The organism is Paenibacillus sp. OSY-SE (assembly GCF_000283315.1).
GTDB lineage: Bacteria > Bacillota > Bacilli > Paenibacillales > Paenibacillaceae > Paenibacillus_B > Paenibacillus_B profundus.
Genome location: NZ_ALKF01000156.1, coordinates 1 through 46,407 on the forward strand (window position 1 = coordinate 1; position 46,407 = coordinate 46,407).

The following is a 46,407-nucleotide window of genomic DNA, read 5'->3' on the forward strand; positions in this document are numbered from 1 at the left end:
CTGGGCAAAAGAGCCAATCTCTCCTCAGATCAGTGGCTTGAAACTGGGCAAAAGAGCCAATCACCCCTCAACTCAGTGGCTTGAAACTAGGCAATAGTGTCAATCCCCCCCTCAGCTCAGTAACTTGTAACGCGGTATTTCAGTATCAGCATCTATTTGAACTAGTAACTATATAGCTCAGTGTTTCAGTACTGGTATCACAGTAATTTTGATATGTCAGTTTCTTAGCATGAATGTCTTAGGAGCTCTGTACCTCGGTATATGGGCTTCTAAGGTCTTGGATCTGGATCTAGCAGTATCGCAGTATGGTGTATCGGTAGCTTAGCGTCACAGCGTAGGGGTGTCTCATTGGAAGTATATTGGGGTTGGCTATACTTTTGGGTGATTATTAGTATAAAAATATATTGAAAAAGAAAAATAAATCTCATATAATGTACTCAAAATATAATTGAAGTATAGAATGGGGTGGGTGGGATGGATGTTGTGAAAATGTGTGGTTTGACGAAGAGATACGGTATGCAGCGCGGTATTGAGGAGGTTGATCTGACGGTAAAGCAAGGGGAAGTATTTGGATTTATTGGACCGAATGGGGCGGGAAAGTCTACAACGCTGCGTACGATGATGCAGTTGATTCGTCCGACGGCGGGCACTGTTGAGCTATTCGGCGAACGGGTGAGCAAGGAGCGGCCGGACCTGCGTAAACGCATCGGTTATTTACCCTCTGAGGTGCACTATCATCCAGATATGACGGGGATGGAGGTTTTAGCGTTCGCCGCGTCCGTACATGGGCTCGCGCTCAAGCATACGCCGGCGCTTGCTTACGCGGAACGTCTGAAGCTGGATGTGCGCAAGCGCGTCAAGTCTTATTCGCTCGGCAACCGCAAGAAGCTTGGCATCGTCCAATGCATGCTCCACCAACCGGAGCTTATCGTTTTGGATGAACCGACGTCCGGTCTGGACCCGCTCATGCAGCATACGTTCTTCGACATGCTGAGCGAGCAAAATGAAAAGGGGACGACGATATTTTTCTCTACGCATGTACTGAGTGAGGTGGAGAAGCTGTGCCAACGGGTTGCGTTTATTAGCGGAGGAAAGCTGCTGTGCGTCTGTGATATCGACTCCATTCCAGGCAAGGACGAACGCATCGTGCATGTCCGCTTCCGACAGCCTGGGGATTGTACGGATAGCTACCAGCTGCGAAGCCTCAATCCAGGTGTCGTATATGACGGCAGAGAACACCGGCTGTTGCTGCGCGGGGAGCTGCATCTTGCCCTGCGTCAACTGTCGTCTCACGAGATAGATGATATTCGCATCGAGCAGCCGTCGTTGGAGCAGTTGTTCATGGCAGAGTATGAAGCGGGCAATACGCCAGAGTGCGTATCTATACACAACCACAGAAAGGCCGTGAAACAGGAAGGGAGTGAGTCCTGATGTGGCAAGTATTTCGTTATGAGTGGCGCACGAACCGGCGGAGCTTCATCATATGGACCGCTATTATTGTGTTATTCCAAATGATGTTCGCCGGAGTTGGCGATATGTATATGAACAACGATCAGCTGCTGAAGGTGTTAGATCAATTTCCGCAGGCGCTGCTGGAAGGCTTCGGGTTCCATACCGAGATGCTAGGCAGCTTCGAAGGCTGGATGGGGGGAGAACCGCTTGTCTTCTTTACCATGCTGATCGGGGCTTTTGCAGCGATATGGGCGGCTTCTACGGTATCCCGCGAACGGGACGGCGGCACGGCTGATTTTATGTTCACGCTGCCGATATCGCGTGGCGGGCTGTTCATGGGCAAAGCGGCTGCCCATCTGTCGGGTCTGCTTCTCATCACTGCGCTAAGCTATGGGGTAACGCTATTGTTCGGGCAGTGGTTCAGCACAATAGAGGATGCCGAGACTTTGCTTGTCTATACGGTAGCTGGGGCATTGGCGGCGCTGGCGTTTGCCGGTGTCGGGTATTTGATTACGGTGTTCGTCGCTTCGGAGCGGGCAGGTCTTGCAATAAGTATCGGCATCGTCATTATTTCGTTTCTTCTCAATATGCTGGCAGGGATGAATGAGTCGTTATCCTGGCTCTCCGACTTCAGTCTGTTCACAATTTTCAGCGGAGAAGAAATGTTCACTTCGGGCAGCTTGCCATGGAACGGCGTATTCATTACGATATTACTATATATAGTCGGAGTGCTGGGAGGCTGGCTGCTGCTTTCCCGCCGGGATTTATAATGGGTTAGGTCAGCCGCCGACAGCATCCGTTCAGAAAGGGGAACGCATGTCACTTGAACAGTAAAGCCATCGCCATCGTGAAAGCGGGTCGGCGCTTATTTTTCGAACAAGGAATTCAAGAGACGAGCATGGAGCAGGTGGCCGAAGCGGTTCCGGTCGCGAAGATGACCATTTATAAATATTTTCAAAGCAAAGAAGGACTGCTGGATGTCATTATCGATCAGATGTTGGAGGAATCCCATCAGCATCTCCGCAAGGTCATTGCGGAAGCGAGCGATACGTACGATTTGTTCAAGCGGATGATGGAGTACCATGAGTTCGACGACGTATCCCAATCCTTTATTAGCGATCTGGTGCAATATTATCCGGCTACCTTTCAGAGGCTGATGTCCTATTCGGAGGAGCATATATTGCCGGAATTCGAGGAGGCCATCTTCCGTGGGCAGCAGGAAGGGTATATTCGCAAGGAGCTGTCCCCGCATCTTATCGTCAGGTTCCTCATCTCGATGAAGCAGTTCTTGGCGCAGCCGGGCAAGCTGGACGGATGCTTCAGCATGCGGACGATCTCGGAGCAGCTGATGACGATGCTGTGTCACGGCATGTTGGTTGATCGCGATCAGCATCACGCATAATTTATCCCCCTTCCTCCATAATAATGTCGTATAAGAGGTTGAAATTATATGGCAGGAGGGAAGCGAGGATGAAAAATCCGTATCCGTTAGTTGACGCGTTAACACAGCTGTATTTGTCCCAAGAGCATACGCGGGGATTGGATGAGGCATCTGCATTGGAATCGATGCTGCAGGACGGCACGGATTCTCCGTCATCTCCGGCCGATCAGTCCGAGGAGTCGACTTCTGCCGCGCTGCTGCACGAAGGCATGTCGGATGGAACGCTTGAAACGCATCAAATGGTGCAGCGTTCCTACGGTTTATATTAGCGGGGTGCAGGCAGGAACATCCTTAAGGTGAAAGTGTTAGTCCTATGCTGTGGTTCATAGTAGAGCAAGGGACGACTAACCATCGGGCTGTATGGGAAGATAAAAGCTGCAGTGCTGCGAGAGCGGTGTTGCGGCTATTTTTTTGCTGAAAAATAGGAAAGCATTGACGTGTTGGGGACTTGACACCTAATGAAAGCTGGAGTAGAATTTACTTAATTCATAGTAAATTAATCGGAATTATAAGATATTGAACAATACATTCATTGTTGGGGAAAAAGTGAGGGGAATGGCGATGGAACGACAAATCGATATTCGTTGGCAGCAGGAACGGCTGGCGGCAACGCTGCATTATCCAGAGGAGCGGGCGCCTTTTGAGTCTGGATCGGAGCAACGCACTCCGGTCACGATTATTTGCCACGGCTTCGTCGGCAGCCGGATCGGCGTCGATCGGTTGTTTGTGAATGCCTCGCGGCGGCTTGCGCAGGAAGGGCATATTGTGATCCGGTTTGATTTTGCCGGCTGCGGTGAGAGTACAGGCGAGTATGGACATTTCGGCCTCGACGATATGATAGAGCAGACGCAAGCGGTGGTGAATTATGCGCTAGGCTGCGGCAATGTCGATCCGCAACGCGTGACGCTCATCGGTCACAGCCTGGGCGGGGCCGTGGCGCTCCTAACGGCGGTACGTGATCCGCGCATTAAGCGGTTGGTGCTGTGGTCTCCCGTCGCTTACCCGTTCAACGATATCGTACGCATCGTCGGACGCGAACGGTATGACGAGTCGATAACCCATGGCGCATCCGATTATTTGGGCTACACGTTCACTCCGGCCTATTTCAATTCACTAGGCAAGCATCAACCGTTCCAAGAGGCGTCGAAGTTCAACGGGGACGTGCTGCTCGTCCACGGTACGAGCGATGACACTATTCCAGCGGACTACACCTTCCTGTACCAGAAGGTGTTCTGGATGCGCAGCGACGGGCAGTGCGACAAGGAGATCGTCTTTCAAGCCGACCATACGTACTCTAGCGGCGAGCATCGGGAGAAGCTGTTCTCCTGCACGATTCAATGGCTGAAGCAGTGGGAGAAGCGGCAGGGGGAATGGGCGAACTGGAGCATCTGAGCGGCGTAAAGGATGATGGCAGACTGAACAGTATGCAACAGATGTCGATAGACAGAGCGATGCAAGACAGCGCAGAATGAGCGCCGCGAGAGAAACGGAGCCAGATGACGAAGTAAGACGAGATGCAAGATAGGTTGCTGCAGAGCGAAGAGGACGGGCGAAGAGCCGGCTTCTTCGTTTTTTTGCTATGAAGGAGAAGTTTAGCTCTGCGCAGCGATAAAATAGATTTTAAACGAAAATAGGTAGCCGTGACTCCGTGTAATCGCCCTTATGTTCATTCTCCCATACAGTCAGGAGGGATGGCATCCGGAATAGGGAGCATGCCGAATGTAAGCATGCCGAATGTAAACATGCCGTATTGTAAAATACCGTACGTTGATTATGACTGAAGCGACCGCTTAGGTTGGGCAGTGAACCAGCATGGTCATTGGAAGTGCCGCCACCTGATGGAAGGGGAGAATGAAGCAAAGGGTCGGATGAAGCGAATCACCATCATTCAGGACTTATAATTGCACGGAAGGAACAATTGTTTAAAATCTGCCTAGAAGGAGACGGAAGGTGCCATAGTGGACAACGGGTGCGAAAAAATGGAGAATAAAAGAAATGTAATTCGGGGGAGGCGTTGCGATTGTTGCGAAAGTTACGCGTGATGGTCATCGGATCGTTATGTATGCTCATGCTGGTGATGGCTGCATGTCAATCCGGTGCAGGGAAGGGAATTGCATCGGAGCCACCGGATGCCGGTAAGGAAGACGGAGTGTAGGCTCTGGATGAAAGCGAGTCTGATCAGCGTCAGCCTGTGCCGTATCGTGCGCCGACATGCTTATTAAGGTGCTTGCGGAAGGCGGCATTACCCGGATAGCGCCATCTACCACAGTCAGCTGGACTATGACGGCGCGCTCGGGCCGGTGCGCAATATTCGGCCATACTTGATCGAGCTGGGTGAGAGCTTCTATGCCGTGCTGGTCCACGACTGGTCCACGCGGGCGGCAGTCCAGATGCGTATTCCATCCTGCAGAAGCAGCAGAAGCCGGACTTGGATGAAATTTCTAATGCCGGCGGAGCATTTTGGCGGGAATCGTTCCGCAAGGCGCCGCACAATCTGTACACGAAGCTGAGCAAGGTCACTGAGACCGCGGCCAAACGGTTCACGATGGAGGACGAAGCGCTGCCAGCCTTCAATTTCGCACCGTTGCTGACTGAGACAGAGACAGAGGTTTCCGCCATCATGCCTTCCACGAGCGATCCAGCCGCTCCAAATGTTGCAGCAACCCGCATAGAAGTCCCTTTATGAACAATGGCGATCGCGTTCAGTATGCATATGATGAAAATAGCGGAAACTAAATCCGTCATATCAACGACGAGCCGCATCTTGACATGGCAACGGACAAGCCGCTCACGGCCGATAATGTGCTCGTAATTGAAGCGCCGCACCGCATCGTAGATAATGTCGGGCGGCTTGAAGTGAAGCTGGATGCTGGCGGCGATGCCCTTTTGTTCATGGGCGGGCGGAGCTATAGCGGCACATGGCAGCGCAACGAGCAAGGCACTTTTGAATTCATGCAGTCCAGACAAGTCCTTCCGCTGAAGCCGGGGAAGACTCATGTGTTGATCGTGCCGCACGAGCCGCCGTTGCTCAAACACATCGATTGGAAATGATTAGAATTGTTACACAAAACCGCGTGGTATCAAGGATTACAGCCTTATTTTTGAAAAAACACGAAAATTGTCGAAAAAGACAGGATAGTCGCCTTAAAAATGACGTAAACTTTCGACAAATGCTCACTTTCGCTTTACGGTTTCTTTACAAACCTACCGGGTCATGTGATAAACTATGTAAGGCTTGAAAAGTTTACATCACATACGCAATTTCTCGTTGCAAAGGAGATCTCGGAATGTTCAAGAAGAAGGACGTGTTTTTCGAAACGCTGCAAAATATGGCGGATACGCTCGTTCAAGCAGCAGAAACGTTCGCACAAGGTGTAGAAGATTTGAGTGATGTGTTGTCTTTTACCAAGGAAATGAAGGAATTAGAGAGCAAATGCGACATGTATACCCACACGATTTTGACAGAGCTCAACAAAACCTTCATTACGCCAATCGAGCGTGAGGATATTATGGCGCTGACGACGGCATTGGATGACGTTCTTGACGGGATGGAGGCCAGTGCTTCGCGTTTCGACATGTACCAGATGCTTGAACGTGATGAAATCGTGGTGTTGTTCGCAGATATTATTAAACGCAGCACCTATGAAATTCAGAAAGCAATTCGTTTGCTATCACAGAAGAAGCTCCTTGCGATTCGCGAGCACAATATTCGCGTTAACGAGCTGGAAAATGCGGCTGACGATATTTACCGCCGCGGTGTTCGGGCTTTGTTCGTCGATGTGAAGGACCCAATTGAATTGATAAAACGCAAAGATGTGTATGAACGATTGGAAGAGACTACGGATAGCTGTGAGGATGTAGCGAACCAGCTGGAATCGATCGTCATGCGGAATTCCTAATAACTGTCGTAGCATAAGCAAGCTGAGTGTACGAAGGAGGTTGGGTATTGCGCGGACGCGAGCGGTTCTCGGTTCAGTGCAATCGCGGTAAATGGAAATAGATATGACTTTAATGGTCGTGGGAGTCGTCATCATTTTGGCGCTGGGCTTTGACTTCATCAATGGCTTCCACGACACGGCGAACGCTATCGCGACGTCGGTATCAACGCGGGCATTGCCGCCGCGAGTAGCGATTCTAATGGCTGCCACGATGAACTTCGTCGGAGCTCTTACGTTTACGGGCGTGGCGAAGACGATTGGGGGCAGCATTGCCGATCCCGCCAAGCTGGAAAATGGGTTGGAGATCGTGGCAGCAGCGCTTATTTCAGCTATTATTTGGAACCTAGTTACATGGTGGTTCGGAATTCCGTCCTCCTCCTCCCATGCGCTGATTGGCGCGTTGGCGGGGGCGGTGTTCGCCGGAGCCGGGATGGATTATTTGAACTTAGGCGGATTCAAGAGCATCGTTATCGGTCTCATCATTTCGCCGATTATTGCATTTGTCGTTGGTTATATCGTCATGACGATACTGAAATGGATCTTCGGCAGACATAGTCCGCATACCGTCAACAAAGGATTTCGGACATGCCAGATTATTACGGCGGCGTTCCAATCTTTCACCCACGGGACGAATGACGCGCAGAAGGCGATGGGTATTATTACGTTCGCTCTCGTAACGGCGCAGGTTCAGACCGATATGGAAGTCCAATTGTGGGTTAAGATTGCAGCTGCCACGGCGATGGCACTCGGTACGTCCATCGGCGGCTGGAAGATTATTAAGACGATGGGAACAAAAATTTTCAAGATTGAACCAATTAACGGCTTTGCCGCTGATTTGTCCGCCGCTTCGGTTATTATGTCGGCGACGCTGACGCACTTGCCAATTAGCACTACGCATGCTATCACCTCCGCGATTTTGGGGGTTGGGTCCGCCAAGCGTTTCTCGGCTGTCAAGTGGGGGGTAGCAGGTCGAATCGTCATTACGTGGTTTATTACGATTCCGATTTGTGCGGTGCTGGCAATGATTATTTTGAAAGTAATCCATTTTGTCTTTTATTAATAAATAGGGGTGTTCCGGGAGTAGAGCTTCTACTTCGCGGGAACACCCCTTATTTGTGCTTGCAGACGAAGCTAATTGGGAGAGGGTGGACATGGGAGAGAGGCTGCCCCCACAGTAGAAGTTTACTATGGAGACAGCCTCTAGGCGCCTGAGTAGGGAGGGGATCCCTGTTGTCCGGTGTCCGTTTGTTGTCCATCCGGCAGGCGCATAACAGTGCTGATGAATCCGGACTGGATTGTGCTGAATGCCGATACTGCTTGGGGGGGAGAAGGCGGTGTTTCAGCGCTTCATCGTTTACGTCGCTGATTCGGGTGCGTCCGGCGCTGCTTCACTGGTCTTCTCGTGCCGGTGCGATTGCTCGGGCTGCGTCTGCGTTGCTGACGTCTTCTCCGTCTGCGCTGGGATTGTCCCTCATCCCACTCGTCCACCTCGTCGTCCGCTTCCTTCTTGCCCTTCTTATTAGGAAGAAGGCTGCCCATGAGCAGCTTCGCTACCGGCGCAATTTGCGAGACGCTTTGCATAACCTTTTGAACCTTGTTCATCGTGGACACGATACCGTCGATACCGCCCATGCGGTCGATGACCTGCTTGATGTCGTTGATGGAGAAGCTGCTTTTCTTCTCCGTATTGAGCGTGGTCACCGGTGTCTCTGCGACCGGGGTGTATGGTACGATGGCCGTATCGGGCGGTGACGGCGGCTGGAATTGAGAAGGAGGGAGGCCGCCTGAGAAGCTGCGGGTCCACTGAGCCGATGCGGATGAGGAGTGCTGCTTCGGTATGTGTAAGCTTGGCACGGACATGAGATCCTGCTGATGCGTCGGGACCTGTCGTCCGTGGTGAGGCGCGTTCATATGATCACGACCTTTTTCAATAAAATATTGATTGGCTCTATCCAATGGGTTAGTATACTGTATGTGGTAGGCGAACAACTCGTTTGGACGATCGCCCGTAGGCGCACGCCCAATCTCAAATGGAAACGCTTTATTTTTACTACTATTCTCTAAAGCACGAACTTGGTAACGCTTGAAAAGGTAGGATAAAGGAAGTACAATGAGGGTACAAGCGATGAAGTAGGGGTGGATAAGGTTGCAATTGAAAAAATTGAACGATAAGACGATCGACCAGCTGTTCGAGGCGATTTTGACCCTTGAATCAGTGGAAGAGTGCTATATTTTCTTTGACGATCTATGCACGGTAAATGAAATTCAATCCTTATCCCAGCGACTAGAGGTTGCTCGGATGTTGGGCAAAGGCTGTACGTACAATCAGATTGAAGCGGAGACCGGAGCGAGTACAGCCACGATTTCGCGCGTGAAGCGTTGTTTGAATTACGGGAATGACGGGTACAAGATGTCATTGGAGCGTCTCGGGCGATAAGTATGAAGCCGGGTCTGTTGGTTATTAGCCACGGTTCACGAGACGGCTCTTGGGTTACACTAGTAGATGAAGCGATTGCCAAGGCTGCGTGGCCGGAAGGCGTACCGATCGCTTCTTCTTTTTTGGAATGCGTGCCGAACCGGACTATTCAGGACGGCATCGACGTATTGGAAGCGCAAGGGGTAGACCACATCGGGGTCATCCCCTTGTTCGTGTCCGCGGGCAGCACGCACGTGGACGAGATCGCGTACGCGCTCGGCGTGACGGCGGCGCCGCTTGCGAAGACGGGGCTGGCGCCGTTCCGCGTGAACGCGCGCGTGCTGTACGGGCGCCCGCTGGACGGCGGGGCCGTGGCGGCTGAGCTTGGCGAGGCCAGCGGCGAGTGGCCCGGGTTGGCTGACGGTAAGGAGGCCAACGGAGGCGCGGGGGGCGATGCCGCGCGTGCGCTCGGCGGAGCCGATGATGCGGAGGAGGATATTCTCCTCCGCATGGTGGAGGCCCGCCTGCGCGGGCTGGGCGTGCGCCCCGGCGCGGATGGCGTGCTGCTGGTAGCGCACGGCAGCCAGCACGAGCCATTCCAGGCGCGCTGGCATGACAGCCTGCGCGGCTTGGCGCGGCTGCTCGTGAAGCGCGGCATGTGCGCGGCTGCGTCGCATGCGCTGCTCTGCTGCGAGGACGTCGCGGCCGCAGCGCAGCGATTAATGAGCTTGCTTGGCGGCGCAGCAGATGGATTTGGTGAGCGTGCGGAGAAGCTAGCCGCGCCGTTCCCGATGTTCGATACTTCTCCATCCCTTGGAGCAGATGAAGGGGTCGGTGCACATGCCGTGACACGGCGTGTGGCGGTGGTGCCGGTATTTCTGAGCCGAGGGTATTTTACGACTCATGTTATTCCTGAGCGCTTGGCTGACGTTCCGGTCATGTATGACGGACAGACGCTGCTGCCGCATCCAGCGCTAGGCCGATGGCTGGAGCGCGAAGCAGAGAGGTTGCTGGCGATGCTGGCAGGCAGGTTGAAGGACTGAAAATAGTTGTTTTTTTCACCAAAACGTTTAACATAGAAGATTGAACGATATATGAGCCGGTTGTTCTGATTGGCATGCAAGTAGAGAGTACGGCGCTGGTGAGATTGTTGCTGCGCACGGATAATGGTTGTGAGACCACATCGATATGAATAGATTGTAAATGGGTGACGCAGTCATGATAAAAAAAGCGAGACTAATCTATAATCCGACCTCCGGACGGGAGGAAGGCAAGAAGCGGCTGGCGGATATTTTGCAGATGCTGGATGCCGCAGGCATCGAGACGACAACACACGCAACGGACGGCGAAGGCGATGCGACGACGAGTGCAGCGGAAGCGATCGACCGCGGCTACGATATGATTATCGCGGCTGGCGGAGACGGCACGTTGAACGAGGTCATTAACGGCATGGCAGGCAAGCCGGAACGGCCGCCGCTTGGCATCATTCCACTCGGGACGACGAATGATTTCGCCCGGGCGCTTGGCATTCCGCGCAATTGGGAAGAGGCGTGCTCGATCATTACGCGGCAGATGACGCGGGTCATTGATCTGGGGCAGGCGAATGATAAATATTTTATCAACATCGCGGGCGGCGGATCGTTGACGGAGCTGACATATGAGGTGCCAAGCAAGCTGAAGACGATGATTGGACAGCTCGCTTATTACATGAAGGGCCTCGAGAAGATGACGCGCTTGCGTCCGACGGAGCTGCGCATCGAGCTGGATGGCCATGGCGTATTCCATGAGGAATTCATGTTATTCCTCATTACGAACACGAACTCCGTTGGCGGCTTCGAGAAGTTGGCGCCGGATGCGCGCATCGACGACGGTCTGTTCGACGTCATCATGCTGAAGAAGTGCAATCTGGCGGAGTTCATTCGCGTGGCAGGCATGGCGCTGCGCGGCGAGCATGTGAACGATCCGCTCATCATGTATGCGCAGACGAAGCGCGTGTCGGTAACCTCGCCGGATACGGTGCAGCTCAATCTGGACGGGGAGTACGGCGGACTGCTGCCGGCGACGTTCCAAGTGCTGCCGTCGCATTTGCGGATTTTTGCGGATGTCCTGGATGAGGGATAAAAGATTGGAAGCGTTGTTCGGATGAGAACGAACGGCTTGGCTTGCTGCTGTTATGGGGCGGGTCAGGCCATTTCTTCTCTTCAGGAATGTTTATATGACGTGGGGCTATAAAGTGAATTAAATCACTTTACACTTCCCGGAGAAGGTATGTCTGTTTTCATCCTTTGTCTCACTCTCCCCCTCATTCAGAATGGCAGCACCTCCTCCCTTTCAAACGAAAATATGTTGACGGTCATTCATGTTGTTATAGTCCTTATGTCCATTCTCCCACATAGTCAGGAGGAGGGAGTCGAGGAGCAAGCACATGGCGTATCATTGATATACCATGATTGGTATGAAGATGGTTTGCATAGAGCAGTCGATCTAATGGCAGAGAATCTGAGTCGTTATAGGTCGTGCTGTCTCCTGATGGAAGAGAAATGAAGGATTGGTACGGTTAAAGGTTTCCTTTTTTACAGTTTCCTGATGGAATGGGAGAATGGAGCAAAGGAGGAGAAGAGGCGAGAGTGAATCATCGTCAGTCTGAGCAGGTCACGGAACGAGCGGAGTAACATCATTTCGTATTTTTGAGAGTCAATCTCTTAGTATTTGACAGAAGGTACGCCTCCAGGCGGTTTTTTAGCGATAAGACATAAAAAATCTACTTTTAAATGTGGTTGCTGATCTTTGAAAGGCCTCGGATAAAGGTTTTTTCATTGAAGGCGGAGTTATGTGGTATGATGGGGAACGATAATGGAGAGCTGTAGTTGTTGTATGATGTACAAGTGTATGGGATTCAAACGTAAGGCTAAGACGGCTAAATGATATAGAGCAACGAAGAAGCAGGAGGGCATAGCGTGAAAGGGAACAATCAAGGCAAGCGGCCAGGGCGCCGGAATGAAGCAAGGTCTGCATCTGCGACGCGTTCACGGACGGCGGCGGGTGGACGCGCGGCACATGCAAACGAGCGGACGGCTCCGGTGCAGAAAAATGAAGAGGTCGTGCTGGACATTATCGGATTGACCCACGATGGCGAAGGTGTCGGCCGGGTGGAGGGCTTTACCCTTTTCGTGCAGGGCGCGCTGCCGGGCGAACGGGTGCGGGCGCTCGTGCTGAAGGTGAAGAAGCAGTACGGCTATGCCAAGGTGCTGGAGCGTCTGGTCAACAGCCCTTATAGAGTTGAGGCAGAATATCCGGCAAATTACTATGGCGGCTGCCAACTGCAACATCTGGCGTATACAGAGCAGCTGCGCTGGAAGCGTCAGCATGTCATTGATGTGCTGGAGCGAATCGGCAAGTTCCGCGTAGAGCCTGTGCTTGAGGAAAACGGGGAACAGGCTCAGAGTGAGGCGGCAGAGGTATCGGGTCTGAACAGTAATGAAAATGGACAAGCAGGTTCTAACGATGCTGCTGTCGAACGGGAAGACGGCGCTTCGGAAATGCAGATGCAGGCGCATCCGGTCAAGGTGCTGCCGACGCTCGGCATGGAACACCCTTGGCGCTATCGCAATAAGAGTCAAATGCCGGTTGGCAAGAATGATCGGACGGGCGAGCTGATCGGCGGATATTTCGCCAAGGCGAGTCATCGCATTATCGATACGGATGTGAGCCTTATTCAGCATGAGGCGAATGATGAAGCGATGCGCACCGTAAAGCGGATAGCTCGCAAATACGGCATTGAGCCGTACAATGAGGAGACGCATAGCGGCCTGCTGCGTCACGTTATAATGCGCGTCGGCTTCCGTACGAACGAGCTGATGATTACGCTCGTCACGAACGGGGAGCGGATTCCACATGAAGCGGATATCGTGTCCGAGCTGGCAGAGGCTCTGCCGCAGCTGAAGAGTGTGTGCCAGAACATTAACACAAAGCGCACCAACGTCATTATGGGCGACAAAACCCGTGTGCTATGGGGTTCCGAATATATTACCGATTATATCGGGGAAATTAAGTTTGAGATTTCCGCACGTTCGTTCTATCAGGTGAATCCGGTGCAAACGGAAGTTCTGTATGAGAAGGCAGTGGAGTATGCCGGCCTGAGCGGGCAGGAGACCGTCATTGACGCGTACTGCGGCATCGGGACGATCTCGCTGTTCCTGGCGCAGCGCGCGAAGCGGGTGCTCGGCGTGGAAATTGTTGAGGAAGCGATTGCCGATGCGCGCCGCAACGCGGAGCTGAATGGAATTACGAACGCGGAGTTTGCCGTTGGCGCAGCCGAAGAGGTCATCCCGCGCTGGAAAGAGTATGGCGAGTCTCCGGATGTGATTGTGGTTGATCCGCCGCGCAAAGGCTGTGATCAAGCCTTACTGGATACGATGCTGGAAATGCGTCCAGAGCGGATCGTGTATGTATCGTGCAATCCGTCTACGTTAGCGCGCGATTTGCGTATTTTGGCGGATGGAGGATACTCGGTGGTTGAGGTGCAGCCAGTGGACATGTTCCCGCATACGCCACATGTGGAGTGCTGTTCACTGTTAGTGCGGAAAGACAAATAAAAAGGAGATGTATTGGCGAACATTGTAAAGAGGGGCATCGCCCCTCTTTGTTATTCAATTATTTTGTCCTTTCTCCTACCTTTGTCTTTTGATTCTGTCCAACTTAATTCGACTACGGTTGCTCTTTTCGTCAATAAATGAACTTAATAATTTACTTAACTCTATTAAGTAAGTCATAAACTGAAGCTTCCACTGCATCGGTTAAAGAATATCTCGTATTAAATCCCAACTTTTTGATTTTGTTGTCATCCCAAATTCTATTTATTGTAAAATTTTTTACCATTATTGTTTGTTCAGATGTCGATAACTGAACAATTTTAGCATTCCTGCCAGTTTGCCGATCAATTTCTTTCTTTAATTGAAACCAAGTTGTATCAAAACCTTTAAGTAAATAAACCCCATTGTCAGCCTTCGGTTTTTCGTAAGTTCCTAACCATTCCATTGCCCTTCCAATATCTCTTGTATCTATTAGAGACACTTTAGTATCGCCATTTCCAACCATCGGAAATTGGTCATTCGTATGAGCGGTAAATAACCTTGCAAAAAATGATTTGGTATCTCTAAAGCCAATGGTACTTGCTGGACGTAAAATCACGGTTTCAATCCCAGTCTTTTTCGCTACTTCTTCAATCACTTTTTCCCTTTCAATAGCTACTCTTTGTGTTAGGTACTCAGGTTGTGAAACGTAGGATTCATCAATAGGGTTATTACTTTTAAAATCATATACAACGATTGTACTTAATTGAATAAATCGGGAAACACCTTGTGAAACGGCTGTTTCAATTAGCGTTTTAGTTAATTTTGTTTCTACTGGAGCATACAAGCTGTTTTGTGTATGTAGATTTGTATCAGCCGTACAATTATAAACAACTTCATTCCCTTCTATTGCTTTTCCAATTGCTTCAGGATTCGAAAAGTCAATCCTAACTACATTGACCCCTAAACTCTCTAAAAATGTTGTATTACTTGTATCACGAATCGCTGCCGTTACTTGATGTCCAGCTAATTGCAATTGTTCCACTACATGACTACCAATAAATCCAGTGCTTCCAAAGACAATTGCCTTCATTCTTTTCATGCCCCCATTATTTACTTAAGGATTCTTTAGCACTATACTATATGAAGTACAAAATAAATGAAAGTACGGTATTTTATTATAGTTACTATACTTAATGATAGTCGGAGGTATAAAAGATGTCTCACGAATCTAATCACCAAAACTGTCCTATCGAAAAGACAATGAATGTAATTGGAGGTAAATGGACGTTTCTAATTCTAAGGGACATCTTTTACGGTCCACAGCGGTTCGGGGAGTTACAGAGGTCTTTAAGAGGGATTAGTCCAAGGACACTCTCTCTGCGATTAAAAGAGTTGGAAGAAGAAGGGATTATTAGTCGTGTTATTTATTCAGAAATTCCTCCGCATGTCGAATATTCCCTTACCAAAAGGGGGCAATCCCTTCATCCGATTTTTGAAGCTATGAAAGAATGGGGAAATTCATGGGATGTATTAGGACAGAAAAAATAAAAATGAGCATTGTGCTTTTTACAGAGCCTGTTAATCTGGCTAGGGGCACATTGGATTGTCAACAGTAAATCAGACAGCTTTTTTAAGGGCTAATCTTCTGTAGTCAACAGGACTCACGTAGCCTAAAGTTCCATGTATACGATGTTTGTTGTACCAATTTACGTAGTCGTACAGCTCCAACTCAAGATGCTGCAGGCTCTGGAAGTTCATCTGATGAATAAATTCAGTCTTCATTACCTTAAATGTAGCTTCAGCAACGGCGTTATCATAAGGACACCCTTTCATGCTTAAAGAACGACCGATCTGGAACGTAGTAAGCGTCTCATCAATCAACTTGTTTTTGAACTCGCTGCCGCGATCCGTATGGAATAACTGAATTTGACGCAGATCTCCTTGGACAGAGGCAAAGGCACGCGCGATCAGGGGGCATCCTTTTTCGTGCCTGCGCTAAAGCCAATGATCTCTCGATTAAAGAGGTCAACCAGTACACAAATGTAGTGCCATCTGTTTTTGACTTTGACATACGTTAGATCGCTTACAACGACGCGTTTCTCTTCAGCTTGCTGGAACTGACGGTTCAGTTCATTTGACTGCTACGACTCGTTACATGCCGCTTTGTGAGGTTTGTATTGAGCCACCGTATACGTAGAAACAAGCCCCTGCTCCTTCATGATGCGTCCAATTCGGCGTCTAGATACAGTAAGTCCGCGTTCATGAAGCTTGGCTTTGATCTTTCTTGTGCCATATGCTTGTATTTGTCACGATTTCCCATGATGACACTTACTTTCGTCCCATGATCAGCGCTGCTTGCTTTAAAATGTCATTCTCCATTTTAAGACGTTGGTTTTCTTTTCGTAAAGCAATAAGCTCATTCTCTTCAGGAGAGCGATTGTTCCTCTCTGAGAAGGAGCCTGACCGTTCTGCTTGCTTGATCCAACGATCCAGTGCAGACGCAGTCAGTTCATATTCGTTTACAATATCTGCTCTTGATTTTCCATTCCCGTATAACTGAACCATCTGTCTTTTGAATTCATCTGTAAATGTACGTCTTTTTCTTGGCATAGTAGATCTGCTCCTTGTTCTGATGTGTTCATTCTACTAGCCCTTATTTTTTCTGTCCAACTAAGTGTAGCCGCTTCAAAAGTATCCCTCGTGGTTAACATAGTGAGATTGTTGGTAATGATGATCTCTGATGTTGAGCGGAGGGGATATCTTCGTATTTTAACTGATTGCATCCTGGCTGAAATGATAAGAGGTTTATTTTAAAATCCATAAAAGTTGATTTTAATAAAATACAGAAAAAATAAGTGTTCACTTAAATTAAAACGCGCTCATTTATATTCGGCTTCTAATTGGAAGAGGTTAAGAGTAGATGAAATATGCAGATAGAAAGTCGAGGTCTCTCTATCCCCACTGTTTATGCTTCCCCAGTCCAAGTTACAGTGGATGGGCATGATGTGGCTTTCATACAGGATTGCCCTCTCTTCATGGAGAGGGCTTTTTTGGAAACCGGAGCAGGATGAGCACATCAGCCATTCGGCACATTTTGCATCAATTAGCTCGCCCACCACTCACATCCCCCACTTTTTGGATTCTAATATTTTTTCATTAAGTATATATTTTTTAGAGAAATTTTAGTATTATTTTTAATTGGAATCCGAATAATAAATGTTGATTTAATATTTTTGTTCGGTTTTACAACGTTTTATACATTGATACAAAACTTACATTTCCTGCAAATTACGTGTTGATGTATGGGGATGGGAATGGAGATAAGATGAAGAAGAACATTTATTTTAACCATGATGGCGGCGTTGATGATTTAATTTCGTTATTTTTGTTACTGCATATGGACAATGTGGAGTTGACGGGCGTGTCGGTCATTCCGGCGGATTGTTACTTGGAACCGGCTATGTTTGCAAGCCGTAAAATCATTGATCGTTTCGGTAATGGCGGTGTGGATGTAGCCGCGTCGAATTCCCGCGGAAAAAATCCGTTTCCGAAGGACTGGCGCATGCATGCGTTCTATGTTGATGCCCTGCCGCTTCTCAACGAATCCGGTAAAGTGGTGACTCCTGTAGCGGACAAGCCGGCACATCTTCATATTATAGACACGCTGCGCGCAACGGAAGGCAAGACGACCTTGCTGTTTACGGGCCCGCTTACTGACCTTGCTCGCGCATTAGATATCGATCCTTCGATTGAAGAAAAGGTAGAACGCCTTGTATGGATGGGCGGTACCTTCCGTGAAGCAGGCAATGTGCATGAGCCTGAGCATGACGGAACGGCAGAATGGAACGTATTCTGGGATCCGGAAGCGGCTGCTCGTGTATGGGCCAGCGGGATCGAGATTGATCTGGTGGCACTGGAAAGTACCAATCAAGTGCCGCTTACGTTGGATGTTCGTGAGCGCTGGGCTGCGGAACGCAAGCATATCGGCGTTGATTTCCTGGGCCAATGCTATGCGATGGTGCCGCCTCTTGTTCATTTCTCGACGAACTCGACATACTATCTGTGGGATGTATTAACGACAGCGTTCGTTGGCAATAGCGATCTTGTGAAGGTGCAAACGATTAACAGTATGGTGATTACGGAAGGCGCAAGCCAAGGCCGAACCGTTGAAACGGCTGACGGACGCCCGGTACATGTCGTTTATGACGTGAATCGCGACGCATTCTTTGATTACATTACCGAATTGGCGAAAAAAGCAACGGAGAGGGATTTGTAATGTCAGAGAAAAAGCGAGTCATTATTGATACCGACACGGCTGGAGACGATACGATCGCCATTTTAACGGCGCTTCACTATTTTCAAGTCGAAGGCATTATGATTACCGGCGGCAATGTCCAGTTCGATCAGCAGGTTGAAAATGCGCTCTACACCGTTCAAGTAGCGGGAAAAGGCGGACAAGTCCCTGTGTACAAAGGACATGAGCGCCCAATCATGGGGCTTGGCCAAAAAGAGCATCGTACGGTCGAGGATGTGCACGGCAAGGATGGGATGGGGGATTCATTTTTCGAAAAAGCGATTCAGTCTCCCGAAAAAGGTCATGCCGTCGACTTCCTTATCGATGCGGTTCACAACAATCCAGGAGAAATCCATCTTATCGCGATTGCGCCGTTAACGAATATTGCGATGGCGATCAAGAAGGACCCGACCATTGTATCGAAAATCCCGCATCTCTATATTATGGGCGGCACGAACAATGCGCTGGGAAATATTACGCCGAGTGCGGAGTACAATTTCTACGTTGATCCGGAAGCGGCAAAAATCGTGCTTCATTCGGGGATTCCCATCACCATGGTCGGTTGGGAAATGTGCACGCAATATTCCATCATGGACGATAGCGACCATGAAGAGATCGAAGCGCTGGGAACGAAGGGCGCGAAATTCTTCAAAGATGTCAACAAGGTCGTCATGAGATTCAATAAAACGGTTCATCGACTGAACGGCACGACGCATCCGGATACGCTGCTCGCAGCCGTAGCGGCGGACGAGAAGATCATGACGAAGTCCAATCTCTATCACGTTGATGTCGAAACCGTCGGTGAGCTGACAAGAGGCTACAGCCTTGTGGATATTAACAATCGTTTGGAACGCACTCGCAATGTTCGCGTCTGTGAAGCGATTGATCGAGATGCTTTTAAAGAAATGCTGTTGGACGTATTGAAGTCCATTAACTAATGACTGCGAATAGCCGCTTTAGCGGCCGTTTGCCCCTTTCGCTTTACATTCTTGGTCATTGACACGATGAAGAAAGGATAGGTATATGCAATACATTTGGGGACTTCTAGGAATCTTAGGGATTTTTATGATCGCAGTTGCGTTTTCGAAAAATCGCAAAGCGATTAATCCGAGAACGGTGATTGGCGCGTTTGCGATTCAATTTATTTTTGCATTGATCGTGTTGAAGTGGGAGTTCGGCAAAAAGATGCTGAACTACTTGGCTACGGCCGTTCAGAGCATCATCGATTCCACGAATGCGGGCATTCAGTTCTTGTTCGGCGGGATACTGGGTGCGGAAAAGGCAGGCTTTACGTTCGCGCTGCAGGTATTGCCTATTATCATCTTTTTCTGTTCCTTGATAGCGGTTCTGTACTATCTCGGCATTATGCAGTGGGCTACGAAAATCATTGGCGGATTTCTGGCGAAGATGCTCAAAACGAGCGAAACGGAATCGATGTCAGCAGCTGCGAATATTTTTCTAGGTCCGACAGAAGCGCCACTTGTTGTTAAGCCTTATATTGAGAAAATGACCAAGTCGGAGCTGTTCGCGATTATGGTCGGCGGACTGGCGTGCGTCTCTGGTTCCGTTCTGGGCGGATACGCGATGCTTGGCGTTCCGATTGAATATTTACTTGCAGCAGCATTCATGGGAGCTCCCGGCGGCTTGTTGCTAGCTAAAATTATCATGCCTGAAACCGATCATCATCTTCGAGTGGAACGGGTTAGCATGGTAAAAGATACGGAGTCCCGAAATGTCATCGATGCCGCTGCTCGCGGAGCTTCGGACGGGCTCAAGATCGCTGCCGGCGTAGGTGCCATGCTGCTGGCATTTATATCACTCATTTTCTTAGTGAACATGATCATTGGCTGGGTTGGCGGCGTGTTCGGAATTGAGGCGCTGACGCTGGAGCAAATTCTCGGCTACCTGTTCGCGCCGATTGCCTTCCTGATCGGTGTTCCATGGAGTGAAGCGCTGCAGGCGGGTTCCTTCATCGGTCAAAAGTTCGTCTTGAACGAATTTGTAGCGTACACTTCGTTTGCGCCTGAGATTGTAAATCTGTCTCCAAAAAGTGTTGTCATCATCAGCTTCGCGCTCTGCGGCTTTGCCAATCTGGCGGCCATTGCACTCCTCATTGGAGGCTTGGGCGGGATTGCTCCTTCAAGAAGACAAGATCTTGCCGAGATGGGCTTCCGTGCGGTCATTGCCGCAACATTGGCTAACCTATTGAGCGCGGCTATTGCCGGGATGCTCGTGTAGATCAAATGATCGACTGAGATGTCATACCCCCGTCATGTAGACAGCTAAAAAGCAGTAAATCAAGCGGCGATCGCTTCCCTCCATTCAACCGGGGAATGGTCGCCTTTTTTTCTGGAACCGCCAGCACCGACATCATAAAAAGCAACAGCTGGGCAAATAAAACAAACGCTTGGACTATGATGAGCCCAAGCGTTTGTTGTTGGCTAATGAAAAGAGGAAGCTGATATCTTATTGTGCTTTTACGAATTCAGCCGATTGTATGCCGGCTTGGCGGCCGAAGATGATGATCTCTGCAACGGAGTTGCCGCCGATACGGTTTTGACCGTGCAAGCCGCCTGTAAGCTCGCCTGCTGCATACAAGCCAGGAATAGGTTGACCGTCTTTATTCAATACTTCTGTGTTCGTATTGATTTTCACGCCACCCATGGTGTAGTGAATCCCAGGGGAGATTTTGATTGCATAGTATGGCGCACCGGACAAGTCGTTGTCCATCGCAGTTGTTCTGCCGAACTCGGCATCCTTTTTATTCTTCACTGCGCTGTTCCATGTATCCAGCGTCGCTGTTAGCTGATCTGCCGGAACACCCATTTCTTTGGCTAAAGCCTCGATCGAATCGCCCTGAATGACAAAGCCCATTTCTTCATACTGCTGAATCGCTTTAGCGCGGGATTTTACGCCGGAATCAAATACAAGATAAGCTGATTTTTCAGGCAGCTTATTGATTGCAGCAGTGACATTGTCACGAGTGTCCAGCTCGTTGGTGAAACGTTTGCCCTCACTAGAAACAAGGATCGCTCCTTCACCGCGAACCGCTTCCCCGATGAGATAGGATTTGTCCTGCTGCACCGTAGGGTGAACCTGGATTTGATCCATATCTACTGTTACACCGCCGAGCTTTTCAATCATCTTAATGCCGTCACCGGTGCTGCCTACTTGGTTTGTTGTCACAAGACCTTTCAGATCGGAGCGAACCTCGCCAATCATATCCATGTTAGCGCCATAACCGCCGGTTGTCACAACGACAGCATCCGCTGCAATAGTTTTCTCATCTTTATTGTCGAAGAGGACCTTAACGCCGTTTACTTTGCCATCCTTCTCCGTAATTTCCGTCACATTAGCATTTACGAAAAGAGGAATTTCTTTCTCTTGAACATTTTTCACCAAGCCGTTGACAAGATATTGCCCTACCGCTGAGCCGTCTTCAGGACGGTGTGTGCGCTTTTCGTTCATACCACCCGTAATCGTGATATTGTTCAAACGAATTCCGATCGAATCAAGCCATTCGATTGCACTTGCGGAATTGTCAACGAAGAAACGAAGCATCTCTTTGTCATTAGTATCATGACCGCCTTTTAAAGTCTCTTCGTAAAATAGATCATTGCTGTCCTCAATGCCTTGCTCTTTTTGGAACTTGGTCTGGGAAGCATTCATACCGGAGGATGATTTCATCGTATTGCCGCCGGCAATCGGCATTTTTTCGAAAATAACCGGGTTCATGCCTTTTTCTTTTGCTTCAAGTGCAGCAGACATTCCGGCACCGCCTGCACCGACAATGATGATATCATAGTTATCTTTTAATTGATCGATGGGTGTATAGTTGGTTTTAGAAGCTCCCGAAACGGCTTCCGTTTCTGTGGACTCCGCCGGTTTTTCATTGCCCTGGCTCTGGTTTTGATTCTGGTTCCCGCTACCGCATCCCGCGATCACGAGCATGAAAGAGAGAACGAGAATAAACGTTGCTGCTACTTTCTTTTTCATGTTAACCACCCCGTTTTTCTATGATGTTATTTAGATGAACATAAAGAGCCCAACGAAAAAGGAGAGAGTAACGGAGAAAATGAGATGCGGTGATCGTATCGTCGCCTTTATTCTCCGAACTTAAAATCGTTCACGGTTACCTCCTCTGGTCTGCTTCGGAAGCTTTTTTAGGTTCACTTTATTTTAATATACTATCGCCCCCATTTATAGTGATTTATTTCACAATATTTTAATTTTGTCTTTGATCATGCATCGGGTTTCTAAAATACATCAAATCAGTTACGATTACCGAGTTAGGAGGCTGCTGTTATAAAGGCGCTACCATTATAAGCGGGGTACTCTTGTCAGAGCTGCTGTAATCGCTCTGCAGATAGTGTGGAGGAGGAGGAGTTCCCTTTATATATGAAGATTGATAAAGTAAGCATAAGGAGTATACTCCCCATAACGACAAGGATTTTAGATTTACTTGTTGAAATCATCATTTTTTAGCCTCCTATCTTAAGTACTCTCTGAAGGGCGTGGAATTCCTCTTTCGTGTTTTTTGACTCGCTACGATCATTACTTCATTTCTTGGATTATGCGCGCAAGCGATGATGCAGCAGTAGCCTCCAGTGACGGAGGTTTTTTCAGATGGTCGTTTGTTAAGAAGAAGGGAGATAGCTATGATTATTCCATTGGGCCAATTTGAAATTACATCCGGTAAAGTGGTTGTATCCGATCCTTGTTACGAACGGAATGAAAATACGATTATTATGGGTGTGCTGGACAATGTAAGCAACGGAACGTGGGCCGCTCAGGTACATAAAACCGAGGTTCGGGATTGGGGCGAAGCTTGCGCCAAGCTAATTGCTTATCACATATCGGTTGCCGACAAGCCAGATGAACTCGAATGGGTGAAGTGTCATTTTATTGTCGGGGTGGACAGCGGGCAAGCGGGGATCTTTGACGTCAGCGAGTATCGAATTCCGGATTCCGAACCTCAAGGGACAGAGTCCGATACGGACAGCGACTGGTATTTATCCTGCTGCGACATTACGGAAAGCGATGAGGAAGCCGGTGTCATGGATGGTGGCGCAGTCTCGCATTCCGGCTTCGGGGATGGAGGCTATGCGGCGTATTATGCCGCCAATGAACAGAATCGAATTATTGGAGTCAAGATTATTTTCATTAAAGATGCAGATCTATAAGAGAAGAAATGGTGACCAAAGTCTTAAACGGGAGTACCGTCCAATGCTTGCTGTGGATGTTTAAGTTAAACGGTCAAAGCCCAAGCATAATGATGTCCTGAAGGTGATGGAACGTTATTATGCTTTTTTGTCATGTCTCAGTAAACTAAATAACTCCTGCTTATGAAAGTTTAGTTTATAAGTCTCCATTTTTGATCATAGAATCAAAGTGTATCCTGAGTCGTACATTATACATGGGAGGAAATGAACATGACGAATGTGCTTAAAGCCCGTCCTAAGCTGTATGTCATGGATAACGGCCACATGAGCATGGACAAAAACTGGTTGATCGGCATGCATAATCCGGCTACGATCCTGAATCCGAATGCGGCGACGGAGTTCGTGGAATTTCCGGTCTATACCGTATTGATCGATCATCCGGAAGGAAAGATTTTGTTCGATACGGCCTGTAATCCGAACGGGATGGGCAAGGAAGGGCGATGGCCCGAAATGATGCAGCTCGCGTTCCCTTGGGCAGCGAGTGAGGAATGTTATCTGCATAACCGGCTGGAGCAGCTGAATGTCTCGCCACGTGACATCAAGTATGTCGTGGCCTCCCATTTGCATCTGGATCATGCCGGATGCTTGGAACTGTTCACGAACGCGACGATTATCGTTCACGAGGATGAGCTGAACGGCGCGCTGCAATCTTATGCACGCAACGAAAAACAAGGATCCTACATATGGGCGGACATCGATGCCTGGATCAAAAATCATTTGCAGTGGAAAACGATTAAGCGCACAGCGGATCAGTTGGAGCTGGTCGAAGGCATTACCCTTCTGAACTTCGGAAGCGGCCATGCTTGGGGCATGCTGGGCCTGCATATCGAAATGCCGGAAACGGGCGGGATCATCCTCGCTTCCGATACCATCTATACGGCGGAGAGCTACGGCCCACCGGTCAGGCCGCCGGGCATTATGTATGATTCGATTGGGTACCGGAATACGGTCGAAAGGATCCGCACTCTTGCCGCCCGAACGAAATCCCAAGTGTGGTTCGGACACGATGTGAATCAATTCAAGGAGCTCCGCAAATCAACCGAAGGATACTATGAATAAGAAGGCAAAGGAAGGCTTTATCATACTGTGAGCAGGTGGGTATGACCAGCTCTGCTAGGTTCTATTAAAAGAAATCATTGCACTGTGCTAGTCAAACACAGAATACGGCGCCATTGACAACTTGGTTCATAGGTCGGATTTCCTTGCAAATGTTGCATATTATATAATCCTTTTGTGCGACATTCGTTCAACATTACAGAGAAAAATCCGAACCCATCGGAGAAGCTGAGGTAGTATCATATGAGCTGTATGAGAAAATTGCTTTTTTGCATGTTAGCTATAACTTTAAGTTTAGGAATCTATCTCCCCAATGTGAGTGCTTCCCCAATCCAAGTAACAGTGGATGGGCATGACGTTGCTTTCCCGGATGAACCCCCGTATGTCGATAAGACATCCAACCGGACGATGGTTCCTGCCAAATTCGTATCCGAAAAGCTTGGCGCAAAAGTAAAGTGGAACGGGGCATTAAACCAAATCGCTTTTACGTATAAAAATGACACCGTCACTTTGGGGATTGGCGACAATTATGCGCAGGTGAACGGAAAGACGGTAACCTTCGGTGGAGGAGCGACGGTCAAAAACGGCCGTACGCTGATTCCGCTTCGCTTCATCAGCGAAATCTTTCATGCTGATGTAGATTGGCAGCCAGAGCGTAATCAAGTCAATATAACAACTTCTGTAAAAAACGTTCAAAAAGGAACGTGGATGTGGGATAGCAAACTCATCGAAAGGGATCAAGAAAAAATAGTAAACTTTGCAAGCGATAACGGTGTGGCGTCCATTTATCTTCAGATTGATAGAGATATTGCTCCAGAGATTTATGCAAGCTTTATTCGAAGCGCAACAGAAAAACAAATTATAGTAGAGGCGCTTGCGGGGCGTCCCGAATGGGCCTATAAAACGAAGCAGGATGAAATTAAAAAATTTATGGCATGGGTTAAAAGCTACAATGCGTCCGTTGGAGCGGAAGAGAGCTTTGCGGGTCTGCACTTTGATATCGAACCTTATCTTTTAGCCGAATGGAAGACAGACAATAAGGCGATTCTTGAAAGCTGGATGGACAATTTAAGGTTGATCGAGAAGGAAACCAAAGGGAGCGGCCTGAAAATTACGTTAGATGTTCCTTATTGGCTGAATACCGTAAAGGTTCCGGGCACTGAATACAGCTTCAGCGCATGGTTATTGGAGAAGTTCGATTGTCTTGTGATTATGGATTATCGCAATTTTGCATTAGGCAAGAATGGGATTGTGGAAAATGCGAATGCGATGATGAGAGAAGCATCGACTCTTAACAAAGAAGTGATCGTTGCCGTGGAGACCGCTAAAAGTTTGGAGAGTGATCGGGCATCGTTTTATTCCAAGAGTATAGAAGCCATGGAAAAAGAGCTACAAGCAGCTCATAAAAAACTGTCTCGATATTCAAGTTATGCCGGCTTTGCGATTCATGACTACATAAGCTGGGCCGCAATGAAATAAGCAAATTCTGAATCAGATCGCGAGTAAAGGGACAAATATCTCCGTAAGTCTTAAATTTCCCACCCTGATTAGCCGTCATTTTCGCATGAGCTGCTACAATAAAAAAGTCCCGATGAACGCTTACTTCACCGGGACTGACTTTGCGGTTCACGACTAACCTTACTGCCACTTCATTCAGAATAAGCATTATTCCATAGATTTATTCATTATTCAAATTGATTTTAAAGACATCCTCCTCATTACCACCAAAAACGATCATCCCACCTTCAGGCAGTACTACCGAATGATTGCTCGTTGCCTTTGAAAAGTTCACAACCTTTCCCTTCGCGTCATAAACGGCAAATCCCCCACTTACCGGAGCCTTAACGGTCATGACTCGATTGGCTGATTTTTCATTTAATCTTATACCATACAGCCTAAGCAGTGGATGGTATGATGCAAATCGAGGAGTTCCCTTCATAAATGGGTTGAATCGCATCTTCACTGATATAGGATTGTCCATCGATCCTTAAATACTCCTTATGGTTCACGTTATAGAAATTCAAATCAAAAACATCTCTTCCGTTCATAATAGGAATATTAATTACATTTACTGCTTTATTCTTATCAACAATTTTAGTGCCGGATGCGTATCCATGGTTGATGTCAACGGATATATTTTTGGCCAAAAGCGCTTTGGTCAGATACATGATTGAAGTTATCTTTTCATCCAAATCGTAGTAGTTTTTTCCATTTCTATGTTCCCATACCGTTTTACCTACGGTACCGTATAATCCAGAGTAAGCAAGCAAATCGGATGGCATGTCCACTTTCAATGGAGGTTCAAATGTTTTTTAGGTAGGATCTCTTTAATGATGCCTTTGGTTCTTGTATATTCCAATAAAATATTAGATGCAAAAATACTATTGTAGGTAGAACTCCCTCCCGATGAAAGCACAGCTATAGAAATATCATGTTCGGGTAGGGTAGTCAAAGCAGAATCCCAATCAGCCTTTTGCTAGTTACAACATAGTATAAAATGATTACTCTTCCAACTCCATCTCGAAATTCTCTATGAGAACGGATGGTTTAATATGTAATGCTTTGGCTAACGAGATAATGGTGAGTAAAGAGGGAGCCTTTTCTCCATTCTCCAGTTCACTAATATAAGACCGATCAACACGGGAATATAAACTGAGTTCGTCTTGGGTTAGTTGGTTCTCTTTTCGAATCTTCCGAAGAGCCCTTCCAAATGCGGGGAGTTCAATTAACTTCTTATTATTAGTTGCCAACTTTAAAACCCCTTATTTGATAGTTAAAGATAATCATATGTCTTTCTATAAGGTTATTTCAGTAGGTAGTAAGGAAATTCATCCCTGCATGTCGAATAAGTCATGAAACATTGAATAGACATGCTTACTCCGATTACTTTGCGGGGACCAAGGCAGGGAATGAAATTGGAAAACACATCAAGATTTTAAGAAATAACGAAAGCGATGAAAAAAGCAAAGATTGCCGCATGTTCGAGCGCTATCAGGCGCTATATTTACATTTGCAAGGTCACCGGGAAGTCCGATTACGTCTATTCTGAATCGAAGTGTCAAAACCGTAAAAGGCTACATCTAGGATGATGAAACAGGGAATCTTTCTGCTCTGCAAATGAACCACTCACCAGGGCGCCCGTTCGCTTAACGAAAGAGCAGCAGAAAAAGAAAAAAGCTGAAACAGACAATTGTGAGTTCGGTTTCTCATGATGTAAAGCGCAGCTTTCCCTGAACCTCAATCTCACATGTAGCCCAATACCGTACCATTCGGTGGATAATCAGATGCAATTAGGGCTAAAAGCAGAGTTGTCATCTTGCGTCGCGACGACCAGGCTTAAAAGCGTGGGCCTTGCTCTTCCATGCAGTAAACAAGCCGATAAGGCTCAGTAGTGCAAGCGCCCAAGGGATGGTTCCTGCCCCCATGTGTTCCAGCAACAGTCCGCCAACAACGCCTCCCCCGGCAACCGCGAGGTTGAAGATTGTTACCAGCATCGACTGCGCCACATCAGCTCCCTCTCCAGCGGCATCCCCTATAGCTATCTGTAGTAACGTTGGTGCACCACCAAAAGTAAGGCCCCAAGCAGAAACGCCGAGATAGATGATTAACGGCGCTTCACTGGCGATTCCTAGTACCATTGAGGCCCCGGCGAACGCAGCAAGGCTAATAAGCGTCAGTGCGCGAAGCCAGCCGTCAACGAACAGGCCAGTAACCCAAATCCCGACTACGGATGAGACGCCAAAGATCAACAGGACGAGGTCTAAATGGTTGGCGAGTCCAACATGGGCCATAAATGGCGCGATGTAGGTGTAGAGGATGTTGTGCGCCAATATCCAAACAAAGATTACAAACAACACCGGGCGAACCCCGGGTGTCATAAAAATTTTGCGTACAGGCTGTCGTTGGTGCGCCGTTTGGCCAGGATGATTGGGCACCGCTACCAGCACCCATACGATCAGGACAAGCGCGAATGCGGACATGATCCCAAAAACGCCTCGCCAATCGAAAAAGGTTCCAAGCCAGGTGCCCAGCGGCACGCCTAAAGACAAAGCGACAGGTTGGCCCACCCCCACAATCGCCAAAGCGCGCCCCTGCAGATGATGCGGCACCATCCGCCGCGCATAGCCCGCAAGCAGTCCCCATGTCAAACCTGCGGCCATGCCGGCAACGAATCGTGCTGCCAGTGTCAGCGCATAGTTGGCGGACAATGCGGTTACGGTATTGAAGAGGAACAGTCCGCCAATCGCCAGCAGCAACACCTGTTTTCTGCGCCAACTGCGCGTCACGGCAATGAGTGGAATCGCTGCCACCACCGAGCCAAAGGCATAAAGCGTCACGAGTTGGCCCACCAGCGCCTCTGAGACGCCGAGGCCTCGACCGATTTGCGGCATCAAGCCAGCTGGCATCGTTTCCGTCATTATTGCGATGAAGCCTGCCATCGTAAACGCCAACAGCCGCCAAATGGGAAGTCGATCTGAATCTGCCTTAGGCGCATCTTGGAAGTCAGATGCAACCGATTTGTTGTTTTCGGACGTACTCATCGCTCTACTCTGACTAACCCGGATGCAGCCATATCCTTGTCACCATGCCCAGCTTCGAGAGCTCGCAGGAATCTCTGCAGCCCGGCAACCGTAGCATCCACTTGGATACCCGCCTGCTCAGCAGCTTCAACAACCAACTGCGCATCTTTGACCGCATTAGCGATAGAAAAGCTGGTTGTATAGTCATCCGCGAGGATGGATGAGGCCTTAAGCTGAAAGTATCCGCTATCCATCGGACCACCTTTAACGACATCCACTACAAGTGCTGGATCGATGCCGAGCCCCTTTGCGATCGCAAGACTTTCAGCGACACCATGCGTCAGTGCGAAAGCCCAACTGTTCAGTGCCAACTTAAGACGGCTGCTCGCTCCGATCCGATCGGAAACCCATATGGTACGTTTGCCGATGGCGTCAAAAACCGGTTGTACGTTGTCTCGCTCTTCGGTTGGTCCAGATGCGAGAATGACAAGTTGTCCCTGTTCCGCAGGCTGACGTGTACCTTGGAGAGGTGCGTCGTAAAACTTCAGTTCCCGCCGCTTCGCAAAGGCCGCCAGATCATCGATCGCCGTGATTCCGACCGTACTCATCTGAATCCAGATCGCCCCCTTGGACAAACCAGGCGCAGCGGATTCCATCGCGTCCAATACGACCGGTCCGTCCTTGAGAAGCGTAATAATAATGTCCGCCCCATCAACGGCTTCCCGGGGCGTATCAAACACATCAACACCGCATAATGCAAGCTCCTCCGCCTTGGCACGTGTCCGATTCCAAACACGCACGGCAAACAAATCTTTCTGCAAATTGCGCGCCACAGGCGCACCGATGATGCCGGTGCCAAGTACCGCGATCGTTTTTAATTGCTTCGAGTTTTTAGTATTTGACATTTCAAAACCTCCTATAGGTGAATGGAATCTGCACGCAGGACATGCATTGCGCCAGTCTAATTTGGAACAATCGTTACAAAACAGGAAAAAAAATTCCTGCATTGGATGCAGGTTATCAGAGCTGGATTACGATTTTGTGTCAAGGTCGTTCTTTAAAGTGCATCGATCGTTACATCGACCACATCAAGCAAGAGCTGTCGCCGATTTTGACCAAGACAGCCTTTGCTTAATACCCGCAGCCCTTGTATCGTGCTCAGCACAAACCGAGCGAGTGCGCGAGCGTTCTTGTTTGAAGCAATTTCACCGTTCTCTTGGGCGTGACAAAATACCCCGTACAATACCATCTCTAAATAATTATAATTTTGCGACACGATTACAGCTATCGCCTCATCATGACTTGCAAGCTCTAGCGCTGCGTTCGCAGTCATGCAGCCGAGCCCCTTTTCATCGCCGAGTTCCTCGTCAACGACGTCCATCAACAGCTGCCGGACCCGCTCTTTAACCGAACCGGGTTCAAAGAGCACCGCAATCTTCCGGGCTTTTAACTCCTGATACCGGCGAAGCGAGTGCTCATAAAGTTCATGCTTGCTTCCAAAGGCATTGTATATACTGCTACGGCCCAAGCTAGTACCTTCGACCAAATCTTGAATCGAGGTCGCGGAATAACCGCGTTGCCAAAAAACTTGCATGGCTGCGTCCACTATATCGTCAAGATCAAATTCTCTTGGGCGCAAGATAATCGCCTCCTGTTTTGTAATGATCGTTCTGTAATAGTATAGAAGCGCTTGATTCAAAAGTCAAGGGCACCTTCATGTAAAAAAAGAATCCGCAGCAGGAAGAGAAGGAGGTTAAATCTATGTCAATTATTTAAGTAACTGCATTATGTTCTAGCCCAATCGTCCTGATAATTGAACCAAGCAAGAATCCTTGGGAACGAAGGATTTTTCACGGAACAGCACCTTTAGGCTATGATAAAGTAAAACCTGGGAAGCTTGTTCCAAATACTGAGCATGCTCTCACTGTGAAATTAATGTTCGACCTATACCTAAATAATAATATGGGTGCTCAAGCAATTGCCAATTATCTAAATGAGGAAGGTATTTACCCATCCAGAAAGAACGGTCAACAGTGGCATGATTCTTCTGTTCGGTTTGTACTATCAAACCGCACTATACAGGAGATCTAGTCCACGAGCGTTCGAAGGTTGATGGCAAGGATAAAATTCATCTTCAAAAGAAGGGATATAATAAACGGAAGAAAATTGACAAGGGCGATTGGATTATCGTCCCTAACCATCATGAACCTCTAGTTACTAGAGAACAGTTTAAAGCCGTTCAATAGAAGAGGCGAGAGATGGCTGATCGGATATATCGAGGCAGAGAGAAGAAGTCGTTATTCGCTAGATTGGCATTTTGTGAAGATTGCGGTAAAGGCATGAACTACAAGTATGACCGCAAAGGCTATGTCTGCGGAACTTATCAGAAAACAGGTGTTGAAAAATGCACTTCCCATTTCATCAATCAAATTGAATTGAAAGAGGCAGTATTAAATGACTTACGGCGAATGTCTAGCAATGTGTTGGATCAAAACTTACTGGTGCAAACTATTCTAAAACGAGCGAATGTGAAAGTTATGGATGATAAAAATGATTTAAATGAGGTAAACTTTATGGAGGGGTTAGGCTTTTGATTTTAGTACCTAGCTTTGATATAGTAAGCTAGTTAACGGGGTTAGTGGGAATTTAAATGATTAGGCCGCAGATTAACGATGTTGTATATTTCATTATGTTTGGTTAAATAACCGTGTGAAATGGATAAAACCAACCAAGGACGGGGAACTCTACATACAAACAATCATGGAGTGATTATATGAGTAAAGCTAAGGGTAAAGGTGGAACAGGTAGAGGAACGGACAAAAAGGGTTGGAATAGATGGCAAGCTAGTGAAAAGAGAGCAAAAAACAAACCAAAACCTTATAAAAGCAAAGGTGTTAAAAAAGCGGATGGGGCAAAGAGCCCAGCAGTAATAAAGGATAAAAGTGAAAAATCCGAAATATAGGACATCTTTACAACAAAAGTTGAATCAGAATCAGAAAAAACGGGATTTGAAGCAGAAGGAGATGGGATTGTTTGGATAATCAAGATGTGATAAGCGAATTACCTTCAAATTATGAGGAATTAAAAAAATCTGTGAATCGAACGTCTAATTGGAGAGAACGTTTAGATGCTGTTGAAGAGTTAGGTCAGTGGAAAAACAAACAAACAATCAATCTACTAACGTATAGAATGATTAGCGATGATGTGTATCAAGTTCAAGAGGCTGCTTTTCGTAAGCTCAAAGAATTTGGCGAAGATGTCCAATTGCCATCAAGGAAAAAAGGCGACTTGATTAAAGGAGTTACTAAAATCTTGTTGAGAATTAAGAAGAGTTTGCCAGAAGGTCATACGTATGAAGAGTTCAAAGAGAAGTTAAAAAAGATGAGAATTGATGTGTATGATACGTACGAAGGTGACAAGGGCGCTGACTTCGATAAATGGCTTGAAAACACGTGGGCATCGTTAGCGAAAAAGTAGTATGACTCAAAATGTCATGCTACAATAGCACTGAAAGGAGTGATTACATGGCAATAGAAATCAATGTTCAGGCAACACCGAATCCGAATGCAGTCAAGATCAATACGAGTGAACGAATATTTGAAGGTCCCGCAAGTACATCTCTGAAAAGCGGTGCTGAAACAGATCATCCCTTGGCTCGTGCTCTGTTGAGCATCGAAGGTATCGATAATATTTTCGGGATTAATGATTTTGTCACGATCAGCAAGAAAGCGGATGCGGAATGGGATACGATTCTACCAAAAGTGGAAGAGGCTTTTAAAGTAGTATACTCCTGAGTACGCAACAGTGATGAACACCTCCAAGAAATCGTGATGGGCCGCGATGAAATAAGTTGAGTTCAACTAGAGACAACATCACCGCAATAGAAAAACACCTCTTCGTCGCGTGAAGGAGTCAAGCAATCACCGCCTTACCGAAGAGGTGTCTTCTATATAAGTTACTAGGCTATCCGTTCTTATCCCCGAAATATTCTTGATACTGGCTTGGCGTGACGTGGGCGTACTTTTTGAAGATGCTAATAAAGTACTTGTAGTCGCTGAAGCCGATATCCTGCGCGATCGTATATACTTTGTTATCGCCTGATTTCAGTAAATCGATCGACTTTTGGATGCGATAGCGGTTGAGGAACTCATTGAACGTATAGCTTGTCTCTGCCTTGAATTTTTGATTCAAGTAATAGGCGCTTAACTCAAGCTGCTCCACGAGGTCGTGAATGCTGATTTTCTTGGCATAGTTCTCCTGCACATAGGCGATCATTCGGGACACATATTTCGATGTCTTCGTTTCTTTCTCCAAAAATTTGCTGTTCAGAATCTCTTCTTTTTCTTGCGGATGATTGGAGATGATTTCATATTTGCGTATTAAGTCTACTTTGGCCTTGGCAGATTCCAGTGCTGCAATCAATTGGTCATCCTCTAATGGCTTCACTAGAAACTCGGTTACGCCTAACTGTAATGCTTGCTTGGCGAGATGAAATTCATTATAGCCGGAGATGATAATGCTGCTGAAGGTATGCTTCTGCAGTCCCTCTCGAATCATGGAGATGCCATCCATAATCGGCATGTTGATATCCGTAATGACAATATCCGGCTCAAGATCGCAGATTTTTTCATAGCCATCTTGTCCATTAAGCGCTTCTTCAATCACGATACAGTCGTATTTCAGCCAATCAATGCTGAACCGTATTCCCCTGCGGATCATATCTTCGTCTTCAACAAGCAGAACTTTAAACATCATTTCCACTCCCTTCGTAAGGAATTGTCAGTGTCACACAGGTGCCTTTTCCTTGCGTGCTGTCGATGTGGATGCCGGATTCCTCGCCATAGAGAAGCACTAAACGGCGATGGACGTTGTATAGCCCGATATGCTGTGTCGTGTTATTTTGGCTTTGCAAGAGTTGATTGACGTTCTGCAACGTTTCCTCATCCATGCCTTGCCCGTTATCGCAAACCTCCAGCATCAGCTTCCCGGCAGAAGGATAGATACGGATTTCAATAAGCACATTGCTTTGGTTCTGATAGCCATATTTGATAGCGTTTTCAATTATTGGTTGAAGCAAAAGCTTAGGGACATATATATCCTGGGTTTCCTCCGCTACTGAAATCCGGTACTCCAGTCGTTCATTGAATCGAATGTGCTGCAGCTTCAAATAATCCCGCACATAATTCATGTCATCCTTCAGCTGGACGCTGCGATCATTCCCGATACTGTATCGAAGCAGTCTGGATAGAATCATGACGATGTCCTGCGCTTGATTCGCGTCAATCTTAATCGCATAGCGCAAGGTCTCCAGCACGTTGAATATAAAATGCGGATGGAATTGGGATTGCAGCTGCTTCACTTCGATAATGGTGCGGAGCTCGGACAGCTCTTTATTTTTCTTCATCAAATCCTTTAACCGATCAAGCATCGCATTATACTCATCGCCGAGAATTTCGAACTCGTCATCCGTCTGGATGTCGACATAGCCATTGAAATTCCCTTCGCGCAGCTGTGCCAAAGCAAGAACTAATTTATCGATCGATTCGGAATTGCGAGCAGACATTTTGTTCGACAGGAAATGAATGATGACCCATAACAGCAGGCTGGCAGCAAGGACAAAGATAGACACCGTATAGTAGGTGTATTGCTCGGACTTGTAGGAATTGAGCGTGATCACTTGAATGGGTGTGCCCGGTATGCGCTTGGAATACATGTAGTACGTCCCGTCGTTCAACAGAACATGTCCTTGATCGTCGAGCTTGGGGCTGAATTTGTTCAGCACGCCCTTGGTGACATTGCTGGTTGTGGCAATTATCGTGTTATGTTCGTCGGTGATCATCGCAATTTCATTGTTTTGTTCAAAAATAAGCTTCTGCATGTCGGATTCATACAGTTGATAGACGATATATCCTATTGTCTGCTTGTCCTTGACAATCGCTTTGCCGAATGTATAGCTCGTATCGCGATCATGCGAGTAACGGAAGCTGTTCATTTCGGTCAGCGTGTCGTTCGGTCTCTGATTGATCCGGTTAATGAGATTGCTGAAGGCAAAGTTGGAATACAGCGCATCCGGCGAATCGGAGCTAGCCCGGAAGATGCCATTCGTATCGACGATATGGAAGATGCTCTTGACCTTCTGGTTACTGTTGAATTCATAGAATTCGGAGTACACTTTATCACTGCCCAAATGCGTGGTCATATAGTTCATCACAGCAGGAGAGACGGCCATCCGATTGATTTCTTCGTTATATTGTTGAAATACCTCTGCCATGGAATGACTGATGGATTGGGCAGCCTCCGATGTTTTTTGAGTTAAGTTCATTCTTCCATTAATAATGGTGAAAATAAGAAATAATACGATTAAAATGGAAAACGGAATAACCGTGTAGAGTCGAAATAAGTGACGGGTTGACTCCTTGAAGTTACGAATCTTTTTTTGTTCCATGTCGCCCTCCACCTATGATAAGCCCTTTCAACACTATTATACTGACTCGCAGTTGACAGCTGATAATCCAAATACAACCAAGCCGGCCCTCATGCTACAGGTACCGACTTGGATGTAGATGAATCTATTAAAAATACGGGTTCAAAAGCAACTTTTTAAAGTGAGACTTCTTTTTGTCCGGATAATCGAAGGAAGACGAGCAGCGATACGACCGTAATGACGGTAAGAATCGTGGACAGTGCTGCGGCAACGCCATAGTTCCCGCGAATGACCTCGGTATAAATGGCAACCGTAACGGTCTTCGTCTTGCCTGTATATAAGATGATAGAGGTGCTTAATTCAGTAATGATGGTAATCCAGCTCAATATCGCACCGGACACCACGCCTGCCAGCATCATCGGCAGGGTAATCTTGAAGAATGTCTTCATCTGGGAAGCTCCCAGGCTGATGGCTGCTTCTTCAATCCCATCGTTAATCTGATGCAGAATGGCTGCACTCGATCGAATCGTATAAGGAAGTCGCCGAATGACGAACGAGATGATCATGATGAGTGCGGTTCCGCTTATTGCCAGCGGCTTATTGTTGAACGTAATCAACAAGGCAATCCCTAGAATGGAGCCAGGCACGATATAAGGGAACATCGTGAAAATATCAAGTGTGTTCGTTAAAGCATTCTTTCTGCGAACAGTTACATAAGCGATCAGAATCGCGAGCAGGATAATGACGACCAGCGACACGATGGCTAGGAAGAACGTGTTCGTAATGACGCCGCCGATATTATTGAAGGCATCCCGATAGCTTTGCAGCGAGAATCCGTCAACAAAGATTCGGCCGTTCGATTTCAGGAATGAAGTATAGATGACATATAGCTGCGGCAAAAGCGCGATTAACGTATACAGGTAGATGACTGCATGTGCTGCTATGTTTCCGATTCCTTTTTTCTTCTTGGCTTCAATCGGGTGCAGCGCGCTCATCGTGAAGGCTTTGCGATTGGCCACGAATTTTTGCAGCAAGAAGATCGCGGTTGCGAACAATACGACAATGACGCTGATTGCGGCAGCAAAGCCGTCATCGCCGCCGACCTCACTGATGAATTCGTTAAAGATCAATACAGGGACTGTCTTGAACCCTTCACCAATCAGCATCGGCGTACCGAAATCGGCGAGTGCGCGCATGAATACGAGCAGACCGCCTGCGAGTAGGGTTGGCGTAATGAGCGGGAGCAGCACTTTGCGCATTTTGCTGAAGCCGCTATAGCCCATGCTTTCTGCAGCTTCCATCAGCGATTGGTCGACATTCTTAAGTGCTCCCGATACATACATGAAGATAAGAGGGACCATTTGCAAGGTTAACACTACTAAAATACCGGTAAATCCGTATATATCAGGCATCGTAATCCCAAATGTGTTGCTTACGAATTTGGTAATGACGCCGCTTCTGCCTAACAGCAAGATCCAGGAGTAAGCTCCAATGAACGGAGCCGACATCGACGAGAGCAGGATCAATATCCGAATGGTTGAATTCCCTTTAATCTTAACGGTAGCCATGATATAGGCAAGCGGTGTTGCAATGATAGCCGCAAGGGCGGTTACACAGACGGTTACTTTTATACTGTTGAATAGTGCATTGGTATAGTAAGGTTTACTGAAAAACTTCACGAAATAGGCGAGTGAAAAGTCACCAGTCGTACCGTTGTAAAAGCTTTTGAACAGCATCGTAAATAAAGGCAGGGCCAGGAACAAAATATAGAAAGCAAAGATCAGGAACGAAATGTTAGTCCAGACGTCAAATCGTTTGCGCGTCCCCTTCATAGCTGATCGCCCCTTGTATAGTTCAATTCACCTGCAGCATCGTACACATTGATTTTATCTGTCTTCACTTTCAGATAAATGATTTGGCCAGGTTCTAGTATTTGTGCGGTTTTCGATTCCTGCGTAATTTCCACGCGTTGACCGGATTCCAAATCGACAAAGTAATGCGTGTTCTGTCCTAAAAATACGCTGTGCACAATGGTCGCCTTCATACCGGTTTGATCCTCGGTAATAATGAATTCCTCAGGGCGAACCGAAATTTTGACGTTAAGTTCAGCTTGCTTATTCGATGCCGGAAGTTGAATGTTAGAGATTTCTTCCGAATAGCTTGAACCGAAATGCAGGCTATAGCTGCTCGCTTGGCGCGTTAAGCTTCCTTCGATAATGTTCGTGCGACCGATAAAGGTAGCAACGAATACATTCGCAGGACGTTGATAGATTTCTTGAGGCGTGCCCAGATGCTGAATGATGCCTGATTTCATAACTGCAATGCGATCGGATACGGCCATCGCTTCTTCCTGATCATGCGTGACATAGACGGTTGTAATGCCGACTTCACGTTGAATGTCCTTAATCGCGTTCCGCATGTCGACCCGCAGCTTGGCATCCAGATTGGATAAGGGTTCGTCCATCAGGAGGACATCCGGGCGGATAACAATCGCTCTGGCTAGTGCAACGCGCTGCTGCTGGCCGCCGGACAGGTTCTTCGGCATGCGGTCCTTGTATTGTTCGATTTGAACGACCTTTAAGATATCATCCACTTTGGAGCTAATCTCCGCTTTGGATAATTTTCGATTCTCCAGCCCGAACGCGATATTTCCTTTAACCGTTAGGTGAGGGAAGATGGCATAGCTCTGGAACACCATCCCGATATTCCGCTTACCCGGTTCGACCTGATTAATGACGCGTTCGTTAAAGTTAATCGTTCCGCCTTCAATGCTGTTGAAGCCGGCAATCATGCGCAGCAGCGTTGTCTTGCCGCATCCCGAAGGACCAAGAAGGGTGAAAAATTCACCCTTCTTAATCTCCAGGGACAACTCAGGAATGACGGTGGTATCGCCATATTTTTTTACTAGGTCTTTGATAGTTATTGTCACGCTCATTGTTGTCACCTAACCTTTTAGAGGTAGTCAAAAAGTCCGTTTTTGATCACGAAGCACGGCAGAAGGTAACTCGCTGAAAACCGGACTTTTTGACACGCTATTATAAATTATTTGATGCTTGTGAACAGAGAGATGTATTGCTCGATGATTTCGGATTTGTGCTCACTTACATAGTCCGTATCTTCATCAATCATGTTGATGTTGGCATATGGCGTCATGTAGTCTCCAAGCTTCGTATCTATACGAAGCGGACGGTTCGTTAATTGCGTGCCGAACGCATCTTGCGCTTCTTTTGAAAGAATGAAGTCGATGAACTTCTTGGCATTGTCCATGTGAGGTGCGTCTTTGATAACAGCGGACGCTGCATCCAGGAATACGGCGCCTTCTTTCGGATACACGACTTCTACAGGTGCACCGTTTCTGACATACGTGTTAGAAGGGTCTTCGTAAGTTAAGCCAACAACATATTCACCGTCAGCGACACTCTTGTGAACGGCACCGGAACCGCTTGCAATTTTACCGTCTAGATTCTGAATCAATTTGCTAACATAGTCCCAGCCTTTCGGATTCTCGTAGTCGCCGCCCATTGCTTTCAGCATATTGGTTAGCTGAGCGAAGGCAGAGCTTGAGCTTGCCGGGTCAGCAGAAGCAATTTTTCCTTTCAGCTTTGGATTCAGCAAATCTTCATAGCTTTCAATTTTGATATCGCCGATCAAGTTCTTGTTCACGAGGAGCACGCTTCCATCTGAAATATAAGGAGTAGCGAAGCCCGTCGTATTGCGATGACCTTCAATTAAGTATTGGTCTTCAGGTGATACGTAAGGTTCGTAGAGGTCGGCATGTTCACGGAAACCAGCCATCGAACCACCGAACATCACGTCAGCGTAGGGATTTTGTTTTTCAGACTGTAAGCGCTTAAAAATTTCGCCCGTTCCAGCCGTTACAAGCTCAACCGTAATCCCCGTTTTCTTTTCGAACATTGGAATGATGGTCTTGATGATTTCTTCGCTATTCGGACTGTAGATGACGAGTTTATTTGATGAAGCTGAATCCGACTCACTATTTCCACAACCGCTTAGCGCCCCCACAACTAGCATGCAAGCTATCAGCAACATAGAAAACCTTTTCATTTTTTATTCCCCCTGAACTGAGTTCATTTTCGTTGCATGTTTATTGTAGCAGCGTTGGTACCGCTTACAGAATCCCACAATCCGAAAACATTGTCTAAAATTCGCAAGTGATTTTAGGTAGTAGAGAACTTCTTCGTGCCGAAATTATCAAAAGGCGAGATTAGCGGATTCTTCAAGTAGGATAGTACGCCATTGTAAGAAAGGATTTGGTTTTTGATGAATATGCGGGCCAAGACGCTTGGATATGGGGATCAAGGGCGCCGTTGTTTACAGGGAAAATAGCGGTTGAGGTAATAAATCAAAGAACTAATAATACAGTTACAAGTACTAGAACCTCTAGCTCAGTTCCACTTTGATCCAAATGATTATGGGGATTTGGTACATAAAATGGACGAATACAGAATCTAACTCATGGAATTTGTTCTTCACATACCGCCATAGATATAAGCAACTTCCTGGGCAAAGTGTTGCGCCATTTGAACATGTAAATGTTAATGATAAAATGTATATAAAGCCCCCAAGTTCACACAAACAGGAGTTCAATTCACTCGATGTTAAGCCCCACTATGCTCTAGATGACCTTTTTAATGAATTGTGGGATAAACAATTAGGGGAATTTGTATATGAATTTAAAAATTTGAGCGTTGGAGATACAATTAATTTCAAAGATAATTTAGCTGCAATTCACTATGATTCCGAGAAAGATGTAACGAACCTAGGTTTTAAGTCATCGAAATTTGAGAATGTTTCTTGGCCTTTTAAAGGTGATTTGACTAAATTATTTAAACCTGGAGATATCATCAACTTGAAGTTTGCCGTTGAACAAATTGATGGTCAGTTTGAAATACTAGATTATATTCGAATGGATTACAACAATGAAGTTGCCGATATCAAAGATTTTTTAATTGAATAGCAATTAAATCTTCCCCCCTCTATTAATAGAGATAAAAAGTTCTTAAGCTGAACTCTTTATCCGTTAGCTTGAGGGGGTTACTTGTTTTGTTTCAATTTATGTAAAACTAAAGAAGGATATTGTTGACTGTAACTATTTGTTAAAATAAGAAGAGAATCTAGGGTTACGGCAATTTAGTAAATCGTGACGTTGTATAAAGGAGGACTATGGATGAAGTCAGTAAAGGTTCTTGTAATTTTGCTATCATGTGTAATGCTTATTGGTTGTTCTAAAAAAGATGTTTTGGAAGGAGTGGATTTTACAAAGGTATTCGATGAGGTTATTGGTTATTTATATATAGATGATAGACTCTATAGTCTTAAAACCAGGGATAATTTCCCGGAAGAGGACTTAGGCAAACAAATAGGTGAGGTTCATGAAATCGTAGAGAAGCCCGTAGTTGATGGAGATGTGGTGTATCCAGAGGCCACTCGTACCTATGAAATTCGCAAAGGCGATAAAATATTCAGGGTAAAAGACGGTGATAAGTTACTAGTTGTTATCCAAACGAGGGATGGCTTTATATTAGGAGTCATTTTTCCCACTTAAGTTTCTCTGTCTATTGTTCCGAATGCCTGACTCGCATGGATTGGATTGTCAACATTAAATCAGATAGCTTTTTTAAGGGGTAATCTTCTGTAGTCTACCGGGCTCATATAGCCTAGAGTCCCATGTATGCGATGCTTGTTAAACCAGTTTACGTATGACCTTAAACGTAGCTTCAGCAACAGCATTATTATAAGGGCATCCTTTCATGTTTAGAGAAAGACCGATCTGGAACGTAGCAAGCGTCTCATCGATTAGTTTGTTCTTGAATTCACAACCACGATCGGTATGGAATAGCTGAATGTGTCTCAAATCTCCTTGCACAGAAGCAAAGGCACGCGCTACTAGAGCGGCGTCCTTTTTCGGACCTACACTTGAGCCAATAATCTCTCGATTGAAGAGATTGACAAATACACAGATGTAGTGCCACCTGTTTTTGACTTTGACATAAGTTAGGTCGCTTACGACGACGCGCTTGGCCTCTGATTGCTGGAACTTACGGTTCCGTTCATTTGCCTGTTTCGATTCGTTACACGTCGTTTTGTGTGCTTTGAATTGGGCCACCATGTAGGTAGATACGAGACCTTGTTCCTTCATAATGCGGCCGATTCGACGCCTGGATACGATAAATCCACGTTCACGAAGCTTTACTTTAATCTTTCTCGTACCTTATGCTTTCCGATTATTCTTAAAGATCTCAACGATATGTTTCGTGGTATCATCTTCATTCTGGCGTTCTTTCGCTTCATAATAGTACGTACTTCTGGAGATTTGTAGGACGTCGCACATTGCTGCTACCGAGTATTTGTCACGATTTCGCTTGATGACACTTACTTTCGTCCCATGCTCAGCACTGCTTGCTTTAAAATATCGTTTTCCATCTTGAGACGTTTAATCTCTTTTCGCAAGGCGAGTAATTCGTTCTCTTGAGGGGTAGGATTAGTCTTCTCTGAGAACGAGCCTGATTGTTGCGCTTGCTTGCTCCAGCGATCCAGTGCAGATGCACTCAGTTCATATTCATGTACAATAGCTGCTCTTGATTTCCCATTCTCGTATAACTGAACCATCTGTCTCTTGAAGTCGTCTGTAAATGTACGTCTTTTTTTGGGCAAAGTAGATCCGCTTCCTGTTATGATGTGTACATTCTACTAACCTTTAATTTATCTGTCCAACTAAGTGTAGCCCGATCCATACAGCGCCCAAAGCTGGCACTGAGGGTCGTCGATTTGCCGCGTAAGAGGCTAGACAAAAATCATACAATCTGTTGGCGTTGTGGTGGAGGCTGCACTAATATTGAGGTGCAGCCGGTGGATATGTTCTCGTAGACAAAGGGGGAGTATTAGTAACTTTTTTTAAAGAAAGGAAGTTTTGCATATTCCTCTTCTCCCAAAATAGAATGGAGCCTTGAAAGTTGAGAAGTATCAAAAGAATCACTTTTAAGCTTATAAATATCCAAGAATACATAAATAAGAATGGTCTTGATTTTTTCTAAGGAAGTAATTTTTGTTTCTAAAGGTCTAGCTATAAGGGAATTGCTCATCATTTCTTTGAGATATAAAATAGTATTCTGTTCACTAGAAATCCTATGTATATTTTTTGAGAAAGAACCAAAAAAACTATAAAGCTCTGACAACTCAACTTTATATTTTTGGTTCAAATAAGTTGAATCTAATAATTCATTCAGTGTAGAAAAACTTGTTCCTTTGATTTCTTTGTATGTCATTTCAGGTTTAAATTTGCTTAAAAGTATTCTTAATAAATTTTCGACATTAGCTCTCATAATCGAATAGAATTGAAAATCATCATTAATCGGTAAAACATACAAGGTTTTTAAATAAATTAACTTTTGGTCTGCTAGTAATTGAGTACATATAGGATTCAAACTTTTTATACTTGAAAATATTTCAGAAATAATAAGCGAGTCATGGATACTAATAAAAAGTTTTTTGACAAGACCTTCTTCAGATTTTAAAAATGCACTTTGAGGGTAATATTCACGAATAAATAATAAATAATTCTGATAGTCTGTTTGTTTATTCACCATCTAAACCTCGTTTAAATTGTTCCATTATTGAATCAACATAGTTCTTTGACTTTTTACCTTTTGTTTTAGTATCCGGCTCAATATTATTAAAAAGTAAATATTGAAGATTACGCATAATCAATAGTAATTCATTTTTTTCCGCTTTATTAATATCTCTTAAAATCCTAGCTAGTAGCAATGTACGACTTTTAAATAAATAATCTGCATATTGATAGTTAATTGCATCAATAAAAGCTACGATGTCGCTGTTTCTATTAAAGTACTCTTTACTTAAAAAAACATCAGTGACAATGGAATAAAGCTCTAATCGTAACAAATCTATATTCGTGTTGCCATTTAATTTACTTAGGTTTGATTTACTGTATTTTGAGGACATAATTTTATTATCCTTTCATCGAATTCTTCGACAATAGTCTCAATATTCATTTGAGAGTTACCACTTTCGCCATCTACAATAAAATATCCTACGTCTTTTGGAATTTGGGGATTTTTAATAAAATAATTCGTGAAGAAATATATTTCTTTTTTCTTAAGTTCATCGCTTGTAAGAATTTCATCAATAAAATTTTGTACACCAATAGATGGTTTCCTCGCTATGTTTGAAAAAATAACGCCGATCTGAGAGATAGGGCGATATTTAAATCGATCCCTATGTACAGATTTTAATTTTTCTATTGCTTTAAATAATAAATCTAATCCTAAAATTGAGTATGAATCAGGATAAATGGGCGAAACATAAAAATCGCTTGCTAACAATGCAGCAGTTGTATAGAAAGAATATGTAGGAGGGCAATCTAAAAGAATATATTTATAATCATCAGTTAGATTGAAATCCTCAATAAAATTTTTGAGGGCTTGTTCTTTGTCTGAGCCACCTAAAGTTCTTTCAAGAAAAACAGTATTTAAATCCCCAGGGATAATTGATAATTTATCACTTAGATTAAGTATTGCTTTTTCTTTATCGGTCTTTTCAATATAAGAGTGATTGAATACCATATTAATGCTAGAGGTACAGACCTTAAAGTTCCTGTTTTCTTCGTTTTCACGTTCATAAGTATGTTTATGTCTGTATTTTTTAAATAATGATTGTGTAAGGTTTGCTTGGGGATCTACGTCAATTAAAAGCACTCGGTCACCACGAGATGCTAGATAGTATCCAATTTCTTTACATAGAGTAGTTTTTCCGACGCCACCTTTCATATTAAGAAAGGTTATTACATGTCCCATCTCTAAATTCTCCTTATCTTTACTCTTGTATTATCAGCGTAAAGAGCCTTATGAGTATTTTTTATTCAAAAGTCGAAGATTAACTTTTTATTCTCACTCTAGTAAGTAATGAATTTATAAATTTTAAGTAGTAATTCTTGAGTCATAGGATGATTATACCATATTGGAATTGGGATAGGATTATAACATCGAATACTGTCATATTTCCTTTATCCAAAATAGTTGAGGAGCTTTAGCGCATACAACAATTGCACTGTAAATCACGTTTTATTTGTGACATATATCTATGGGAGTTTTAGACTATTTCTCCTTTACTTTCTCTATCGAGTAGATAGTGAAACTTACTTGCACGAATGCGACTAAGCCACGATGCACTTTTGCAAATTCATTCATTGAACCGCAAGTGATGGTAAACAACGGATGCTTGGCAGTGATTTCTCACCATAAGAAAGCTTTATCATCTAGTCTATTATTGTTGGGGATTGAAGAAAAAAATGGTTTTTTTGACCTGAAAGTAGTGTTATATTAGGTAATAAAGACTATATGAAAGGAGTTTATTAATGTGATTGTTAATAAGTGGGTTGAAAAGAAGGTAGTAATTTTATTATGTGCATTTCTACTTTCCGTATCGCTTATAACGGTTTTTCCTGATTATGTAGAAGCTAAATGTACTTATGTAAGTGGTTATACAAAAAAGAATGGTACAAGAGTTAGCGGATACTACAGAGGTTGTGGGTCTACTAGTACTGATGATAAATCTTATAATTCAACTTTCACAAGTAACAATAACTACGGGGCATCAAAAATTATTAATTTATACAAAGGGAAGAATTTCGTAGGAACTTCCGAAGCTTCTAAGCTTGTTTACGTACAAGGATATTATCGAGCGGATGGTACTTATGTTAGACCACACTATAAAACACATCCTAACAACTATCTTTATGACAATTTTACTTACCTAGGCGTTTCTTCACTTACTCCTAAAGAGAAATATCCACAATTTCAATTTAATAGTGATAAGGATATTGCCCTTAAAGAAAAATATCTGTTTTACAATCTTGAAGAGCACAATTTAAATGCGAATCAGATTGAAGCACTAAAAACTTATACAATAGCACTGAATGATGCACAAAATAGTGAGGAAAAAAAACAGTTTGCTCTTGATTTGGGAATTCAGTTTTATGGTGATTTAGGAATTGATCGGAGTCTTGCGACAATAAATTCCGGATTCGACTTATATGGTGTTATTACACTTGAAGACTATCTATACAATGTAGTGCATAACATTAACCCTAGTTACGATAAATTGATTGGAGACATTCCTTTTATTGAAACGTATGCTGGTTTACTGAAACAAGCAAAATATGATCCTACTAAACTCAAGATTGCTCAGAACTATGGGACAAAATTCTACAAAATTATTGGTGCTTCTTCAGGGTCGATCAATAATCAGTTAGAAATGGATGAGCTTCAAACCTTTGATATTGAACAGATTAATAATATCGATCTGCCTAATACTATATTGTCGAATACTGGATATTCTTTATCTGAAGATGTAGTGAGAAACTATTTGATTGCTGTTGGAACTAACTACAATTTAGTTTTTAATTTTGATGTAATATTAGATTCGATTTCATATCAAACTGCTTTAGAACTTCTTTATGGAGGTTCTGAATATTTCCTTAAATCAGCATTCACAGAAGGAACAAGATTTTATACAAAACATGGATTAAGTGATAGTGATGCAATAATCCAAACAATAAAAGATATCAATGTAATATTGTCTAATTAAAAATGCAGGTAGGGCTGTTTTAAAAGTATTTTTTAGTTGATGTGAAACAGCCCCACTGTATTTTTCGGAGTAGAAGAAACAACTAAGCAAAAGATTTCAAGTATGCCTTCAACTTCTCCCATCCTTCAATCTCGTCATTGGATGCAATGCGAATCAGTTCAAATTCGGCATAGTTGCACAGAGTGTCTTTTTTCTTATCGTTCTCTATTGTTTTGGGATTCTTTCTATGGTCATTACCGTCGTATTCAATAGAGGGTAACGGCTATAATGGCTCTTTCTAGTAGATAACAAAGTCCAAATGGCCTGTGAAATAATAATATTTTAAATTATAGTCCAAGTTGATATTTATTGATAACTCAACTTTCGCAGCATGAAATAGGCAGGTAAGACTTGATGTAGCTTGGCAAACCGGCGATCCATTGCTGAAGTTGACTTTGAATTAAC

Annotated in this window: 46 protein-coding genes and 3 pseudogenes; 28 read left to right on the forward strand and 21 right to left on the reverse strand. The window is 45.6% G+C overall.

Going from position 1 to position 46,407, the window contains the following annotated elements; genetic code table 11:
• Positions 1-474 precede the first annotated feature (474 nt).
• The 5 genes from A372_RS0106170 (at position 475) to A372_RS0106190 (ending at position 4,285) form a co-directional block, all read left to right on the forward strand.
• Positions 475-1,431 carry an ABC transporter ATP-binding protein gene (locus A372_RS0106170; RefSeq protein WP_019419955.1) on the forward strand — a complete coding sequence of 319 codons (957 nt, stop codon included), beginning with the start codon at positions 475-477 and terminating at the stop codon, positions 1,429-1,431.
• Positions 1,431-2,222: an ABC transporter permease subunit gene (locus A372_RS0106175; protein ID WP_019419956.1), complete on the forward strand. Its 792-nt coding sequence runs from the start codon at positions 1,431-1,433 to the stop codon at positions 2,220-2,222. Before A372_RS0106170 ends, A372_RS0106175 begins: the two co-directional genes overlap by 1 nt.
• 53 nt (positions 2,223-2,275) lie before the next feature.
• Entirely contained in the window at positions 2,276-2,854 is a 579-nt protein-coding gene (locus A372_RS0106180; RefSeq protein WP_019419957.1) for a TetR/AcrR family transcriptional regulator, read from the forward strand.
• 68 nt (positions 2,855-2,922) lie between these two features.
• Positions 2,923-3,162, forward strand: coding sequence for a hypothetical protein (locus A372_RS0106185; RefSeq protein ID WP_019419958.1), 240 nt, complete (start codon positions 2,923-2,925; stop codon positions 3,160-3,162).
• A gap of 292 nt (positions 3,163-3,454) precedes the next feature.
• Positions 3,455-4,285: an alpha/beta hydrolase gene (locus A372_RS0106190; RefSeq protein WP_019419959.1), complete on the forward strand. Its 831-nt coding sequence runs from the start codon at positions 3,455-3,457 to the stop codon at positions 4,283-4,285.
• A gap of 674 nt (positions 4,286-4,959) precedes the next feature.
• Here A372_RS0106190 and A372_RS39245 read toward each other — a convergent pair.
• Entirely contained in the window at positions 4,960-5,256 is a 297-nt protein-coding gene (locus tag A372_RS39245) for a hypothetical protein (RefSeq protein ID WP_337483488.1), read from the reverse strand.
• A gap of 41 nt (positions 5,257-5,297) precedes the next feature.
• Between A372_RS39245 and A372_RS39250 the strand changes: the two genes are divergently transcribed.
• From A372_RS39250 to A372_RS0106220, 4 genes are all read left to right on the forward strand, one after another.
• The gene (locus tag A372_RS39250; RefSeq protein WP_337483502.1) at positions 5,298-5,579 is read left to right on the forward strand and encodes a DUF3048 domain-containing protein; all 282 of its coding nucleotides are present in this window, start codon (positions 5,298-5,300) and stop codon (positions 5,577-5,579) included.
• Positions 5,580-5,638: 59 nt separating this feature from the next.
• The gene (locus A372_RS35350) at positions 5,639-5,944 is read left to right on the forward strand and encodes a DUF3048 C-terminal domain-containing protein (protein WP_272943458.1); all 306 of its coding nucleotides are present in this window, start codon (positions 5,639-5,641) and stop codon (positions 5,942-5,944) included.
• Between the two features lie 236 nt (positions 5,945-6,180).
• Positions 6,181-6,792, forward strand: a complete 612-nt coding sequence (locus A372_RS0106215) for a DUF47 domain-containing protein (RefSeq protein WP_019419962.1) — start codon at positions 6,181-6,183, stop codon at positions 6,790-6,792.
• Positions 6,793-6,904: 112 nt separating this feature from the next.
• The gene (locus A372_RS0106220) at positions 6,905-7,891 is read left to right on the forward strand and encodes an inorganic phosphate transporter (RefSeq protein ID WP_019419963.1); all 987 of its coding nucleotides are present in this window, start codon (positions 6,905-6,907) and stop codon (positions 7,889-7,891) included.
• A 287-nt stretch (positions 7,892-8,178) separates the two neighbouring features.
• Here the strand turns inward: A372_RS0106220 and A372_RS0106225 are convergent, their stop codons facing one another.
• Positions 8,179-8,685 carry a tyrosine protein kinase gene (locus A372_RS0106225; RefSeq protein WP_157259460.1) on the reverse strand — a complete coding sequence of 169 codons (507 nt, stop codon included), beginning with the start codon at positions 8,683-8,685 and terminating at the stop codon, positions 8,179-8,181.
• A gap of 292 nt (positions 8,686-8,977) precedes the next feature.
• Here A372_RS0106225 and A372_RS0106235 point away from each other — a divergent pair, with 292 nt between their 5' ends.
• The 4 genes from A372_RS0106235 to rlmD all read left to right on the forward strand — a co-directional run bounded on the left by A372_RS0106235 (position 8,978) and on the right by rlmD (position 13,842).
• Positions 8,978-9,268: a YerC/YecD family TrpR-related protein gene (locus tag A372_RS0106235; RefSeq protein WP_019419966.1), complete on the forward strand. Its 291-nt coding sequence runs from the start codon at positions 8,978-8,980 to the stop codon at positions 9,266-9,268.
• 2 nt (positions 9,269-9,270) lie between these two features.
• Positions 9,271-10,290, forward strand: a complete 1,020-nt coding sequence (locus A372_RS0106240; RefSeq protein WP_019419967.1) for a sirohydrochlorin chelatase — start codon at positions 9,271-9,273, stop codon at positions 10,288-10,290.
• Between the two features lie 175 nt (positions 10,291-10,465).
• Positions 10,466-11,368 (forward strand): diacylglycerol kinase, encoded by a 903-nt coding sequence (locus A372_RS0106245; RefSeq protein WP_019419968.1) that lies wholly within the window; start codon positions 10,466-10,468, stop codon positions 11,366-11,368.
• Positions 11,369-12,204: 836 nt separating this feature from the next.
• The gene (rlmD, locus tag A372_RS0106255; protein WP_019419970.1) at positions 12,205-13,842 is read left to right on the forward strand and encodes a 23S rRNA (uracil(1939)-C(5))-methyltransferase RlmD; all 1,638 of its coding nucleotides are present in this window, start codon (positions 12,205-12,207) and stop codon (positions 13,840-13,842) included.
• A 151-nt stretch (positions 13,843-13,993) separates the two neighbouring features.
• Here rlmD and A372_RS0106260 read toward each other — a convergent pair whose 3' ends face one another.
• Positions 13,994-14,911 (reverse strand): NAD-dependent epimerase/dehydratase family protein, encoded by a 918-nt coding sequence (locus tag A372_RS0106260; RefSeq protein ID WP_019419971.1) that lies wholly within the window; start codon positions 14,909-14,911, stop codon positions 13,994-13,996.
• A gap of 125 nt (positions 14,912-15,036) precedes the next feature.
• On the opposite strand from A372_RS0106260, the gene A372_RS0106265 reads away from it, so the two are divergent.
• Positions 15,037-15,369 (forward strand): winged helix-turn-helix transcriptional regulator, encoded by a 333-nt coding sequence (locus tag A372_RS0106265; RefSeq protein ID WP_019419972.1) that lies wholly within the window; start codon positions 15,037-15,039, stop codon positions 15,367-15,369.
• A 69-nt stretch (positions 15,370-15,438) separates the two neighbouring features.
• On the opposite strand, the pseudogene A372_RS36190 reads toward A372_RS0106265, so the two are convergent.
• Positions 15,439-16,431 (reverse strand): annotated as a pseudogene (locus A372_RS36190) (IS3 family transposase).
• A gap of 715 nt (positions 16,432-17,146) precedes the next feature.
• Here A372_RS36190 and A372_RS0106280 point away from each other — a divergent pair.
• The 3 genes from A372_RS0106280 (at position 17,147) to A372_RS0106290 (ending at position 20,353) form a co-directional block, all read left to right on the forward strand.
• Complete coding sequence (locus A372_RS0106280) at positions 17,147-18,097, forward strand: nucleoside hydrolase (RefSeq protein WP_019419976.1); 951 nt, start codon at positions 17,147-17,149, stop codon at positions 18,095-18,097.
• Complete coding sequence (locus A372_RS0106285) at positions 18,097-19,053, forward strand: nucleoside hydrolase (RefSeq protein ID WP_019419977.1); 957 nt, start codon at positions 18,097-18,099, stop codon at positions 19,051-19,053. The genes A372_RS0106280 and A372_RS0106285 overlap by 1 nt, the downstream gene beginning before the upstream one ends.
• An 85-nt stretch (positions 19,054-19,138) precedes the next feature.
• Complete coding sequence (locus A372_RS0106290) at positions 19,139-20,353, forward strand: NupC/NupG family nucleoside CNT transporter (protein WP_019419978.1); 1,215 nt, start codon at positions 19,139-19,141, stop codon at positions 20,351-20,353.
• A 228-nt stretch (positions 20,354-20,581) separates the two neighbouring features.
• Here the strand turns inward: A372_RS0106290 and A372_RS0106295 are convergent, their stop codons facing one another.
• Complete coding sequence (locus A372_RS0106295) at positions 20,582-22,111, reverse strand: flavocytochrome c (RefSeq protein ID WP_019419979.1); 1,530 nt, start codon at positions 22,109-22,111, stop codon at positions 20,582-20,584.
• A gap of 662 nt (positions 22,112-22,773) precedes the next feature.
• Between A372_RS0106295 and A372_RS0106305 the strand changes: the two genes are divergently transcribed.
• The 3 genes from A372_RS0106305 to A372_RS0106315 all read left to right on the forward strand — a co-directional run bounded on the left by A372_RS0106305 (position 22,774) and on the right by A372_RS0106315 (position 25,872).
• Positions 22,774-23,298, forward strand: a complete 525-nt coding sequence (locus A372_RS0106305) for a DUF4241 domain-containing protein (protein WP_019419981.1) — start codon at positions 22,774-22,776, stop codon at positions 23,296-23,298.
• Between the two features lie 249 nt (positions 23,299-23,547).
• Complete coding sequence (gene ahlS, locus A372_RS0106310) at positions 23,548-24,396, forward strand: AhlS family quorum-quenching N-acyl homoserine lactonase (RefSeq protein ID WP_019419982.1); 849 nt, start codon at positions 23,548-23,550, stop codon at positions 24,394-24,396.
• Between the two features lie 249 nt (positions 24,397-24,645).
• Positions 24,646-25,872, forward strand: a complete 1,227-nt coding sequence (locus A372_RS0106315; protein ID WP_026010928.1) for a copper amine oxidase N-terminal domain-containing protein — start codon at positions 24,646-24,648, stop codon at positions 25,870-25,872.
• Between the two features lie 199 nt (positions 25,873-26,071).
• On the opposite strand, the pseudogene A372_RS36195 reads toward A372_RS0106315, so the two are convergent.
• From A372_RS36195 to A372_RS0106340, 5 genes and pseudogenes are all read right to left on the reverse strand, one after another.
• A pseudogene (locus A372_RS36195) lies at positions 26,072-26,857 on the reverse strand (hypothetical protein); the annotation flags it as partial.
• Positions 26,858-26,894: 37 nt separating this feature from the next.
• Positions 26,895-27,143, reverse strand: a complete 249-nt coding sequence (locus tag A372_RS0106325; protein ID WP_019419984.1) for a helix-turn-helix domain-containing protein — start codon at positions 27,141-27,143, stop codon at positions 26,895-26,897.
• A gap of 561 nt (positions 27,144-27,704) precedes the next feature.
• On the reverse strand, positions 27,705-28,934 hold the full coding sequence (locus tag A372_RS0106330; protein ID WP_020424610.1) for an MFS transporter: 1,230 nt from the start codon (positions 28,932-28,934) through the stop codon (positions 27,705-27,707).
• Positions 28,931-29,818: an NAD(P)-dependent oxidoreductase gene (locus A372_RS0106335; protein ID WP_019419987.1), complete on the reverse strand. Its 888-nt coding sequence runs from the start codon at positions 29,816-29,818 to the stop codon at positions 28,931-28,933. The genes A372_RS0106330 and A372_RS0106335 overlap by 4 nt, the downstream gene beginning before the upstream one ends.
• Positions 29,819-29,970: 152 nt before the next feature.
• Complete coding sequence (locus A372_RS0106340) at positions 29,971-30,552, reverse strand: TetR/AcrR family transcriptional regulator (RefSeq protein WP_019419988.1); 582 nt, start codon at positions 30,550-30,552, stop codon at positions 29,971-29,973.
• A gap of 206 nt (positions 30,553-30,758) precedes the next feature.
• Between A372_RS0106340 and A372_RS39490 the strand changes: the two are divergent.
• From A372_RS39490 to A372_RS0106365, 5 genes and pseudogenes are all read left to right on the forward strand, one after another.
• Positions 30,759-31,159 (forward strand): annotated as a pseudogene (locus tag A372_RS39490) (recombinase family protein).
• Between the two features lie 12 nt (positions 31,160-31,171).
• Positions 31,172-31,507, forward strand: a complete 336-nt coding sequence (locus A372_RS0106350; protein ID WP_019419990.1) for a zinc ribbon domain-containing protein — start codon at positions 31,172-31,174, stop codon at positions 31,505-31,507.
• 179 nt (positions 31,508-31,686) lie between these two features.
• Positions 31,687-31,875 carry a DUF3934 family protein gene (locus A372_RS0106355; RefSeq protein ID WP_019419991.1) on the forward strand — a complete coding sequence of 63 codons (189 nt, stop codon included), beginning with the start codon at positions 31,687-31,689 and terminating at the stop codon, positions 31,873-31,875.
• Between the two features lie 71 nt (positions 31,876-31,946).
• Entirely contained in the window at positions 31,947-32,390 is a 444-nt protein-coding gene (locus A372_RS0106360; protein ID WP_019419992.1) for a HEAT repeat domain-containing protein, read from the forward strand.
• A 47-nt stretch (positions 32,391-32,437) separates the two neighbouring features.
• Positions 32,438-32,707, forward strand: coding sequence for a NifU N-terminal domain-containing protein (locus A372_RS0106365; RefSeq protein WP_019419993.1), 270 nt, complete (start codon positions 32,438-32,440; stop codon positions 32,705-32,707).
• Positions 32,708-32,876: 169 nt separating this feature from the next.
• Here the strand turns inward: A372_RS0106365 and A372_RS0106370 are convergent, their stop codons facing one another.
• The 5 genes from A372_RS0106370 to A372_RS0106390 form a co-directional block, all read right to left on the reverse strand.
• Positions 32,877-33,665, reverse strand: a complete 789-nt coding sequence (locus A372_RS0106370; protein WP_019419994.1) for a response regulator transcription factor — start codon at positions 33,663-33,665, stop codon at positions 32,877-32,879.
• Complete coding sequence (locus A372_RS0106375) at positions 33,658-35,358, reverse strand: sensor histidine kinase (RefSeq protein ID WP_019419995.1); 1,701 nt, start codon at positions 35,356-35,358, stop codon at positions 33,658-33,660. The genes A372_RS0106370 and A372_RS0106375 overlap by 8 nt, the downstream gene beginning before the upstream one ends.
• A gap of 155 nt (positions 35,359-35,513) precedes the next feature.
• A complete protein-coding gene (locus A372_RS0106380; protein ID WP_019419996.1) occupies positions 35,514-37,169 on the reverse strand; it encodes an ABC transporter permease in 1,656 nt (551 codons plus the stop codon).
• Positions 37,166-38,272: an ABC transporter ATP-binding protein gene (locus A372_RS0106385; RefSeq protein ID WP_019419997.1), complete on the reverse strand. Its 1,107-nt coding sequence runs from the start codon at positions 38,270-38,272 to the stop codon at positions 37,166-37,168. The genes A372_RS0106380 and A372_RS0106385 overlap by 4 nt, the downstream gene beginning before the upstream one ends.
• Before the next feature lie 107 nt (positions 38,273-38,379).
• Positions 38,380-39,402: an ABC transporter substrate-binding protein gene (locus tag A372_RS0106390; RefSeq protein ID WP_019419998.1), complete on the reverse strand. Its 1,023-nt coding sequence runs from the start codon at positions 39,400-39,402 to the stop codon at positions 38,380-38,382.
• Between the two features lie 367 nt (positions 39,403-39,769).
• Here A372_RS0106390 and A372_RS0106395 point away from each other — a divergent pair, with 367 nt between their 5' ends.
• Together A372_RS0106395 and A372_RS0106400 are read left to right on the forward strand one after the other, a co-directional pair.
• Entirely contained in the window at positions 39,770-40,315 is a 546-nt protein-coding gene (locus A372_RS0106395; RefSeq protein ID WP_019419999.1) for a hypothetical protein, read from the forward strand.
• A 210-nt stretch (positions 40,316-40,525) separates the two neighbouring features.
• Positions 40,526-40,903: a hypothetical protein gene (locus A372_RS0106400; protein WP_019420000.1), complete on the forward strand. Its 378-nt coding sequence runs from the start codon at positions 40,526-40,528 to the stop codon at positions 40,901-40,903.
• 59 nt (positions 40,904-40,962) lie between these two features.
• On the opposite strand, the gene A372_RS39495 is transcribed toward A372_RS0106400, so the two are convergent.
• The 6 genes from A372_RS39495 to A372_RS0106425 form a co-directional block, all read right to left on the reverse strand.
• Complete coding sequence (locus A372_RS39495; RefSeq protein WP_443146830.1) at positions 40,963-41,088, reverse strand: IS3 family transposase; 126 nt, start codon at positions 41,086-41,088, stop codon at positions 40,963-40,965.
• Positions 41,042-41,557 carry a DDE-type integrase/transposase/recombinase gene (locus A372_RS39500; protein WP_443146831.1) on the reverse strand — a complete coding sequence of 172 codons (516 nt, stop codon included), beginning with the start codon at positions 41,555-41,557 and terminating at the stop codon, positions 41,042-41,044. The genes A372_RS39495 and A372_RS39500 overlap by 47 nt, the downstream gene beginning before the upstream one ends.
• Before the next feature lie 173 nt (positions 41,558-41,730).
• Positions 41,731-42,012, reverse strand: a complete 282-nt coding sequence (locus A372_RS39505; protein WP_019420002.1) for a transposase — start codon at positions 42,010-42,012, stop codon at positions 41,731-41,733.
• Positions 42,013-42,239: 227 nt separating this feature from the next.
• Positions 42,240-42,944: a hypothetical protein gene (locus A372_RS0106415; RefSeq protein ID WP_019420003.1), complete on the reverse strand. Its 705-nt coding sequence runs from the start codon at positions 42,942-42,944 to the stop codon at positions 42,240-42,242.
• Positions 42,934-43,320, reverse strand: a complete 387-nt coding sequence (locus tag A372_RS0106420; RefSeq protein ID WP_019420004.1) for a hypothetical protein — start codon at positions 43,318-43,320, stop codon at positions 42,934-42,936. Before A372_RS0106420 ends, A372_RS0106415 begins: the two co-directional genes overlap by 11 nt.
• Positions 43,290-44,171, reverse strand: a complete 882-nt coding sequence (locus A372_RS0106425) for a ParA family protein (RefSeq protein WP_019420005.1) — start codon at positions 44,169-44,171, stop codon at positions 43,290-43,292. The genes A372_RS0106420 and A372_RS0106425 overlap by 31 nt, the downstream gene beginning before the upstream one ends.
• Before the next feature lie 562 nt (positions 44,172-44,733).
• On the opposite strand from A372_RS0106425, the gene A372_RS0106430 reads away from it, so the two are divergent.
• A complete protein-coding gene (locus A372_RS0106430) occupies positions 44,734-45,963 on the forward strand; it encodes a hypothetical protein (protein ID WP_019420006.1) in 1,230 nt (409 codons plus the stop codon).
• Positions 45,964-46,407 lie beyond the last annotated feature (444 nt).

Excerpts from the sequence above, each read along its gene's own strand:
- A372_RS0106170 (WP_019419955.1), top strand. The coding sequence starts at position 475 with ATGGATGTTGTGAAAATGTGTGGTTTGACGAAGAGATACGGTATGCAG.
- A372_RS0106175 (WP_019419956.1), top strand. The coding sequence starts at position 1,431 with ATGTGGCAAGTATTTCGTTATGAGTGGCGCACGAACCGGCGGAGCTTC.
- A372_RS0106185 (WP_019419958.1), top strand. The coding sequence starts at position 2,923 with ATGAAAAATCCGTATCCGTTAGTTGACGCGTTAACACAGCTGTATTTG.
- A372_RS0106190 (WP_019419959.1), top strand. The coding sequence starts at position 3,455 with ATGGAACGACAAATCGATATTCGTTGGCAGCAGGAACGGCTGGCGGCA.
- A372_RS0106215 (WP_019419962.1), top strand. The coding sequence starts at position 6,181 with ATGTTCAAGAAGAAGGACGTGTTTTTCGAAACGCTGCAAAATATGGCG.
- A372_RS0106220 (WP_019419963.1), top strand. The coding sequence starts at position 6,905 with ATGGTCGTGGGAGTCGTCATCATTTTGGCGCTGGGCTTTGACTTCATC.
- A372_RS0106240 (WP_019419967.1), top strand. The coding sequence starts at position 9,271 with ATGAAGCCGGGTCTGTTGGTTATTAGCCACGGTTCACGAGACGGCTCT.
- A372_RS0106245 (WP_019419968.1), top strand. The coding sequence starts at position 10,466 with ATGATAAAAAAAGCGAGACTAATCTATAATCCGACCTCCGGACGGGAG.
- A372_RS0106260 (WP_019419971.1), bottom strand. The coding sequence starts at position 14,911 with ATGAAGGCAATTGTCTTTGGAAGCACTGGATTTATTGGTAGTCATGTA.
- A372_RS0106265 (WP_019419972.1), top strand. The coding sequence starts at position 15,037 with ATGTCTCACGAATCTAATCACCAAAACTGTCCTATCGAAAAGACAATG.
- A372_RS0106280 (WP_019419976.1), top strand. The coding sequence starts at position 17,147 with ATGAAGAAGAACATTTATTTTAACCATGATGGCGGCGTTGATGATTTA.
- A372_RS0106285 (WP_019419977.1), top strand. The coding sequence starts at position 18,097 with ATGTCAGAGAAAAAGCGAGTCATTATTGATACCGACACGGCTGGAGAC.
- A372_RS0106290 (WP_019419978.1), top strand. The coding sequence starts at position 19,139 with ATGCAATACATTTGGGGACTTCTAGGAATCTTAGGGATTTTTATGATC.
- A372_RS0106295 (WP_019419979.1), bottom strand. The coding sequence starts at position 22,111 with ATGAAAAAGAAAGTAGCAGCAACGTTTATTCTCGTTCTCTCTTTCATG.
- A372_RS0106305 (WP_019419981.1), top strand. The coding sequence starts at position 22,774 with ATGATTATTCCATTGGGCCAATTTGAAATTACATCCGGTAAAGTGGTT.
- ahlS (WP_019419982.1), top strand. The coding sequence starts at position 23,548 with ATGACGAATGTGCTTAAAGCCCGTCCTAAGCTGTATGTCATGGATAAC.
- A372_RS0106315 (WP_026010928.1), top strand. The coding sequence starts at position 24,646 with ATGAGAAAATTGCTTTTTTGCATGTTAGCTATAACTTTAAGTTTAGGA.
- A372_RS0106330 (WP_020424610.1), bottom strand. The coding sequence starts at position 28,934 with ATGAGTACGTCCGAAAACAACAAATCGGTTGCATCTGACTTCCAAGAT.
- A372_RS0106335 (WP_019419987.1), bottom strand. The coding sequence starts at position 29,818 with ATGTCAAATACTAAAAACTCGAAGCAATTAAAAACGATCGCGGTACTT.
- A372_RS0106350 (WP_019419990.1), top strand. The coding sequence starts at position 31,172 with ATGGCTGATCGGATATATCGAGGCAGAGAGAAGAAGTCGTTATTCGCT.
- A372_RS0106355 (WP_019419991.1), top strand. The coding sequence starts at position 31,687 with ATGAGTAAAGCTAAGGGTAAAGGTGGAACAGGTAGAGGAACGGACAAA.
- A372_RS0106365 (WP_019419993.1), top strand. The coding sequence starts at position 32,438 with ATGGCAATAGAAATCAATGTTCAGGCAACACCGAATCCGAATGCAGTC.
- A372_RS0106370 (WP_019419994.1), bottom strand. The coding sequence starts at position 33,665 with ATGTTTAAAGTTCTGCTTGTTGAAGACGAAGATATGATCCGCAGGGGA.
- A372_RS0106375 (WP_019419995.1), bottom strand. The coding sequence starts at position 35,358 with ATGGAACAAAAAAAGATTCGTAACTTCAAGGAGTCAACCCGTCACTTA.
- A372_RS0106380 (WP_019419996.1), bottom strand. The coding sequence starts at position 37,169 with ATGAAGGGGACGCGCAAACGATTTGACGTCTGGACTAACATTTCGTTC.
- A372_RS0106385 (WP_019419997.1), bottom strand. The coding sequence starts at position 38,272 with ATGAGCGTGACAATAACTATCAAAGACCTAGTAAAAAAATATGGCGAT.
- A372_RS0106390 (WP_019419998.1), bottom strand. The coding sequence starts at position 39,402 with ATGAAAAGGTTTTCTATGTTGCTGATAGCTTGCATGCTAGTTGTGGGG.
- A372_RS0106395 (WP_019419999.1), top strand. The coding sequence starts at position 39,770 with ATGGGGATTTGGTACATAAAATGGACGAATACAGAATCTAACTCATGG.
- A372_RS0106400 (WP_019420000.1), top strand. The coding sequence starts at position 40,526 with ATGAAGTCAGTAAAGGTTCTTGTAATTTTGCTATCATGTGTAATGCTT.
- A372_RS39495 (WP_443146830.1), bottom strand. The coding sequence starts at position 41,088 with ATGCTGTTGCTGAAGCTACGTTTAAGGTCATACGTAAACTGGTTTAAC.
- A372_RS0106415 (WP_019420003.1), bottom strand. The coding sequence starts at position 42,944 with ATGGTGAATAAACAAACAGACTATCAGAATTATTTATTATTTATTCGT.
- A372_RS0106420 (WP_019420004.1), bottom strand. The coding sequence starts at position 43,320 with ATGTCCTCAAAATACAGTAAATCAAACCTAAGTAAATTAAATGGCAAC.
- A372_RS0106425 (WP_019420005.1), bottom strand. The coding sequence starts at position 44,171 with ATGGGACATGTAATAACCTTTCTTAATATGAAAGGTGGCGTCGGAAAA.